Annotated in this window: 57 protein-coding genes and 2 pseudogenes (1 of these 59 cut by a window edge); 48 read left to right on the plus strand and 11 right to left on the minus strand. The window is 63.0% G+C overall.

Annotated features, from left to right (window positions below; all coding sequences use genetic code 11):
• The 4 genes from HUW53_RS17725 to HUW53_RS17740 form a co-directional block, all read left to right on the plus strand.
• Window positions 1-372, plus strand: a 372-nt coding sequence (locus HUW53_RS17725) for a LysR substrate-binding domain-containing protein (protein WP_237347089.1), incomplete at its 5' end; no start/stop codon positions are given.
• Between the two features lie 209 nt (window positions 373-581).
• Complete coding sequence (locus tag HUW53_RS17730) at window positions 582-935, plus strand: DUF2958 domain-containing protein (protein ID WP_237347090.1); 354 nt, start codon at window positions 582-584, stop codon at window positions 933-935.
• Window positions 936-1,346: 411 nt separating this feature from the next.
• Entirely contained in the window at window positions 1,347-3,389 is a 2,043-nt protein-coding gene (locus tag HUW53_RS17735; protein WP_237347091.1) for a ParB/RepB/Spo0J family partition protein, read from the plus strand.
• Between the two features lie 143 nt (window positions 3,390-3,532).
• Window positions 3,533-3,811 carry a hypothetical protein gene (locus HUW53_RS17740; RefSeq protein WP_237347092.1) on the plus strand — a complete coding sequence of 93 codons (279 nt, stop codon included), beginning with the start codon at window positions 3,533-3,535 and terminating at the stop codon, window positions 3,809-3,811.
• 389 nt (window positions 3,812-4,200) lie between these two features.
• On the opposite strand, the gene HUW53_RS17745 is transcribed toward HUW53_RS17740, so the two are convergent.
• From HUW53_RS17745 to HUW53_RS17755, 3 genes are all read right to left on the minus strand, one after another.
• Complete coding sequence (locus HUW53_RS17745) at window positions 4,201-5,136, minus strand: SDR family NAD(P)-dependent oxidoreductase (protein WP_237347093.1); 936 nt, start codon at window positions 5,134-5,136, stop codon at window positions 4,201-4,203.
• A gap of 36 nt (window positions 5,137-5,172) precedes the next feature.
• Window positions 5,173-5,700, minus strand: a complete 528-nt coding sequence (locus HUW53_RS17750) for a TetR/AcrR family transcriptional regulator (protein WP_237347094.1) — start codon at window positions 5,698-5,700, stop codon at window positions 5,173-5,175.
• A 246-nt stretch (window positions 5,701-5,946) separates the two neighbouring features.
• Entirely contained in the window at window positions 5,947-6,489 is a 543-nt protein-coding gene (locus HUW53_RS17755) for an AAA family ATPase (RefSeq protein WP_237347095.1), read from the minus strand.
• A 960-nt stretch (window positions 6,490-7,449) separates the two neighbouring features.
• Here HUW53_RS17755 and HUW53_RS17760 point away from each other — a divergent pair.
• The 13 genes from HUW53_RS17760 (at window position 7,450) to HUW53_RS22145 (ending at window position 17,299) form a co-directional block, all read left to right on the plus strand.
• The gene (locus tag HUW53_RS17760; protein ID WP_113866498.1) at window positions 7,450-7,773 is read left to right on the plus strand and encodes a DUF736 domain-containing protein; all 324 of its coding nucleotides are present in this window, start codon (window positions 7,450-7,452) and stop codon (window positions 7,771-7,773) included.
• A 390-nt stretch (window positions 7,774-8,163) separates the two neighbouring features.
• Window positions 8,164-9,006, plus strand: coding sequence for a DUF932 domain-containing protein (locus tag HUW53_RS17765; RefSeq protein WP_237347096.1), 843 nt, complete (start codon window positions 8,164-8,166; stop codon window positions 9,004-9,006).
• A 307-nt stretch (window positions 9,007-9,313) separates the two neighbouring features.
• Window positions 9,314-9,568, plus strand: a complete 255-nt coding sequence (locus HUW53_RS17770) for a transcriptional regulator domain-containing protein (RefSeq protein WP_237347097.1) — start codon at window positions 9,314-9,316, stop codon at window positions 9,566-9,568.
• 46 nt (window positions 9,569-9,614) lie between these two features.
• Entirely contained in the window at window positions 9,615-10,106 is a 492-nt protein-coding gene (locus HUW53_RS17775) for a DUF2285 domain-containing protein (protein WP_237347098.1), read from the plus strand.
• Window positions 10,107-10,297: 191 nt separating this feature from the next.
• Window positions 10,298-10,567, plus strand: a complete 270-nt coding sequence (locus HUW53_RS17780; RefSeq protein WP_018390177.1) for a helix-turn-helix transcriptional regulator — start codon at window positions 10,298-10,300, stop codon at window positions 10,565-10,567.
• Entirely contained in the window at window positions 10,568-11,662 is a 1,095-nt protein-coding gene (locus tag HUW53_RS17785; RefSeq protein WP_237347099.1) for a replication initiator protein A, read from the plus strand.
• A complete protein-coding gene (parA, locus tag HUW53_RS17790) occupies window positions 11,659-12,312 on the plus strand; it encodes a ParA family partition ATPase (protein ID WP_237347100.1) in 654 nt (217 codons plus the stop codon). Before HUW53_RS17785 ends, parA begins: the two co-directional genes overlap by 4 nt.
• Entirely contained in the window at window positions 12,309-12,563 is a 255-nt protein-coding gene (locus tag HUW53_RS17795) for a hypothetical protein (RefSeq protein ID WP_237347101.1), read from the plus strand. Before parA ends, HUW53_RS17795 begins: the two co-directional genes overlap by 4 nt.
• Window positions 12,560-13,081: a DUF2840 domain-containing protein gene (locus tag HUW53_RS17800; RefSeq protein ID WP_237347102.1), complete on the plus strand. Its 522-nt coding sequence runs from the start codon at window positions 12,560-12,562 to the stop codon at window positions 13,079-13,081. Before HUW53_RS17795 ends, HUW53_RS17800 begins: the two co-directional genes overlap by 4 nt.
• The gene (locus HUW53_RS17805) at window positions 13,078-13,623 is read left to right on the plus strand and encodes a S26 family signal peptidase (RefSeq protein ID WP_237347103.1); all 546 of its coding nucleotides are present in this window, start codon (window positions 13,078-13,080) and stop codon (window positions 13,621-13,623) included. Before HUW53_RS17800 ends, HUW53_RS17805 begins: the two co-directional genes overlap by 4 nt.
• 68 nt (window positions 13,624-13,691) lie before the next feature.
• The gene (locus HUW53_RS17810) at window positions 13,692-14,027 is read left to right on the plus strand and encodes a DUF736 domain-containing protein (protein WP_237347104.1); all 336 of its coding nucleotides are present in this window, start codon (window positions 13,692-13,694) and stop codon (window positions 14,025-14,027) included.
• A 4-nt stretch (window positions 14,028-14,031) separates the two neighbouring features.
• Complete coding sequence (locus tag HUW53_RS17815; RefSeq protein WP_237347105.1) at window positions 14,032-14,958, plus strand: lytic transglycosylase domain-containing protein; 927 nt, start codon at window positions 14,032-14,034, stop codon at window positions 14,956-14,958.
• A 1,108-nt stretch (window positions 14,959-16,066) separates the two neighbouring features.
• Complete coding sequence (locus HUW53_RS22145) at window positions 16,067-17,299, plus strand: DUF3363 domain-containing protein (RefSeq protein WP_394085447.1); 1,233 nt, start codon at window positions 16,067-16,069, stop codon at window positions 17,297-17,299.
• Between the two features lie 35 nt (window positions 17,300-17,334).
• Here the strand turns inward: HUW53_RS22145 and HUW53_RS17825 are convergent, their stop codons facing one another.
• Entirely contained in the window at window positions 17,335-18,273 is a 939-nt protein-coding gene (locus HUW53_RS17825; RefSeq protein WP_237347107.1) for a LysR family transcriptional regulator, read from the minus strand.
• Window positions 18,274-18,363: 90 nt separating this feature from the next.
• On the opposite strand from HUW53_RS17825, the gene HUW53_RS17830 reads away from it, so the two are divergent.
• The 3 genes from HUW53_RS17830 to HUW53_RS17840 all read left to right on the plus strand — a co-directional run bounded on the left by HUW53_RS17830 (window position 18,364) and on the right by HUW53_RS17840 (window position 21,134).
• Window positions 18,364-19,098 (plus strand): SDR family NAD(P)-dependent oxidoreductase, encoded by a 735-nt coding sequence (locus HUW53_RS17830; RefSeq protein ID WP_237347108.1) that lies wholly within the window; start codon window positions 18,364-18,366, stop codon window positions 19,096-19,098.
• Between the two features lie 23 nt (window positions 19,099-19,121).
• Complete coding sequence (locus tag HUW53_RS17835; protein WP_237347109.1) at window positions 19,122-20,108, plus strand: aldo/keto reductase; 987 nt, start codon at window positions 19,122-19,124, stop codon at window positions 20,106-20,108.
• Between the two features lie 96 nt (window positions 20,109-20,204).
• Window positions 20,205-21,134, plus strand: coding sequence for a LysR family transcriptional regulator (locus HUW53_RS17840; RefSeq protein ID WP_237347110.1), 930 nt, complete (start codon window positions 20,205-20,207; stop codon window positions 21,132-21,134).
• Window positions 21,135-21,179: 45 nt separating this feature from the next.
• Here HUW53_RS17840 and HUW53_RS17845 read toward each other — a convergent pair whose 3' ends face one another.
• On the minus strand, window positions 21,180-21,332 hold the full coding sequence (locus HUW53_RS17845; RefSeq protein ID WP_237347141.1) for a helix-turn-helix domain-containing protein: 153 nt from the start codon (window positions 21,330-21,332) through the stop codon (window positions 21,180-21,182).
• Window positions 21,289-21,537: a helix-turn-helix domain-containing protein gene (locus HUW53_RS17850; RefSeq protein ID WP_237347111.1), complete on the minus strand. Its 249-nt coding sequence runs from the start codon at window positions 21,535-21,537 to the stop codon at window positions 21,289-21,291. Before HUW53_RS17850 ends, HUW53_RS17845 begins: the two co-directional genes overlap by 44 nt.
• A gap of 102 nt (window positions 21,538-21,639) precedes the next feature.
• Here HUW53_RS17850 and HUW53_RS17855 point away from each other — a divergent pair, with 102 nt between their 5' ends.
• From HUW53_RS17855 to HUW53_RS17975, 26 genes are all read left to right on the plus strand, one after another.
• Window positions 21,640-21,939, plus strand: coding sequence for a DNA -binding domain-containing protein (locus HUW53_RS17855; protein ID WP_237347112.1), 300 nt, complete (start codon window positions 21,640-21,642; stop codon window positions 21,937-21,939).
• A gap of 117 nt (window positions 21,940-22,056) precedes the next feature.
• Window positions 22,057-24,060, plus strand: coding sequence for a conjugal transfer protein TraG (locus HUW53_RS17860; protein WP_237347142.1), 2,004 nt, complete (start codon window positions 22,057-22,059; stop codon window positions 24,058-24,060).
• Between the two features lie 14 nt (window positions 24,061-24,074).
• Entirely contained in the window at window positions 24,075-24,512 is a 438-nt protein-coding gene (locus HUW53_RS17865; protein ID WP_237347113.1) for a ribbon-helix-helix domain-containing protein, read from the plus strand.
• Window positions 24,513-24,682: 170 nt separating this feature from the next.
• Window positions 24,683-25,699: a P-type conjugative transfer ATPase TrbB gene (gene trbB / locus HUW53_RS17870; RefSeq protein ID WP_237347114.1), complete on the plus strand. Its 1,017-nt coding sequence runs from the start codon at window positions 24,683-24,685 to the stop codon at window positions 25,697-25,699.
• Entirely contained in the window at window positions 25,696-26,028 is a 333-nt protein-coding gene (locus tag HUW53_RS17875; RefSeq protein WP_237347115.1) for a TrbC/VirB2 family type IV secretion system protein, read from the plus strand. Before trbB ends, HUW53_RS17875 begins: the two co-directional genes overlap by 4 nt.
• A complete protein-coding gene (locus HUW53_RS17880) occupies window positions 26,028-26,309 on the plus strand; it encodes a VirB3 family type IV secretion system protein (protein ID WP_237347116.1) in 282 nt (93 codons plus the stop codon). The genes HUW53_RS17875 and HUW53_RS17880 overlap by 1 nt, the downstream gene beginning before the upstream one ends.
• Window positions 26,310-26,322: 13 nt before the next feature.
• Window positions 26,323-28,761, plus strand: coding sequence for a conjugal transfer protein TrbE (trbE, locus tag HUW53_RS17885; RefSeq protein ID WP_237347117.1), 2,439 nt, complete (start codon window positions 26,323-26,325; stop codon window positions 28,759-28,761).
• A complete protein-coding gene (trbJ, locus tag HUW53_RS17890; RefSeq protein ID WP_237347118.1) occupies window positions 28,758-29,531 on the plus strand; it encodes a P-type conjugative transfer protein TrbJ in 774 nt (257 codons plus the stop codon). Before trbE ends, trbJ begins: the two co-directional genes overlap by 4 nt.
• Before the next feature lie 10 nt (window positions 29,532-29,541).
• Window positions 29,542-29,811, plus strand: a complete 270-nt coding sequence (trbK-alt, locus tag HUW53_RS17895) for a putative entry exclusion protein TrbK-alt (RefSeq protein ID WP_237347119.1) — start codon at window positions 29,542-29,544, stop codon at window positions 29,809-29,811.
• A 2-nt stretch (window positions 29,812-29,813) separates the two neighbouring features.
• Window positions 29,814-31,139, plus strand: a complete 1,326-nt coding sequence (gene trbL / locus HUW53_RS17900; RefSeq protein ID WP_237347143.1) for a P-type conjugative transfer protein TrbL — start codon at window positions 29,814-29,816, stop codon at window positions 31,137-31,139.
• Window positions 31,139-31,822, plus strand: coding sequence for a conjugal transfer protein TrbF (gene trbF, locus HUW53_RS17905; RefSeq protein WP_237347120.1), 684 nt, complete (start codon window positions 31,139-31,141; stop codon window positions 31,820-31,822). Before trbL ends, trbF begins: the two co-directional genes overlap by 1 nt.
• A complete protein-coding gene (trbG, locus tag HUW53_RS17910; protein ID WP_237347121.1) occupies window positions 31,819-32,862 on the plus strand; it encodes a P-type conjugative transfer protein TrbG in 1,044 nt (347 codons plus the stop codon). Before trbF ends, trbG begins: the two co-directional genes overlap by 4 nt.
• Window positions 32,859-34,082, plus strand: coding sequence for a TraB/TrbI/VirB10 family type IV secretion system protein (locus HUW53_RS17915; protein WP_237347122.1), 1,224 nt, complete (start codon window positions 32,859-32,861; stop codon window positions 34,080-34,082). The genes trbG and HUW53_RS17915 overlap by 4 nt, the downstream gene beginning before the upstream one ends.
• Window position 34,083: 1 nt before the next feature.
• Window positions 34,084-34,314, plus strand: coding sequence for a DUF2274 domain-containing protein (locus HUW53_RS17920; RefSeq protein ID WP_237347123.1), 231 nt, complete (start codon window positions 34,084-34,086; stop codon window positions 34,312-34,314).
• Between the two features lie 294 nt (window positions 34,315-34,608).
• The gene (locus tag HUW53_RS22150; protein ID WP_394085450.1) at window positions 34,609-34,815 is read left to right on the plus strand and encodes a ribbon-helix-helix domain-containing protein; all 207 of its coding nucleotides are present in this window, start codon (window positions 34,609-34,611) and stop codon (window positions 34,813-34,815) included.
• Window positions 34,812-38,024 carry a helicase-related protein gene (locus HUW53_RS17925; protein ID WP_237347124.1) on the plus strand — a complete coding sequence of 1,071 codons (3,213 nt, stop codon included), beginning with the start codon at window positions 34,812-34,814 and terminating at the stop codon, window positions 38,022-38,024. The genes HUW53_RS22150 and HUW53_RS17925 overlap by 4 nt, the downstream gene beginning before the upstream one ends.
• Window positions 38,021-38,806: a DUF4391 domain-containing protein gene (locus tag HUW53_RS17930; protein ID WP_237347125.1), complete on the plus strand. Its 786-nt coding sequence runs from the start codon at window positions 38,021-38,023 to the stop codon at window positions 38,804-38,806. Before HUW53_RS17925 ends, HUW53_RS17930 begins: the two co-directional genes overlap by 4 nt.
• Window positions 38,803-40,752 carry a GmrSD restriction endonuclease domain-containing protein gene (locus HUW53_RS17935; protein WP_237347126.1) on the plus strand — a complete coding sequence of 650 codons (1,950 nt, stop codon included), beginning with the start codon at window positions 38,803-38,805 and terminating at the stop codon, window positions 40,750-40,752. Before HUW53_RS17930 ends, HUW53_RS17935 begins: the two co-directional genes overlap by 4 nt.
• Window positions 40,753-40,882: 130 nt before the next feature.
• Entirely contained in the window at window positions 40,883-41,764 is an 882-nt protein-coding gene (locus HUW53_RS17940) for an HNH endonuclease (protein ID WP_237347127.1), read from the plus strand.
• Between the two features lie 45 nt (window positions 41,765-41,809).
• Entirely contained in the window at window positions 41,810-43,714 is a 1,905-nt protein-coding gene (locus HUW53_RS17945) for a site-specific DNA-methyltransferase (RefSeq protein WP_237347128.1), read from the plus strand.
• Between the two features lie 10 nt (window positions 43,715-43,724).
• Window positions 43,725-46,754, plus strand: coding sequence for a type III restriction-modification system endonuclease (locus tag HUW53_RS17950; protein WP_237347129.1), 3,030 nt, complete (start codon window positions 43,725-43,727; stop codon window positions 46,752-46,754).
• A 225-nt stretch (window positions 46,755-46,979) separates the two neighbouring features.
• Window positions 46,980-47,591, plus strand: a complete 612-nt coding sequence (locus HUW53_RS17955; protein ID WP_237347130.1) for a type IV toxin-antitoxin system AbiEi family antitoxin domain-containing protein — start codon at window positions 46,980-46,982, stop codon at window positions 47,589-47,591.
• Window positions 47,581-48,495, plus strand: a complete 915-nt coding sequence (locus HUW53_RS17960; RefSeq protein ID WP_237347131.1) for a nucleotidyl transferase AbiEii/AbiGii toxin family protein — start codon at window positions 47,581-47,583, stop codon at window positions 48,493-48,495. The genes HUW53_RS17955 and HUW53_RS17960 overlap by 11 nt, the downstream gene beginning before the upstream one ends.
• Window positions 48,496-48,771: 276 nt before the next feature.
• Window positions 48,772-50,016: a tyrosine-type recombinase/integrase gene (locus HUW53_RS17965; RefSeq protein ID WP_307499946.1), complete on the plus strand. Its 1,245-nt coding sequence runs from the start codon at window positions 48,772-48,774 to the stop codon at window positions 50,014-50,016.
• A 336-nt stretch (window positions 50,017-50,352) separates the two neighbouring features.
• The gene (locus HUW53_RS17970) at window positions 50,353-51,288 is read left to right on the plus strand and encodes a helix-turn-helix domain-containing protein (protein ID WP_237347132.1); all 936 of its coding nucleotides are present in this window, start codon (window positions 50,353-50,355) and stop codon (window positions 51,286-51,288) included.
• A 158-nt stretch (window positions 51,289-51,446) separates the two neighbouring features.
• Window positions 51,447-52,196, plus strand: coding sequence for an SDR family oxidoreductase (locus tag HUW53_RS17975; protein ID WP_237347133.1), 750 nt, complete (start codon window positions 51,447-51,449; stop codon window positions 52,194-52,196).
• Window positions 52,197-52,362: 166 nt separating this feature from the next.
• On the opposite strand, the gene HUW53_RS17980 is transcribed toward HUW53_RS17975, so the two are convergent.
• From HUW53_RS17980 to HUW53_RS17990, 3 genes are read right to left on the minus strand one after another with little or no spacing between them, the layout of a single operon-like run.
• Window positions 52,363-52,716 (minus strand): TfoX/Sxy family protein, encoded by a 354-nt coding sequence (locus HUW53_RS17980; RefSeq protein WP_237347134.1) that lies wholly within the window; start codon window positions 52,714-52,716, stop codon window positions 52,363-52,365.
• Window positions 52,713-53,090 (minus strand): nuclear transport factor 2 family protein, encoded by a 378-nt coding sequence (locus tag HUW53_RS17985; protein ID WP_237347135.1) that lies wholly within the window; start codon window positions 53,088-53,090, stop codon window positions 52,713-52,715. Before HUW53_RS17985 ends, HUW53_RS17980 begins: the two co-directional genes overlap by 4 nt.
• Window positions 53,080-53,628 (minus strand): TetR/AcrR family transcriptional regulator, encoded by a 549-nt coding sequence (locus HUW53_RS17990; RefSeq protein WP_237347145.1) that lies wholly within the window; start codon window positions 53,626-53,628, stop codon window positions 53,080-53,082. Before HUW53_RS17990 ends, HUW53_RS17985 begins: the two co-directional genes overlap by 11 nt.
• 192 nt (window positions 53,629-53,820) lie before the next feature.
• Between HUW53_RS17990 and HUW53_RS17995 the strand changes: the two are divergent.
• Window positions 53,821-53,910 (plus strand): annotated as a pseudogene (locus tag HUW53_RS17995) (IS5/IS1182 family transposase); the annotation flags it as partial.
• Between the two features lie 163 nt (window positions 53,911-54,073).
• Here HUW53_RS17995 and HUW53_RS18000 read toward each other — a convergent pair.
• Window positions 54,074-54,955, minus strand: coding sequence for an AraC family transcriptional regulator (locus tag HUW53_RS18000; protein ID WP_237347136.1), 882 nt, complete (start codon window positions 54,953-54,955; stop codon window positions 54,074-54,076).
• Window positions 54,956-55,546: 591 nt separating this feature from the next.
• Here HUW53_RS18000 and HUW53_RS18010 point away from each other — a divergent pair.
• Window positions 55,547-55,870 (plus strand): annotated as a pseudogene (locus HUW53_RS18010) (DUF2958 domain-containing protein).
• Between the two features lie 267 nt (window positions 55,871-56,137).
• Here the strand turns inward: HUW53_RS18010 and leuA are convergent.
• Window positions 56,138-56,686 carry the end of a 2-isopropylmalate synthase gene (leuA, locus tag HUW53_RS18015; RefSeq protein ID WP_237347137.1) on the minus strand. Its footprint extends 1,119 nt past the window's final position, so 549 of the gene's 1,668 nt are visible here — the last part of the coding sequence; its start codon lies beyond the right edge, outside the window; its stop codon occupies window positions 56,138-56,140.

A 56,686-nucleotide genomic window follows, 5' to 3' on the forward strand; every position in this document is an offset into this window, starting at 1 on the left:
GACCACGCCTGCCTGCATCACAAATATCCCTCGACCGGCAAGCTTGAGCGCTGGCCGCTCGCGCGCGACGGGGTGGATCTCGATATGGCTCTGCCGGTTACGCTGGTGGCGAGCACGCTGGAACCCCAGATCTGCCTGGCCGAGGAAGGCTTTGGCCTCGTCTGTCTGCCGCAGTTCGCCGTGCGCACTCAGCTTTCACGCGGCACGCTCGTCAGCGTGCTCGACGACTACATCCGCGATGTGGGTGCGTTCCATATTCTGTGGCCGGCAAGCCGCCACCCGTCGCCGAAACTGTCCGCCTTCGTCTCGTTCATGGCCGAGAACCTGCTGCGTTATCCGCAACCGCTGCCCTGCAGAGCCGAAGCGCAGTGAACCAGCAACACGAGTCCATTCGCAGGAGCGCGTCGTCACGGCCGGTTCGATCTCCCCCTCTCTACGAGCCCCGGTAACGCTGGCTGCCGCCGCGGCGCGGTCAAGCCCGGCCCGCACCAGACCGAGTAGGGCCTGACCGCGCCGCTCGATCGCGCCGGCCGAACGCCTCCTCGCCCTCGATCGGAGGGTGACATCGAATGGAGGCCGACATGGCCGCAGTGCTCATCACCGACGAACTCTATGCCCGGCTTCTCGCCAATGGTGCTCGCAGCGCCGCCGGAGAGGACATCGATCCGCGTCCTGTCGTCAAGCTCTTCACACCGGACGCTGGCGCCACCTGGCTTCTCACCGAAGCCGATCCCGAAGACCCCGATCGTCTGTTCGGCCTTCGCGATCTCGGCCTTGGCGAACCTGAACTCGGTTACGTCAGTCTTGCCGAAATCCGATCGGTGCGCGGACGTCTCCGGCTTCCGGTCGAACGCGACCTCCACTTCAAGGCCGAGCATCCGCTTAGTTGGTATGCCGGGTGCGCCCGCCAATCCGGCAGGATAGTCACCGCCTGACGATCGCAACCGCGCTCCGCCTTCGGGCGGGGCGCTTCGTCGTGCTCATGATCCGTCCGGAGACGGAAAGACGGCGATCAGGATGCACGGCTTTCAGGTTCTACGGCTTCGCACATCCTGTTCCGGTCATCATTCCCGGCGCCCGCTGGCGCTCATGCCGGGCGGCTTGCTTGGGGGCTCTGCCCCCTGGCGCGGCGCAAGGGATCGCTGACGCTCGGCCGGGACGGTCTCCCCAGCCTTCCGCGCGGATGCATGCCTTCGCACTCTCGCCCGTATTTCGATCCGCTTGTGCAGGCCGGGTGATCCCCCTCCGTCCCGTCCGCCCTTGCCCCTTGCACCCCCCGGTCTCGCCGACGGGCAGGGTTGCAGCGCAGCGCTGCGCTCCAACCCTAGCCCATGAGGATCAAGACAATGACCGACACTTTTGAGACGATCGCCTCGGTTTCCATAACCCCCGTCGTTGAGAACGGCGCGGTGCTGTTCGTGCCGCTGAACAAGTTGAAGAAGTCGCCCCGGAACGCTCGCAAGACCCCGCATAGCGAGGCCCATATCGAAGCGCTGGCGGCCAGCATCGCCGCCAAGGGGATGCTGCAAAATCTGGTGGTGGAGCCGGAAACGAACGCCGAAGGCGAGCCGACCGGTTGCTATTTCGTCACCATCGGCGAAGGCCGCAGGCTGGCGCAGGTGCTACGCGTGAAGCGCAAGCAGATCAGGAAGGCGGAGGCCATCCGCTGCGTTCTGGATACCGTGAACGACGCGGCGGAAATCAGCCTTGATGAGAACGTCACCCGTGAGGCCATGCACCCAGCCGACCAGTTCGAGCGGTTCCGCGAACTGGCGGAAAATCGTGGATGGGGCGCGGAGGAAATCGCCGCTCGGTTCGGCGTCAGCGCCCATGTCGTGAGACAGCGGCTTCGCCTCGGCGCGGTCAGCCCGAAGCTGATGCAGGTCTATCGGGACGGCGGTTTGTCGCTGGATCAGTTGATGGCCTTCGCCCTCACCGAGGACCATGACCGGCAGGAACAGGTTTACGAAAACTTGTCGTGGAATCGCGACCCATCCACCATCCGCCGCGATCTGACAAAGATGAACGTCGCGGCGACGGATCGGCGCGCAATTTTCGTCGGCGCTGACGTCTATGTGGAGGCGGGCGGGAACATCATCCGCGATCTCTTCACCGAGGACAGGGGCGGTTATTTCGAAGACGCCGCGTTGCTCGACCGGCTTGTCATCGAGAAGCTGGAGAGGATCGCCGCCGAGGTGCAGGCCGAAGGCTGGAAGTGGGCTTCTGTCCATATCGACTATCCGCACGGCAACGGCTTGCGCCGCACCTATCCGCATCCGGTGGCGTTGTCGGAGGAAGACGAAGCAGCCTATGCCGCCGCGCAGGCGAACTATAATGCGCTGACCGAGCAATATGACAGCGCCGAGGAACTGCCCGATGACGTGGATCAGCGGTTCGGGCCGTTGGAAGCCGAGATCGAGCGCATCGACGCCTTGCGTCACGCCTATGAGACGCAAGAGATCGAGTGCGGCGGCGTGTTCGTCATCCTGTCCCATGACGGCGAAGCGCGCATCGAACGCGGCTTCATCCGGGCCGAGGATGAAAAGCCCGAAACCGAGGACGGTGCAAACGGCAGCGTGGCGGATGGCGTTCGCGTCAACGGCGATGGCGAGATCATCGAGGATGGCGACCATGACGAGGACGGCAACCCCGTTTCCTCGCTCGAGATCGAGGAGGACACCGGGGATGCGGGCAAGCCGCTGTCGGACGGTCTCATCCGCGACCTGACCTCACACCGGACGCTTGGTCTTCGCCTGGCCTTGGGCGAGCAGCCGGACGCGGCGCTGATCGCCGTCACCCATGCGCTGGCGGCGCAGACCTTCTATCGCGGGGTGGACGCCGCCTGCCTCGAAATCCGCCCGACCAGCGGCTATCTCGCTTCTCACGCGGACGGCATCGAGGACACGGCGGCGGGCAAGGCGCTGGCGGATCGTCATGCCGGATGGGCCGAGGACATGCCGCGCGATGTGGCCGACCTGTGGGGCTTTGTCGCCGGTCTGGACCATGCCAGCGTCATGGCGTTGTTCGCCCACTGCGCTTCGCTCACCGTCAACGCGGTGAAGCAGCCTTGGGAGCGCAAGCCTCACGCCCATGCCACGGCCGACAAGCTGGCGACGGCAGTTGCCCTCGACATGACGGCGCACTGGACGCCGACCGTGCGGGCCTATCTGGGCCGTGTCACCAAGGCGCATATCCTCGCCGCCGTGCGCGAAGCCGTCAGCGACGAGGCGGCAGAGCGGATCGCGGGCTTGAAGAAGCCGGAGATGGCGGACGCCGCCGAGCAGCTTCTGGCCGGAACCGGCTGGCTTCCCGCCGTCATGCGGACCGCGCGGCCCGCTTGGTTGGACGACCGCCAAGACAACGACGCTTTCCAGATCGCCGCCGAGTGAGAATCGGGCCGGGATCGCATCAGCGGTCCCGGCCTTTCTCCCGTCCGATATCCAAAATTCCGGTCGCGCGGTGTTCACCGCGCGACCGGCTGACCTCGACTGTCCGATGACGGCAACCGTCATCGACGCTATGGAGGCCCGTCATGATCGCCGTGATGTTGATGAGCGTGGCCTTGATCGCGGGACTGTGCGTCCTGGCCTATACGCTCGCCGTCTATGCGCTGCCCTTCATGCTCGCTGTGGAAGCCGCGCGTTTCGCCTACGCCACCGGCTCCGGCCTGATCGGCACAGGCCTCGTCGCCGGGGCCGCAGCCTATGGCCTACTGGTGTTCCTCGTCGTGTCGCTACGCTCGCTGGTCCTGCGCCTGATCGTGGCGCTGGTGTTCGCCGCACCTGCCGCCGTGGCGGGCCACGCCCGATGAAGATGAGCACTACGTCTACGCTATGGCACTCTAACGCCGCACGCGATCAGTGGGGCCGCTATTTCAGTTAAGCTGGCGGAACTGTCGCGCATCCTTCACGCGAAGAACGAAGCCGGGGATTTCTCCGTCGACTTCTCGTTCGACATGGGCGCGTTCTACGGCTGCTACGTTTCGTGCGGATTGGCTCGATAAGCGGCGCTGAAATCACTCTGCCAGCCGCCGTGCTGCGTTCTTCAGCTATCGAAATGAAGGGCAGCGGCCTTGGGAGCATCAGCCTGCCACGCCTCGTCGCGTCCATTGGCGGCGTCTTGAACGCGACAGCTTCGGCGAAGCAAGCGCTGGAATACTATTTAAATGCAGTTCGCTAACGCAGAGCGCCGGCGCGCGAGTCACGCCCGCACGGCGTCGAGAAAGGCCCGCGTCTCATTGACGATGCGATCCTGGAACTTCGGATCGTGCGCGAGAGAAGATCCGTGCATCGCTATTCCCTTATGGTCGAAATACATCCCCGTTTCGACGGATTGGCTTGTCAGGATACGGGCAATGACACGCGCCGCCTGTTCCGGCGTGCTTCTGTAATGGCGGAAAGGCGGGAACCGCGTGATGATCTGTCCGAACAGGAGACGCATGAAAGCGTTCGCGCCGCCCAATCCGGTGCTTGGGTTGATCCCCGGCTCGACGGCGTTGAACCGCAGCCTTGGCGTATCCCTGGCAAAGGCGAGTGCAGAGGCAAGGATGCATTGTTTCGACGTGGCATAGGCATCCATGCCCGGCATCTTGCTGCCACCTGGCATCCATTCGCCACGGGCGCTCGCTTCGACCGAGATGAAGCGACCCCCGCGCATCCCCATGACCTTGGCCGGCTTGTGTTCGGGGTTCTCGATGGCCGAGCACAGGAAGAGGACGCCTGCCCCATCGGGAAGATGCGGCACAAGCGCGTCCGTAAAGGCAAACGGTCCGAGATGGTTCGTCGCGAACGTCGTGTCCCACCCGCTTGCGGTTGTCGTCGGGCGCGTCTGCATGACGCCGGCATTGTTGAGGAGGCCAGCGATCGGGAGGTTCATGGCGACGATGTCGGCTGCTGCCCGCCGCACGCTCGCTATGTCGGACAGGTCACCCACGACAGAGACGGCACGCTTGCCATCGCGTTCGAGCGCCTGCTCAACTTCGTTGAGTCTCCCCTGATCGCGCCCGACGAGGATAACAGTTCCATGATTTGCCAGCTCGAAGGCGGCTGCACGCCCGATGCCGGATGTTGGTCCGGTAATGATATAGGCTCGCGTGGGTGCCGCGTTTTGAATACCTGAGTTCTTCGCATCGCTCATTGTCTGTCCAGTCGCTCTTTCAAAGATCACAAAAAATCAGGCGACGATGCGCCAGAGCGCTTCGAAGCCTGCGGCGGTATGGCTGGCCGCGTTCGCCGGATCGCGCGTCATGAAATCGATCGTCGCTTCTGCGACACCCGTCATCAGCGAGGCGACGAACATCAGTGGAGCGTCGCGCATCGGTCCGCCCGCACGAATCCGCTCCAACAGTAAAGCGATGTCGGCCTGCGACCGGCTTGCTGCTTCGTGACTCTCGGGTGTGACATCGTTCGAGACGTTCAAATAGGCAAGAACGCGCCGTTCCTGCGGATGCGCTGTTGCCCACCCTACCCATCCATTCCAAATATGACGCATCTGCACACGGGCATCGGCATGAACGGGAAGGTCAGCCAGGGTCGCGACCGCCATATCGATCTTCAGCTCGATATACAGTTGGTTCAGCAAGTCGGCTTTGGTTTCGAAATACGTGAACAATGCCCCGTTCGAGACACCGGCCTCTTTCCCGATCATCGCCGTGGGCGCACTGAGCCCCTGCGCGGCGATTACCTTGATCGCCGCCGCCATGATTGCTTGTCGCTTCTCGTCGCTCCGTGGCCTCGCCATTCTCTCACCTGGATAAGTCGCCCATATCTATAGAAGAGCGACTGGTCGGTCAATATCTGACGCCGAGAGACGAGGAATGCTGCGCGTTCATCGGCGCCGCGGACGGAGAGCGGGCCTTGCGCCTTGCAAGGCGCTATACGCTCGCCATCTATGCGCTGCCCTCATGCTCGGCGTCGAAGCGGCGCGCTTCGCCTATGAACCGGCGGCCTACATAGGGCCGGTCAAAAGAGACGCCAGGACGAAATCGGCGCGAGCAGATACCGAGCTTTTCGGCAAGGTGACGGTTTCGTATCCGAAGGCCGGTATGACCGTCGCCAATCGTTGGTATTCTGTGAGGCTCGACTCGAATCCGTGTTGGCGCTCGCCATCCGTTGCGTAAATCTCGGGCCACGGCGGGGCCATGAAAACACGCCGATGATACCGATGCGCCGCGCAAAGTGTTTCCAGCATGGCGTCGCCCGTCACAGCACCTAGCGCCGATGCCGCGTCGATCAGCCCACGGTCGAAAAACACCCAGCCCGAGAGCGCTCGTGCCGCCTGTCTATCAGCCAGCGTCACCTCGATCGCTCGGCGTGCAAAAGCTGCCGGATCGACCCATGGGAGCGCCCTTTGGTCGCCCGCCATCTCCTCCCTTACGATGCGGCGGCCGGGCTCTTCGACAACATGGTGTCCCCGAACACGAAGCTCATTCAGAAGAGTTGATTTTCCGCCTCCCGAGCAGCCGGAGATCAAAACGAAGTTCTCGTCCAATGTAGATTCCTCTCTTGATGATTTGGCGATTGGCGACGTGCAGAGCAGTCACACGGAACGCCTTGTCAGTTTGTCTGGCGGGAGATGCGCTCGGAGTTGTCTCGACGAGGCCGACATAAAATAGTGCCGTATGCAGACGGCGGCAATCCGACAACAAGTTAACCTGGTGCAAGCAACTTCGATAGCGATGGCGTTGCCCTTCGGGCCGCGCTTTCGGCTGCGCCGGAACCACGCTGAAGGCGCGTTTCCGCCATTCGGCTGCAATCGCTGACGCGAAGAGCGGCGGTTGGTAGCCCTTCCGCTGATGAAGCCCCATTCGGGTGAGCGAGGGCATCGAGATGTCCGCTCACAGCACTTGCGGCAGGACGATGAGCCCGTTAGCTCCGTTCTCGGCATCGACACCGTTGCCGCGGGTGGTGCGCGCGGCAGCTTGTCTCGCCAGTTGGCGAGAACGGCCACGTTGCGCCGGTGGGCGATCGTCTTCAGCCTGCCAATGATGCCACGGCGAAGAAGTTGAAGATCGGGAAGCAGCCGCGTCCGCCCGTGGACGATGGACGGGCCTTGCCATCGAAGGTCAGGGGTAAGGTTGACGCGACAGCAGGTTTGCCACCGTTCTCATGTCCGGCGCGCAGGCCGACCGCCACCAGTGTCGTGTTCCTCGGATTCCCTGTCAGCCACATCAACGGCGTCCTCGAATGGATTGGGTCTGACCGAAGACCGGCTGCGCCTCGCTCGTCTTCCCGCAACGCCCGTCGCCAGCTTTTTTCCGCCGCCTTGACCACCCCACGCGACAAGTCGCGCGGGGACCCCGATCCGGCTTTGCATCGCGAAGCAAAAAAGCCGTCGCCGCACGCCTTCCACTTCGTTCCAGCCCTGACGGGTGCGGGGCCGATCGTCCCCGGTCGCACGACCACCATCGAGGTCGCGATAGGCGCGGCCCGAAGGAAAAAGGAACACGGCATGGCGACCATCGGCACCTTCACCAAGAACGACAACGGCTCGGCTGGCTTCACCGGCGCAGTCAAGACCCTGACCCTCAACGTCAAGACCGTGAAATTCGTCCCAACCGAGGGCGACAGCGAGCGCGGCCCCGACTTCCGCATCTTCGCTGGAGCCACGGAATTCGGAGCAGCCTGGAAGAAGACCGCCCGCGAGACGCAGCGCGAATACCTCTCCGTCAAGCTGGACGATCCGAGCTTCCCCGCACCGATCTACGCCAGCCTGGTCGAAGGCGAGGACGGCGAAGGCCACAATCTCATCTGGTCACGCCGCAACGGCGACTGAGACCGGACATCTCCAGAAGCCCCGCTCGCCCCAGCGGGGCTTCGTCATGGTCATGGCCGTCACCGCCCGTCAGGAAATACGGCAATCAGGATGTGCGGTTTTCAGGGTTTGCGACTTTGCACATCCCGATCAGATCCTGATGCCCGGCGCCCGCTGGCGCTCATGCCGGGCGGGTTTGGCTAGGGGCGCTGCCCCCGCGCGGCGCAAGGGATCGCTGACGCTCGTCCGGGCCGGTGTCCCCGGCCTTCCTCCACGTCGTTCCTCCGTTCCGTGCAGGTCGGGTGATCCCCCTCCGGCCCGGCCGCCCTTGCTCCTTGCTACCCCGGTCTCGGCGACGGCCAGGGTTGCAGCGCAGCGCTGCGCTCCAACCCAAGCCCACGGAGACAGAAAATGTATCATCAACTCGCCACCCGGTTCGGCCGGAACAGCCATCAGATCAGCGGGCGCGAAGCCCTCGACAACGAAGCCCTCTATCGCCACGTCCCGTCCGTCTTCGCCCGCGAGGCGCATGACAGCCGGTCGGATCGCTATGTCTACGTTCCCACCATTGAGATCGTGGAAGGGTTGCGCCGGGAAGGATGGTTTCCGTTCTTCGCCGTACAGTCCGTGCCGCGCGATGGGAGCCGCCACGGCCACGCCAAGCATATGCTGCGCCTGCGCCGGGATGACGGCATCGGCAAGCCCGAGGCGGCGGAAGTCATCATCGTCAACAGCCATGACGGAACGTCGGCCTATCAGATGTTCGCGGGGATGCTGCGCTTCGTCTGCACCAACAGCATGATTGCGGGCGAGCGCTTCGAGGAAGTCCGCGTGCCCCACAAGGGCGGCATTCAGGATCAGATTATCGAGGGCGTCTATACGGTCGCGGAAGACTTCCCGCGCCTGATCGACGCGACGGAGACGATGAAGGACACAAGGCTGTCGCAGGACGAACAACGTGTTCTGGCCGAGGCGAGCCTTGTCGTTCGCTATGGCGAGGACGAAAGTCCCGTCCGCCCCGATCAGATCATCGCGCCGCGCCGCCGTGAGGATGTCGGGCCAAGCCTCTGGAGCACGTTCAACGTCATTCAGGAGAACATGATACGCGGCGGGCTGGACGGTCGCCGCACCAATGCCGAGGGCCGTATCCGTCGCAGCCAGACCCGTGCGATCAACGGTATCGACCAGAATGTCGGTCTCAATCGCGCATTGTGGACGTTGGCCGAAGGGATGCAGCGCCTGAAGCGCGGATGATCGTGGAGCCGTGCAGCCGGATTTCCGGTTGCACGGCTTTGCGTCTTTCCGGTTCCGCACATCCTCAGATTTTCCGCCGATCCGTGGAGCCGGATCGGCGGCGCGGCCATGTCGATGACACGGCCGCCGCTCGCCGGGCTGCGCCCGGCTCGCCAAATTACATCCGCGATGTTAAGTAATGATTCACCAATATTGATCGGATTGTGCGATCTACATATCCGATAACAGCAGGTTCAAAATATACCTCAAGTTGTGAACACTTCATCTTCCCGGCGCTGACGGCGCCCGGAAAGAAAGAGGTGACGCCATGCCGAGTTCTGATTGGCGTGCGTCGGCGACTTATGGACATGCCCATAGCATTCCTGCCGCCGGCTTCGCTTGGGAGTATCTCCGCCGCGACGATGAGTACCGCCGCGACTTCCATCGCATGAAGCGGATACCCCGTTACGACAGCGAGGCGCAGACCGCGTTCTCTAACCGCTGGGGGTTACGATTTCGCTGCGGACCCGGACCAGCCCGCCGATCGCGCCGCGCTCTTCTGGACGCCCGCACTCCAGCCTGACGCCTTCGAGCTTCGTCCATCAGGCGATCCACCCGGCGACTTTGCCATGCCCATCGTGCTGCCGGGGCTTCCCGGTCTCGCGGCACGATCGCCGATGGACAGCGCCTGGCACGGTCTTTGGCGCGGATCGGGTGGGGAGCATCGCTTCTGGCTCGCGGACCCGCCGCCGGACGGCCGGGCGAGCTTCGTCGTCGTCCTGCCGCTCGACGCCCTGTTCGAGCTGCGCGCCGAGGCCGCGCTGCGCTTCTGGCTGGCGCTGGCCGGACGACCGCCGGGCAACCGGCGGCACGACCTTCCGGCCCAGACCCGCGAGCGTCATATCCTGATCCTGCGCGCGCTCGATGCAAAACTGGCCGGGGCCAGCTATCGCGTGATCGCCGAAGCGCTGCTCGGCTTTCACGGTCGGTCGAAGAACGATTGGGAAGTCAGCCCCTTGAAGAACAAGGTGCGCCGTCTCGTCGCCGATGGCCTGTTTTACATGCGCGGCGGCTATCGCGAACTACTCCATTATCCGGTCCGCCTGCCACGCCGCCGCTGAACGGCGGCGTGACCTCGGCTTGAGCCGACACCGCCGGGGTGCCGGGTCGTCACCCCTCTGATTTCGGCATCGGGTGCCGGAATCGCACCCCCCTGATTCCGGCACGCTGCAAGCCGCCGATCCTCCGCCACGGTTCGCCATAGCCCGCTGTCGCCGCCGACAGCCGCCGAACCCGACCCGGAGGTCCAATCATGATCGACCCGAAGACGGGGCTGCCGCCCCGATTCCTGCGCACGCCCGATGCGGCCCGCTTCCTCGGCATTTCACTGCGGACGCTGGAGAAGCATCGCACCTATGGCACCGGTCCGACCTATCGCAAGATCGGCGGGCGCGTCGTCTATGCGCTGGACGACCTGCAAGCCTGGACGGCCGTCGCCGCCCGCAAATCCACGACCGACAAGGATGCGACCCGCGTTTTTCCGGCGCGTCCCCTGACGCCCGCCGAGCGGGGCGCACGCTGAATGTCCGGCGGTCCATCCCATGACGTCGGACGGCGCACCCAGCGCCTCGTCGGCAGCGAGCGGGCGCGGCTCGATCCCTTCGTCGTCGCGACGGGCGATGCCAGCCCCCGCGATCAGCGCGACCTGATGGAGCGCCCGTTCTTCTCGCTCGCCAAGGCCAAGCGGGTAGCGCCGATCCTCTATGAATCCGGCGGCGTCCGCGTCGAGGTCTTCGCCGTGCCCGAACACGGCATGGCGACCATCTGGGACGCCGACGTGCTGATCTGGGCAGCGTCGCAGATCGTCGAGGCCGAGAACCATGGCCTGAAGACATCGCGCTTTCTGCGCTTCACGCCGTACCAGCTCCTGATGGCGATCGGACGGGGCACCGGCGCGAGGGAGTACCGGCTGCTCAAGGGCGCGTTCGCCCGCCTGCAATCGACCGTCATCGCCACGACCCTCCGCCACGGCGAGCATTGGCGCCGGCATCAGTTCTCCTGGATCAACGAATGGGAAGAACTGACCACGCATGACGGCCGCGTCGAGGGCATGGAGTTCGTGCTGCCCGACTGGTTCTATCGCGGCGTCATTGACCGCTCGCTGGTCCTGACCATCGACCCGAACTATTTCCGGCTGACCGGCGGGATCGAACGCTGGCTCTACCGCGTCGCCCGCAAGCACGCCGGTCGCCAGCTTCATGGCTGGATCTTCGAGGTCGGGCATCTCCACGAGAAGTCCGGCAGCCTGGCGCGGCCGTCTGACTTCGCGCTCGACATTCGACGCATCGTCGCCCGTCAACCGCTGCCTGGCTATCAGCTCAAGATCTCCCGCCAGGGCCGGCGCGAACTGCTGCATATCCGGCCGACGATGTTGTCCACAGTGCCTGTGGACGAGGCTGTGGAAACGCTCGTGACTTCGGGCGCAAACGGTATCGGGACTTCGGGCGCAGGACTATCGGGATTTCGGGCGCACGGACCGCAGTTAAACCTTTGGCCCGAAACGCGGAATCCGACCGCTAACTTAGAGTCTAACCAAGAATCTAACTCTTTTTCTTTGACGCGCGCGGGCGCGACCCATGGTGCCGGTGCCGCCAGACGATCGAGGCGGGTGCCATGATCGTCGCCCTGCTCAATCAAAAGGGCGGTGTCGGCAAGACGACGCTGGCGCTGCATCTCGCTGGCGAATGGGCCAGAACCGGCCGGCGGGTCACGCTGATCGACGCGGACCCGCAAGGCTCGGCGCTCGACTGGTCGCAACAGCGGGCGCGTGAAGGCTGCCCACGGCTGTTCGGCGTTGTCGGCCTGGCCCGAGACACCTTGCACCGGGAAGCCCCCGAGCTTGCGCGCGATGTCGACCACATCGTCATCGACGGACCGCCGCGCGTCGCCGGGCTGATGCGCTCGGCTTTGCTCGCCGCCGATCTCGTGTTGATCCCGGTACAGCCGTCGCCGTTCGACGGCTGGGCCTCAGCCGAGATGCTGACGCTGCTGGCCGAGGCGCGCATTTACCGGCCCGAGCTTGTCGCCCGCTTCGTGCTGAACCGCTGTGGTGCGCGCACTGTCATCGCCCGTGAGACGGCCGAGACGCTGGCCGAGCACGATCCGCCCTTGCTCGCCACCACCATAGGCCAGCGCGTCGTCTTTGCCGATGCCGCGCAGTCCGGGCGGCTCGCATCGGAGATCGACGAGGACAGTCCCGCCGCGCGCGAGATCGCGGCGCTTACCGCCGAGATCGGTCGGCTCGGTATCGGAAGGATCGCGCCATGAGCGAGCGATCCCCGAAGCGCGGTTTTGCGGCCCGTCCTGCCGATCCCGAACGCTGGGTCAAAGCCACTGAGCCGCCATCGGCCCGCACGAGCGATGGCGCTGCGTTCACAGCCCGGCTGACGATCGACATCACGACGGAGCTACGCGGCCGCATCAAGATCGTTGCCTTCCAGCGCGGCGTCACCGTCGCCGACATGCTGCGCGCGCTGCTCGCGCGCGAATTCCCCACCACCGAAGGAGACACCCCATGACCGGCAACGCGGCTCCCCGCGTGCGCGGCGGCCCCGTGCCGTCGGCGCTTCCCTCCGACAACCTGACCCATGTCGAGCTGACGTTCGTCGAGAAGAAGATCGAGCACTGGATCAGGTTCGGCTGTGAGACGCATGAACAGATCCTCGACCGTCGCCGCCGCATCTTCTCGTTCCGGCCGGACGCCATCTTCGCCTTCGTCCGATGGGCTTCGAACGACTTCGGCACGATCATCTCGTGCATCGACATCGTGCGTGCGGTGCAGCCGAGCGAACCCTATCAGACGCTGCCCTTCGTGCGTCCCGGCGGCGACATCCTGCTGAAGATCGACGGCTGGCCGAAGGTCGAACAGGTGCTCCGGCACATCGACGCGATCCAGGCGATCGGCATCGATCCGGAGGATGTATCGCCCGATCACTGGCGGCACGTCCACAATCGGCTGACCGCCAATCACGAACCGCGCACCTACACCATCGACCAGCACCGGGCGTTCCTCAAGCGCCGGAGGGCCGAGCCATGACCCGCTTCGGCTATGTGATGGTGACGTATTTCTCGATCATGGGCGTCGCCATCGCGTCGTTCGTTCCGACGCCGACGCGGCTGGTGTGGAACGTCTCCGCCAGCGCGCCGATCGGCCTCTACGATATCGATCCGCCCCGCGATCTCACCGTCACCGATCTTGTCGCGGTCGATCCGCCCGAAGCGCTCGCCGACTTCATGGTGGAGCGCGGCTATATTGGCCGCGGCGTGCCGCTGCTCAAGCGCGTCATGGGGCTGCCGGGGCAGGAAGTCTGCCGCGTCCGCCGCATCATCACGGTCGATGGCATCGAACTCGGCGCGGCGCTCGACCGCGACCGGGCGGGCCGCAAACTGCCGGTCTGGAACGGCTGCCGCCGCATTGCCGGTGACGAGATCTTCCTGATGAACGCGGATGTCCGCGACAGCCTGGACGGCCGCTACTTCGGTCCGATCCCGGCGAGTTCCGTCATCGGCCGCGCGACGCCGATCTACACCGACGAGGACGGCGACGGTCGTTTCGTCTGGCGCGCCGCGACGCGCTGACCGCCAAGATTCCGGCGGGCATGGCGCTCGCTGGCTTTCACTCAACCACCAGCATCAAGGAGCTTCCCATGCCGCAGATCGGCCAATTCACGCGCGAGACGACAGGCTTCGTCGGGCGCGTCCATACGTTCACGCTCTTCCGCGAACTCACTATCGTTCCGGCCGAGCCCTCCGATGCCGAGAACGCGCCGGACTACCGCATCCACCATGGCGCGGACGACGGCCCGGAGATCGGCGCGGGCTGGAAACGCACCGGTGAACGCGCGGGCGAATACGTCTCGCTGCTGATTGACGATCCCGCCTTGCCGCAGCCCATCCGCGCCAACCTGTTCCGCGACGACGACGGCGGAGCCGCCTGGTCGCTGCACTGGACGCGCCCGGTCAAGCGCGGCGAGCGGGAGTGATCTCATGCGCTATGCCTTCAGAATTGCGCGCCTGATTTCCCGTCAAAGCCCCATCCCTTTGTTCGCGAACAGGCCGTCTCATCCCTTCGTCCCGCTCGAACGCAGGTCGGCCGGCGCGCGCAGCGAAGGTCCAGGGCGATCGAAGATCGGCGCGCCGCGCGAACCCTTGACCGCAGCGAGCACGTTGGCAGGCTGGCGTCGTTGCGGAGACAGAATGCCCGTCCGATCGGCGGTCCTTCTGCTTTCCGTCGTGCTCGCCGTCGCGATGCCGCTGCCCTGTCAGGCGCAGTCGGAGCCGGTGCAGCATCAATCCCAGGCCGATCCTTATGCCGTGCACATCGCCGAGGCGGCGCAGCGGTTCGGCATTCCGGCGGCGTGGATCAGGGCCGTCATGCGCGTCGAAAGCGCCAACGACGTGCGGGCGATCTCGCCCAAGGGTGCGATGGGTCTGATGCAGATCATGCCCGCCACCTGGGCGGATTTGCGCGCCCGCCATCGGCTCGGCAGCGATCCCTATGATCCACGCGACAACATTCTGGCGGGCGCGGCATATCTGCGCGAGTTGCATGATCGCTACGGATCGCCGGGGTTTCTGGCCGCCTACAATGCCGGTCCGGGTCGCTACGAAGAACATCTCGCCGGCCGTCCGTTGCCGGCCGAAACACGCGCCTATGTCGCGACGCTCGCCCCGGAGATCGGCGGCGGCGAGATCACCGGGCCGGTCGAAATCGCGGTGGCCGATCCGCTGTTGTGGACCCGCGCGCCGCTGTTCGTCGCGCAGGCGGAGCGCACGTCTTCCGCCGATCCCGTGCAGTCCGACGAGCGGTCCGGCGACACTCCCACCACATCGCCAGTGCGCGATCTCTCCGCGATCGTACCGCAGTCGGACGGCCTGTTCGTGGCCCGCGCGGAAGCGGGAGGGCCGCGATGAGCATGGCGCGTGGGTGTGCCCGGCGGTCCTTTCCAGCGTGCAGGGGGCATGGGCGGGGTCTGGCTGAATCAGGGTCAGGACGGGCAAAAGGGGCAGAGAGGCGGGAGGGCAAGATTAAAGCGGACGGCACCCCATGGGTCCGATCCGGGGGGCAAGCCCTTGTCTGCACACTGTTGGGGACGGCACCGTCATCCGGGCGGCATGGTGCCGCCGGTTGCCGAAAACCCAGCATCCGCCGCGTTTTGGACGGCACTCTCGCCCGAAACCGGCGCTTTCGGCCGGTTTTCCGGCCATGAGCGCCGACGACGATAATCGCTTTCGCCCAAAGCCCGGCCGCATCCGCTCCGATGCGTCGAAGGCCGGCCAGGCGAAGAGCTTCCTCACGAAGGTCAGGAAGATCGCCCGCCAGCATGGCGCGGCCTCCGGTCGGGTCTCGCGCGGCAGCGCAGGAGCCGGTGGCAAGCAGGGTCGCAATAGCGTGGTCGCCTCGGGCCGAGGTGTCAAGCGCGGGCGCGGCGCGGCCTTCGTCCGCTCGCGCAACCTGTCGAACGGCTGGAGCCATCGCCAGCCCGGGAGCCGTCGCGTCATCGTCAAATCGCGTTCGGTTCGCGCGGCAGGCAAGAGCGGCAAGGCCGCCGCCCATCTGCGCTACATCCAGCGCGACGGCACCTCGCGCGACGGCGAGCGCGGCCGGCTCTACTCGGCCACCGAGGATCGCGCCGACGGCGATGCCTTCCTCGATCGCGGCAAGGACGACCGTCACCAGTTCCGCTTCATCGTCTCGCCGGAAGATGCCACCGAGATCGAAGACCTGACCGGCCATACTCGCGACCTGATGCGCCAGCTCGAAGCCGACCTCGGGACCAAGCTCGATTGGGTCGCGGTCAACCACTTCAACACCGGCCATCCCCATGTCCATGTCATCGTCAACGGCCGCGACGATCTCGGCGAGGATCTGGTCATCAACGGCGACTATCTTGCCAACGGCGTGCGCGAGCGGGCGAGCGAGCTGGCGACGCTGGAACTCGGTCCCGTCACCGAGATCGAGCAGCGCCGCAAGCTGACCGCCGAGATCGACCAGGACCGCTTCACCCGGATCGACCGGGCGATGCTCAACGAGGCAGATGGCGGCGCGCTCGATCTGCGCCATGCGCCCGACGATCTGAGCGGCCAAGAGGATCGGACGCTTCGCCTTCGCCGTCTCGGCAAACTGGAGAAGATGGGTCTCGCCGCCGAACAGTCCCCCGGCGTCTGGGAACTCAGCGACCGGCTGGAGCCGACGCTGCGCGAGATGGCCGAGCGCGGCGATATCGTGCGCGCCATGCAGAAGGCGATGCAGGCCGAGGGCCACGACCGCGATCCAATGAGCTTCCAGATTCACGACACCGCGCCCGCGACGCCGATCGTCGGCCGCGTGATCGACAAGCATCTTTCCGACGAGTTGGGTGAGAACCTGACGCTGGTGATCGACGGCATCGACGGCCGCACCCACCACGTCTCCGGCGTCGATCAGGCGAAGGTGGCGGACGCCCGGATCGGCAGCGTTATCGAGATCGGCACGGCCGACGCCGGACCACGTCCGGCTGACCGCGCCATCGCCGGCATTGCGGAGGATGGCATCTATCGGCCGAGCCGCCATCTGGAGCAGGCCCGCTTCGACGGCCGTGTGCCAGGTGGCGATTATGATGGGTTCGTCGATGCCCATGTGCGTCGGCTGGAGGCGTTGCGCCGCGCCGGCGTCGTCGAGCGCATCGACGCCGACCAGTGGCGCATCCCGCAGGACTTCGAGACGCGCGCCGTCGCCCATGACGCTGGCCGAGGTCGCCAGCTCAACATCCGTGTCCTCTCGACCTTCGATCTGGAACAGCAGATCACGGCGGACGGTGCGACCTGGCTGGACCGCAGGCTGGTCGGGCGTGGTCCGTCCGAAATCGCACCGGCGGGGTTTGGACAGGAGGTCAGCCAGGCGATGGACCGCCGCCGCGATCGCTTGATCGAACAGGGCGACGCCACGCGCCAGCAGAACGGGCGCATCCTCTACCGCCGCGATCTTCTATCGACGTTGGAGACGCGCGAGGTCGCCCGCGCCGGGGCGGATTTGGCGGCGACAAAGCCGATGCCGTTCCGGGCGGCTGGCGACGGTGAGACGGTCAACGGCACCTTCACCGGGACGGTCCAGCTCACCAGCGGAAAGTTCGCCATCGTCGAGAAGAGCCGCGAGTTTACGCTTGTGCCGTGGCGGCCGGTGATCGACCGCCAGCTCGGCAAAGAGGTGACGGGCATCGTGCAGGGCGGGTCAGTATCGTGGCAATTGGGGCGGCCGAGGGGATTGGGCCTGTAGAGGCGGCACCGAGGCATTGCCGGCCGAGTGGTGCGTCAATCGCGCTCTGCTTCAGACGACGAAACCATCAACTGCTTCAACCACTGGGCTGGTGTGTTCGCTCCAGCCTTAGCGGTGATCGCGCCGATGCGAACGGCTGGTGGAATATAGGCGGTCTTAGCCTCCACAAGCTGACCTGCCCGAAGCGCGCTGGCGACCAGACGTCGCGGCAGCAATGCCGTCATGTCCGTCTCCAGTACGATTTCCCGCGCGGTATGCACATCCGGAGCCCAAAGCGACGGCGCGGGCATAGTCTCCAGTCCCTGCATGTAGACCTCGCTCCAGCCTACCGGACGCTTAAGGCCTGAACCATCGAGGGTGGAGTCCTCGCCGTTCCAGGGGTCCAGCGCCGAGACAGCAATGCGGGAAAGCATCGACAGCTTTCCGATCGAAAGTCCTTGCTTAGCTGCGGGGTGTTTTCCCCGAACCACCCAGACGGCGGTCTCTTCGAAAAGCGCGTCATACGTAAAGCGTGGTGGAACTTCCTCGTATGCGCAGACCACGACATCGACCATGCCTTGATCGAGCGCTTCGGCCAGCCCAGGCCCCGGCGCCCTGATGCGTAGCTTCGATCCCGGAGATGCTTCGCGCAATGCTGCGGCGACTTTGGGCAACAGAACGGAGCAGCCATAGGCGCTAGCGACGACGACGAACTCACGTTCCGATGTGGCTGGATCAAAGGGCGTAAAGGACACAGCCCGCTCCAGGTCCTCCATTGCGCGGCGCACCAGCGGCGCCATTTCCAGCGCTCGCGGTGTCGGACGCAGGCTCGCGCTGCCTCGAATGAACAGAGGATCACCCAACCGGTCGCGAAGGCGGCTGAGTGCGTGGCTGACTGCCGAGGGGCTGAGGTTCAGGCGCTCGCCCGCGCGCGTAGCATTCCCCTCATCCATCAGGACCACGAAGACTCGGAGAAGATTCAGGTCCAGAGCCATGAACTGCATATCATTCACACCAACTCTGAAAACATATCATTTCATTCATATCACATCGTCGGGTTAAATAAACCGGGAAAGGAGTTCCTGATGTCGAAAACAATTGCCGTGGTGGGCGCTGGGCCCGGAATAGGAATGGCAGTAGCCGAGCGCTTCGGCCGCGAGGGCTTCAATGTCGCGTTGCTGGCGCGGAACCCCACTGCTCTGGCTGGCCATGCCAGCAATCTCAAAGACATCGGCGTGGGGGCGGCGGCATTCCCGACCGACGTGCTCGACAGAGTCGCTCTGGCAAACTCTATTGACGAAGTAATCTCGCGTTTTGGTTCCGTCGATGTGCTGGAATACGGGCCAACCCCGCCTCCTGCGAGCATGCGCCTGCCGAGAGACACCGATGTTGAGAATGAACAATTCCATCTCAACCTTCAGGTACTCGGCGCCATTGCTGCGGTACGCGCGGTCCTACCCGCCATGCTGGAGCGGGAAACCGGAACCCTTCTCTTCACTACAGCGGCGTCAGCTCAGCATCCCGCCCTTATCACCGGTAGCTTCGGCATCGCGGCGGGTGCGCTTTTGAACTATGTCCGCCTGCTCAACAAAGACCTTGCCGCCAATGGCGTACACGCCGGTCTGGTGTCCGTGGCGGGGCTGGTGGCGCCTCCCGGTAAGACCGCCGCAGACAACGCATCGGATTTTCCGCCCGGCATCCCTCTTGTTGCAGCGGAAGATGTGGCCGAGCTGCATTGGCGCATGCACCGCGACAGAGACCAAGTCGAAGTCTTCGCAGGCGACATCGACGTGCTGCTAGCCAACAAGCAACTTTATTGAGTCTTGGAACAGGAAGCGCAGATATGAAGTACAGATATTTCGGCCGAGGGACCGGCATCAAGGCATCTCCTTTGATCCTCGGAAGCGGTATGCTCGGAAACGTCTCGGGTTATGGATCTCCCCCCGATGAGGCCAAGGCGATTCTGACCGATTTTGTTGTCGCCGGAGGCAATTTCATCGACACGTCGGATGCTTATCAATTTGGGCAATCTGAAACGCTCATCGGCGAGTTTATTTCGTCGTGCCGGGACGACTACATCATCTCGTCCAAATACAGCCGCACGGCGTCGCAGAAACCCTCGGTCGCCGCGCAAGGGTCGCATCGAAAAGCGATGGTACAGTCAGTCGAAGCCAGCCTTAGGCGTCTGAATACCGATCGGATCGACATCTACCTCGCGCACATGGACGATGGCGCGACCCCGATTGAAGAGGTGGTACGCGGTTTTGAAGACCTCGTTTCGGCTGGAAAGATTATCTTCGGCGGCTTCTCCAACACCCCAGCCTGGCGCGTCGCGAAAGCTGCGACCGTCGCGGATATGAGGGGATGGGCTCCGCTCGGCGCGGTTCAACTCGAATATAGCCTGCTGCAACGAACGCCGGAGCGGGAGCTTCTGCCAATGGCCGATGAATTTGGTCTCGCCGTGATGGGCTATTCACCTCTGGCTGGAGGCGTTCTGACCGGCAAATATCGCAAAGGCGAGGAAGGCCGCGCCACAGCATTCAAGGGAGCGATATCGCATAACGATGCCGGATTGAGCGCGAAGGTCATCGACATTCTCGTGGAAGCTTCCGAGCAGCTTGGAGCATCGCCAGGACAGATCGCCATAGCATGGGCGATATCCAAAGGCGTCTTTCCGATCATCGGACCGCGAAGCGCAGCACAGCTAGAGGATAATCTCGGTGCGGCATCAATCAGCCTTGATAACGAAACCATCAAGCGGCTGGACGCAGCCAGTGAGATCTCACTGGGCTATCCGCATGAACTTCTAGCCAGCATTCGGCAGCCCTAAACACTTGGTTCTGATCGTCTTAGCGGGTGTCGGTGAGGCAGCCTAGTTATGCGTCGACTTTCCTCACCCAAAGGTAACGACCAAAGGCCGCGGCGGTTGACTGAGGCGCTCTCACCTTTGGGTTCGCGCATTCCACTGGCATCGTTGATCCAAACCTTGGCCGTTGCAGAGCATTTGAACTTTCGTCACGCCGCTAATACGCTCGGCGTGAGCCAATCCTGCGTCAGCACCCGCGTGAAATTGTTGGAGCAGGATTTGGGCATCCTGCTGTTCGAACGCCTACCGCGCGGCGTGCGGTTAACGGAGGCGGGACGGCATTTTGTCGATCAGGTGGCGGTCGGCATCGGTCACCTCGACCATGCGGTCAAAACGGCTGGCCTGCTTGCGCGCGGCGAACACGGCCGTCTGCGCATCGGCGCCAACGCCCTGATCTCCAACGGCTTCCTCGCCGATCTCCTGAACCGTTACCGGGGGCTCTACCCCGGCGTTGAAATGGAGATCGCCGAGCGCAGGGTGGGCGAGGCGGTGAAGCAGGTGCGTGACGGGAATCTCGATGTCGCCTTTGTGCTGGGAACGCCGGCCATACCGGACTGTCATTCAAAGCCGATATGGACCGAACAGACCATGATCGCATTGCCGGCGACGCATCCGCTTGCCCACAGAGAAAGTGTCGCCTGGGTCGAGCTTTCGGCAGAGACCTTTCTGGTCCGCTACGGCGGAACAGGCCCGCAGCTTCACGACCTTATCCTGCAGCGGCTCGCCGAGCGCTGGCCGCGACCGTCCATCCAACGCTTCGACGTGGACCGGCTGACGCTGATATCGATGGTCGAGCAGGGCTACGGTGTGACGCTGGTCCCGGAGGCGACGGCGCAGATCCGATTTCCGGGCGTGGTCTTCCTCCCGATTATCGACGAGCACAAGCCCGCTGTCTTCTCGGCGGTGTGGTCGCCGAACAACCGCGCCGTGGCGCTCCGCGATTTGCTCGACCTCGCCAAGGAAGCCCGTCGCTCAAGCCCGCACGCCTGAAGCCTTGAGCAAATCCCCAGGCTCAGCACCATGCGCTTCGGCAATCTACCCAACGACAGTGACGCTGGCGGATACGTCGGCGCGTTCGACCGCCCCGACGTAGCGGGCGCTCAAACCCGAGCGATCCGCCAATTCCTCCTGCGTCAGTTGCTTGTCATGACCCGCGACCGACCGATTCAATCCGCGACAGTATTTCAGCGGTGGACACTTCAAGCGCAGCCGCAATATCTACGAACTCGATAACATCAATCCGTCGCTCTCCGTTCTCATACTTGGCGACGAAGGACTGCGGCTTGTTCAGCCGATCGGCAAGTTCCGCCTGCGTCAGATTTCTGTCCTTGCGTGCTGCCGAGAGAAGCGTCTGAAGAAGTTGTTGGCGGGGCGCGCGCAAGGTTTTCTGCATTCGGACGGCTCTCCATTGAAAAAGGGGAGCAGTTCCGATAATCCTGATCTGGGATTATCCCATTTCAGGATTATTGTTTCCGTGGGTCCGAGGGAGGACCAGATGCGCGTCAAACCCGAACTCGATCCTGACGTTGATGACCTGGCCCCGGCGGCGCCGGACGTAACCCTCTATGACGAGGCGCATTTCGTCACCTATTTGCGCCTGCTGGACGCCGAGACCGACGGTGCGGACTGGGCGGAGGTGGCGAGGATCGTCCTGCATCGCGATCCGCTGGCAGAGCAAGACCGAACGAAGGCGTGCTGGGAAAGCCATCTCGCCCGCGCACAGTGGATGACGAAGATCGGCTATCGGCGCATCCTCCAACAGGCCGTCGAAGAAGCTCGCAACACGCGGCACTGACCCATCCGATTTCTACGCCATGGTATCCGGCAGCACGCCGCTTGTTCTTTCATGTTGCCTATCGCGAAACCGCCTATTCTCTGATCGGCTCCTTCTCTTTTGCCGATTGGAGCCTGTATGTCGGGAGGTCGTGTCCTCTGGGGCCAGATCACCATCGTCGTCGCCATCGTGCTGGCGACGATCTGGGGCGCAACCGAGTGGACGGCGTGGCGGCTCGGGTTTCAGGGGCAACTCGGCACACCATGGTTCGAGTTGGGCGGCTGGCCGGTCTATTATCCGCCGGCCTTCTTCTGGTGGTGGTATTCTTACGACGCCTACGCGCCCGCGATCTTCATCGAAGGAGCGATCATCGCAGCGTCCGGCGGGTTCCTGTCCATCGCCGTCGCCATCACCCTATCGATCATCCGGGCGCGTGAAGCCAAGAACGCCGCCACCTACGGGTCGGCACGCTGGGCCTCTCCCGAGGAGGTGAAGGCCGCCGGGCTGCTCGGCCCAGATGGCGTGGTGCTCGGCAGATTGGAGCGCAACTATCTGCGCCACAACGGGCCGGAGCATGTGCTGTGCTTCGCGCCGACCCGTTCAGGCAAGGGCGTCGGCCTCGTGGTGCCGACGCTGCTGACCTGGCCGGGCAGCGTGATCGTCCATGATATCAAGGGCGAGAACTGGGGTCTGACGGCGGGGTTTCGCGCCCGGCACGGCCGCGTCCTGCTGTTCGACCCGACCGACGCAAAGTCCTCGGCCTACAATCCGCTGCTGGAGGTCCGGCGCGGCGATAGGGAAGTGCGCGACGTTCAGAATATCGCCGACATTCTCGTCGATCCCGAAGGCGCGCTGGACAAGCGGAACCATTGGGAAAAGACCAGCCATTCGCTGCTGGTCGGCGTGATCCTGCACGTCCTTTATGCCGAGCCGGACAAGACGCTGGCCGGCGTCGCCAACTTCCTTTCCGATCCGAAGCGCCCCATGGAGGCGACGCTGCGCGCCATGATGTCCACGCCGCATCTGGGCGAAGCCGGCGTGCATCCCGTCATCGCCTCATCGGCGCGCGAGTTGCTCAACAAATCCGACAACGAGCGCTCGGGCGTGCTGTCCACCGCCATGTCCTTCCTCGGCCTCTATCGCGATCCCGTGGTGGCGAAGGTGACGGCGCGCTGCGACTGGCGCATCGCCGATCTCGTCTCGGGCAAGCGGCCCGTCAGCCTCTACCTCGTCGTGCCGCCCTCCGACATCGCCCGCACCAAGCCGCTGATCCGCCTAATCCTCAATCAGGTCGGGCGGCGATTGACCGAGGAATTGAACGCTTCCGCCAACCGCCATCGGCTGTTGCTGATGCTGGACGAGTTTCCTGCGCTGGGACGGCTCGACTTCTTCGAGTCGGCGCTGGCCTTCATGGCCGGCTACGGCATCAAGAGTTTCTTGATCGCGCAGAGCCTCAACCAGATCGAGAAGGCTTACGGCGCAAACAATTCCGTGCTCGACAATTGCCATGTCCGCGTCGCCTTCGCCACCAACGACGAGCGCACCGCCAAGCGCGTTTCGGACTCGCTCGGCACCGCGACCGAGATGCGCGATTCCACCAACTATGCCGGCCACCGGCTGTCACCCTGGCTCGGCCATCTCATGGTCTCGCGGCAGGAGACGGCACGCCCGCTGCTGACCCCCGGCGAGGTCATGCAACTTCCGCCGACCGACGAACTGCTGCTGGTCGCAGGCGTGCCGCCGATCCGGGCGAGGAAGGCGCGCTATTACGAGGACGCGCGTTTCAAGGAGCGGTTGCTGCCACCGCCGGACCTGTCCGCCAAACCCAAAACACCGCATGGCCCATCAGGCGACGACTGGTCGGCCCTAAAAACACCGGCACCCGTCGCATCATCCACACCACCCGCACCGCCGACGCACGACGCCGCCGCGACCGATCCTGCGAATGCCGGCATTCGTCGCGAGCCCGAACTGCCCAAGCACGAGGAGATCGTGCCCCAAGAACGCCCGGTGGCCGGTGAGTTCGACGTGCTCGACGACGAACCGGACGTGGACGCCGCCAAGGCCCGCACCATCCGCCAGCAAGTCACGTCCGTCGCCCGACAGGCAACGATGGACCCGGCCGATGGCATCGAACTGTAGAGGAAGCCGTCACCATGCAGACCAAGGCCCGCATGAATGTCTATTTCGAACCGGATCTGCTGAAGAAGGTCGAAGCGCTGGCGCTTCGCCGCAATGTCTCCAAGTCGGCCGTGATCGAAGCGGCCGTCGCGTCCTTCCTGTCGGCCGATGCTTCCGAACGGCTGGAAGCGGTGTTCGCCCGGCGCATGGACAAGCTCGGCCGACAGGTTGACGGACTGGACGAGGATCTCGCCATCCTCGGCGAGACGCTTTCGCTGTTCATCCGCTTCTGGCTAACCGTGACCCCACCATTGCCCGACAGCGCCCAGGCGTCGGCTCGCGCAAAGGGCGCAGAGAGGTTCGACGGATTCCTGCAATCGCTCGGCCGCAGGCTCGCGACCGGCGATCGATTCTTGAAGGAGCTGTCGCGTGACATCGACTCCGCACGAACTGGCGGCGCTGAAACCGACTAAAACAGGTCGAGTGAAACACCCGTCAAATATTCAATCCCGCCGATTGCCGCCTTTTCTTCGCCATAGCCGCACGCTGCTAGATACTTGTTGAATCGGCCCAACTTACGGCTCTTTTAATCATCCCCGTCCGGGGAGCATCTGTGTTGCCCCCGGGCTAGATCGGGGATCAGATGGCGGTATCGCAGCAGAATTCGGAGAGCTTGACGCGAGGCGCGCGGATGCTGCGCACCGCGCTCGGCCCCGCCATCGCGCGATTTCTGGAAGACCCCACCGTCGTCGAAGTGATGCTGAACCCGGATGGGCGGCTATGGATCGACCGGCTGTCGGAAGGCCTGTCCGATACAGGTGAGCGACTGTCGCCGGCCGATGGCGAGCGGATCGTGCGTCTGGTCGCGCATCATGTCGGTGCGGAGGTCCACTCCGGCGCGCCGCGTGTGTCGGCCGAACTGCCCGAAACCGGCGAGCGGTTCGAGGGACTGTTGCCGCCGGTCGTGGCCGCACCGGCTTTCGCGATCCGTAAACCCGCCGTCGCCGTGTTCACGCTCGACGATTATGTCGCCGCCGGGATTATGTCGGCGGGACAGGGCGAGGCGTTGCGTTCAGCCGTCGCGTCGCACGCCAACATCCTCGTCGCCGGAGGCACCTCGACTGGCAAGACGACGCTAACCAACGCGCTGCTGGCCGAGGTCGCCAAGACCGCCGATCGCGTCGTGCTGATCGAGGACACGCGCGAGCTGCAATGCGCCGCGCCCAACCTCGTCGCCATGCGCACCAAGGATGGCGTCGCCTCGCTCTCTGATCTCGTTCGCTCGTCGCTGCGCCTGCGGCCTGACCGAATCCCGATCGGCGAGGTGCGCGGCCCGGAAGCGCTCGATCTGTTGAAGGCGTGGGGCACGGGCCATCCCGGCGGCATCGGCACCATCCACGCCGGCAGCGCCATCGGCGCGCTCCGGCGGATGGAGCAACTCATCCAGGAAGCCGTCGTCACCGTGCCCCGCGCACTGATCGCCGAGACCATCGATCTCGTCGCGGTCCTGGCTGGGCGCGGATCGCAACGCCGCCTCGTCGAACTCGCCCGGGTCGAAGGCCTCGGCGCGCAAGGCGATTACCGCGTCGTGCCTGCTGTCGGTGACGGCGGCGACATCCAGCCCGTCCTCAATCTTGAACCCACAGGAGATATCCGATGATCCGAACGCTTTCGCGGGGCTGCCGCCGCATGGCGATGGCCGCCGCCACCGTTTCCCTCAGCCTCATGTTGGCGCCCGCCGCCTACGCCTCCGGTTCGTCGATGCCGTGGGAAGCCCCGCTGCAATCCATCCTCCAGTCGATCGAAGGCCCGGTCGCCAAGATCATCGCGGTGATCGTCATCATCTCGACCGGCCTGGCGCTGGCCTTCGGCGATACGTCCGGCGGCTTCCGCCGGCTGATCCAGATCGTTTTCGGCCTGTCGATCGCGTTTGCCGCGTCCAGCTTCTTCCTGTCGTTCTTCTCGTTCGGCGGCGGGGCGCTGGTCTGATGGCCTCGCTGCCTGACAACGCCGGCGAAGTGCCGGGTTATTCCGTGCCGGTCCACCGGGCGCTGACCGAGCATATCCTGCTCGGCGGCGCGCCGCGTGGCCTCGCCATCCTCAACGGCACGCTGGCGGCGGCGCTTGGCCTGGGCCTGCGCCTCTGGCTGGTCGGCCTCGCCATCTGGGCTGTCGGCCATCTCGCCGCCGTATGGGCGGCGAAGCGCGATCCGATGTTCGTCGATGTGGTGCGCCGCCATCTGCGCATCCCCGGCCATCTTGGCGTTTGAGGAGGCCGATCCCATGATGAACCTGGCTGAATATCGCCGCACTGCTACCCGTCTCGCCGACTTCTTGCCCTGGGTCGCACTCGTGGGCGAAGGCGTCGTCCTCAACAAGGACGGCAGCTTCCAGCGCACAGCGTGCTTCCGTGGTCCCGACCTCGACAGTGCCGTGCCCGCCGAACTGGTCGCGGTCGCTGGGCGGCTCAACAATGCCTTCCGCCGCCTGGGATCGGGGTGGGCGATCTTCGTCGAGGCCCAGCGGCATGAGGCCGAGTCCTATCCGGCCAGCCGGTTTCCCGATGCGGCCTCGGCTCTGGTCGATGCCGAGCGCAAGGCCGATCTGGAGGAAGCCGGATCGCATTACGAATCCAGCTATTTCGTGACCTTCACTTATCTGCCGCCGGTCGAGGACGCGGCACGGGCCGAGACCTGGTTGTACGAGGGCCGCGAGCGCGTTGGCGTCGATGGACGCGAGATGCTCACCGGCTTCGTCGATCGCACCGACCGCGTGCTGCAACTGGTCGATGGCTTCATGCCGGAATGCGTCTGGCTCGATGATGCCCAGACGCTGACCTATCTGCATTCGACCGTCTCCACCAATCGGCACCGCGTTCGCGTGCCCGAGACGCCGATGTATCTCGACGCGCTCGTGGCCGACCAGCCGCTCACCGGCGGGCTGGAGCCGCGCTTGGGTTCGACGCATCTGCGCGTGCTGACCATCGTGGGCTTCCCGTCCGCGACCACGCCCGGTCTGCTCGACGAGCTGAACCGGCTGGCCTTTCCCTATCGCTGGTCCACCCGCGCCATCCTGCTCGACAAGACCGACGCCACCAAGCTGCTGACCAAGATCCGGCGGCAATGGTTCGCCAAGCGCAAGTCGATCGCCGCCATCCTGAAAGAGGTGATGACCAACGAGGCCTCGGCGCTGGTCGATACCGACGCCGCCAACAAAGCGGCTGACGCTGATATGGCCCTGCAGGAACTGGGCGCAGACTATGCCGGTATCGCCTATGTCACCGCGACCGTCACAGTCTGGGACGACGATCCGCGTCTCGCCGACGAGAAGCTGCGGCTGGTCGAAAAAATCGTCCAGGGCCGCGATTTCACGGCGATGGCGGAGACGATCAACGCCGCAGATGCCTGGCTCGGCAGCTTGCCCGGCCACGTCTACGCCAACGTCCGACAACCGCCCATCAGCACTTTGAACCTCGCCCACATGATACCGCTCAGTGCGGTGTGGGCGGGTCCGGAACGGGACGAGCATTTTGCAGCGCCCCCACTGCTGTTCGGCAAGACCGAAGGCTGGACCCCGTTCCGGTTATCCCTTCACGTCGGCGATGTCGGCCATACGCTCGTCGTCGGCCCGACCGGCGCTGGCAAGTCCGTGCTGCTCGCGCTCATGGCGCTCCAGTTCCGGCGCTATGCCGACGCCCAAGTGTTCGCCTTCGACTTCGGCGGCAGCATTCGCGCGGCCGCTCTGGCGATGGGTGGGGACTGGCACGATCTCGGCGGCGGATTGTCGGATGAGGCGGAGGAGAGCGTCAGCCTCCAGCCGCTTGCCCGCATCCATGACGTGCCCGAGCGCGCCTGGGCCGCCGACTGGATCGTGGCGATCCTGACCCGCGAAGGCGTCGCCATCACGCCAGAGGTGAAAGAATACATCTGGACGGCGCTGACCTCGTTGGCCTCCGCGCCGGTCGCCGAGCGCACCATCACCGGCCTTGCGGTCCTGCTCCAATCCAATGACCTGAAGCAGGCGCTCCGGCCTTACTGCGTCGGCGGCGCCCATGGACGCTTGCTCGACGCGGAGGCCGAATATCTCGGCTCCGCCACGGTCCAGGCCTTCGAGACCGAAGGGCTGATCGGCACCGAGGCCACGCCTGCCGTGCTGGCCTATCTGTTTCATCGTATTGGCGACCGGCTCGACGGCTCGCCAACGCTCATCATCATCGACGAAGGCTGGCTCGCCCTCGACGACGAGGGATTTTCCGGCCAGCTCCGCGAGTGGCTGAAGACGCTGCGCAAGAAGAACGCCAGCGTGATCTTCGCCACCCAATCGCTGTCGGACATCGACGGTTCGGCCATCGCGCCCGCCATCATCGAGAGCTGCCAAACCCGGCTTCTGCTCCCGAACGAGCGGGCGATCGAGCCGCAGATTACCGCCATCTATCGGCGGTTCGGCCTCAACGACCGCCAGATCGAGATCCTCGCGCGAGCCACGCCGAAGCGCGACTATTACTGCCAGTCGCGGCGCGGCAACCGGCTGTTCGAGCTGGGCCTGTCCGACGTGGCATTGGCGCTCTGCGCCGCCTCGTCGAAAACCGACCAGACCGAGATCGCCCGCATCGTCGCCGAGCATGGCCGCGACGGCTTCCTCGCCGCCTGGCTTCGCCATCGCGGCGTCGCCTGGGCCGCCGACCTCATCCCCAACCTCACCAATATGGAGATCCCATCATGACGCTTCCTCGTGTCCGTGGCCGTTCCCGCGCGGCGTTCGTCGCCGCATCCATCCTGTCCATGCCGCTGGCACTGGCGCCGATCGTCACCACGCCGGCCGCCGCGCAGTGGATCGTCTACGATCCGACCAACTACGCGCAGAACGTTCTCACGGCGGCGCGCACGCTCCAGCAGGTTAATCAGCAGATCACCCAGCTTCAGAACGAAGCGACGATGCTGATCAATCAGGCCCGCAATCTGGCGAGCCTGCCGTACTCGTCCCTCAGCCAGCTTCAGCAGTCGATCGCCAAGACGCAGGCGCTTCTCACGCAAGCGCAGAACATCGCCTACGATGTCCAGAACATCGACCGGGCCTTCCAGACGACCTACGGCACGGCCTCGACCTCGGCGAGCAGCGCCACCCTGATCGCCGACGCCAAGACGCGCTGGCAGAACTCAGTCGCCGGTTTGCAGGACGCCATGCGAGTGCAGGCCACCGTCGTCGGCAATATCGACACCAACAGCACCCAGATGCCGGTGCTGGTCGGATCGAGCCAGTCCGCCACCGGCGCGCTCCAGGCGACGCAGGCCGGCAACCAACTTCTCGCGCTTCAGGCCCAGCAGCTCGCTGATCTTACCGCCGTCGTCGCCGCCAACGGCCGGGCACAAGCGCTGACCGAGGCCGAGCGCGCGGCCGCGGCCGAACAGGGCCGCGAGCAGCGCCGCCGCTTCCTGACGCCTGGCACGGGCTACCAGCCCGGCGCGGCCAAGATGTTCTACGGCAGCAACTGAGGGCGCGGCGATGGACGGCAAGACCCTCGCACGTATCGGTGCCGTCGCCTTCGTCGCGGTGGCGATCACCGCCACGGTGATCGAACTGACGCGTAACGACGAAGCGACGGAGATCCGCACCGTCAGCCGTCCTCACGGCGGCAATCCCGAACCACTGCGAGCCGTGCTCCGGCATTGCCGCGACATGGGCGAGGCCGCCAGCCGTGATGCGAGCTGCCTCAAGGCATGGGCGGAGAACCGTGACAGCTTCCTCGGTGCCACCTCGCCGGAGGCGCATTGACCATGGGCGGCTCCGGCGTCATCGACCACTTCCTGGAAGTCTTCACCCGCTACATCGACAGCGGCTTCGGTCTTTTGCAGGGCGAGGTGGCCTTCATCGCCACGACGTTGATCGTCATCGACGTGACGCTGGCCGCACTGTTCTGGTCGTGGGGCGCCGACAACGACATCATCGCTCGGCTGATCAAAAAGACCCTGTTCGTCGGCGTCTTCGCCTACATCATCGGCAACTGGAACAACCTCGCGCGCATCGTCTTCGAGAGTTTTGCGGGGCTCGGCCTGAAAGCGTCGGGCACGGGCTTCTCGGTCAGCGATCTCATGCGTCCCGGCAAGGTGGCGCAGACCGGTCTTGATGCCGGACGGCCGCTGCTCGATTCCATTTCCGATCTGATGGGCTGGGTGTCGTTCTTCGAGAACTTCATCCAGATCGCCTGCCTGCTGTTCGCCTGGGCGCTGATCCTGCTCGCCTTCTTCATCCTCGCCGTCCAGCTCTTCGTCACGCTAATCGAGTTCAAGCTGACGACGCTCGCTGGCTTCGTGCTGATCCCCTTCGGCCTCTTTGGCAAATCCGCTTTCATGGCCGAGCGGGTGCTCGGCAACGTGATCTCGTCGGGCATCAAGGTGATGGTGCTCGCCGTCATCATCGGCATCGGCTCGACGCTGTTCTCCGAGTTCACCGCCGGCTTCAACGGCGCGACGCCGACGATCGACGACGCCATGGCAATCGTGCTGGCGGCGTTGTCGCTGCTCGGCCTCGGCATCTTCGGTCCCGGCATCGCCAACGGTCTCGTCTCTGGAGGGCCGCAACTCGGTGCCGGCGCGGCGATCGGAACAGGTCTTGCCGCCGGCGGCATGGCGATGGCGGGTGCTGCGGCGGTCGGTGCCGCAGCCTCCGGTGGTGCGGCGTTGGCGGGAGGCGCTGCCGCAGCGGCGCGTGGTGGGGCTGCTCTCGCAGGCGGAGCGTCGTCTGCTTACATCCTCGGCGCGGCCGGACACACTGGCGCGTCAGGCATCGCAGCAAGTCTCGGCAATGTCGCCGGTACCGGCGCATCCAAACTCGGCTTCGCCTTTGCTAGTCCGTTCAAGCGCGCCGCTGCGTCGATGAAGGAGAGCTTCGGATCTGGTGGCCAGTCGGTCACCGGCGAAGGCGGCGCACCGGATGCCATCGCTTCCTCATCTGCAACCACGGACGGTCCGCCCGCTTGGGCCAAGCGCATGAAGCGCTCGCAAGCGATGTCGCACGGCGTCCAGGCCGCCGCCCATGCGGTCAAGTCCGGCGACAGCCATGGCGGCGGCTCGTCCGTCCATCTTTCTGAAAGCGACCGCTGATGTTCAAACGACCCTCCACCCATTACGGCAGATCTCCCGAACCCGAGACGCCCTATCAACGCGCCGCCCAGGTCTGGGACGACCGCATCGGCTCGGCCCGCGTACAGGCGAAGAACTGGCGACTGATGGCCTTCGGATCACTGGCCTTGTCGGTGGGGCTCTCCGTGGCGCTGGTCTGGCAATCGTTGAGTGGCTCGGTCGTGCCGTGGGTGGTGCAGGTCGACAAGCTCGGCGCAGCGCAGGCTGTCGCTCCGGCTAGCGCCGATTATCGGCCGACCGATCCGCAGATCGCCTTCCATCTTGCGCGCTTCATTGAAGAGGTTCGTTCGATCCCGGCCGACGCCATCATCGTTCGCCAGAACTGGCTCCGAGCCTACGATTTCACCACGCAGGCCGGGGCGCTGGCGCTCAACGACTACGCCCGCGCCAACGACCCCTTCACCAAGGTCGGCAAGACGCAGATCGCCGTCGATGTCTCGAGCGTCATCCGCGCGTCGCCCGACAGTTTCCGCGTCGCCTGGGTTCAGCGGACCTATCTGGACGGCTCGCTCGCCTCCACCGAACGCTGGACCGCCATCTTGACCGTCGTCGTGCAGGTGCCGCGCGACGCCGAAAAGCTCCGGGCGAACCCGCTCGGAATCTACGTCACCGCCATCAACTGGTCGAAGGAGCTGACCCAATGACGCCGACCTTCCGCAAGGCCGCCCCCGGACAAGCGGGACGTCCGGCTTTCCGTAAATCCGCCTTGCCGCTTCTCTTGGCTTTCACATCCGTGCTCGCCGGCTGTGCCACGGCGCAGAAGCCGCCCGAAATCTCCTATGACGATGCGATGCCTGCTGTCCAGACCGCCGATCCGCCGGTGCCGGTCCGAGTGGTGGAATTGCCGAAGCCTCTCCCGTTGCCCGGCCAGTTGAAGCCCGTCGGCAAGGACGGCAAGCCGACGCCCGAACTGCCGGACCCGGCCGCGCGGGTGAACGAGGCCAACGCCGCCGCGCGGATGCAACCGGTCAGGAACGGCTTCATCAACGCCATCCAGGTCTATCCCTTCGTCGATGGCGCGCTCTATCAAGTCTACACCGCGCCCGGCCAGATTACCGACATCGCCTTGCAGGCCGGCGAAACACTGGTCGGCTCGGGACCCGTTGCCGCCGGCGACACGGTGCGTTGGATCATCGGCGACACCGAGAGCGGCGCCGGCACCACCAAGCAGGTTCATATCCTCGTCAAACCGACCCGGCCCGAGCTGATGACCAATCTTGTCATCAACACCAACGCGCGCACCTACCACATGGAGCTGCGCTCGACCGAGAAGACCTATATGGCCTCGGTGTCCTGGCAGTATCCACAGGATCAGCTCATCGCGCTGCGCCGGCAGAACGCCGAGGCGCAAGCCGTCCAGCCGGTGGCGACCGGCATCGATCTCGCGCGCGTCAACTTCCGCTACGAAGTGACGGGCGATCGCGCGCCGTGGCGGCCGCTCCGCGCCTTCGACGACGGCCGCCAGGTCTTCATCGAGTTCCCGCGCGGTATCGGCCAGGGCGAGATGCCACCGCTCTTCGTCGTCGGTCCGGAGGGCGATACCTCGGAACTGGTGAATTATCGGGTGCGCGACAACTACATGATCGTCGACCGGTTGTTCGCTGCCGCCGAGTTGCGCTTCGGCGCCGACAAGAATCAGAAGCGCGTTCGCATCTCGCGCACCGACGGGAGGCCGGCGTCGTGAGTGAGATCGACCCCGATCGTCAGAAGCCGGACGCAGACGCCGATGCCCGGCCGCTGACCGGAGAGCCTGTCGCGCCGATGCGGCTGCGCCCCGAACCGCCGCGCGTGACGCGTCTGTCGCGAAAGGTGCTGATCGCCCTTGGTGTGCTTGCCGGCATCGGTATCGGCGGAACGTTGATCTACGCGCTTCAAACCCAGCGCGGCGGCAAGACGAACGAGGAACTGTATTCGACCGACAACCGGACGACGCCCGACGGCCTCGCCGCCTTGCCGAAGGACTATGCCGGTATCCCGAAGCTCGGTCCGCCGCTGCCGGGCGACCTCGGCCGCCCGATCCTCAGCGCCCAGAATGCCGGCCAGCCGGTGCCGACACCGGAGATCGCGACGCCCAATCCGGGGATCAGTCAGGAAGAGCAGCGCCGCATTCAGGAGTCGGAGGCCGCGCGGACGGCACGTCTCTTTGCTTCGACCGAGACGCGGCCAGCCAGCACCGCTGTCCCTCAGCCGCAAGCGGCGGTCACGCCGCAGGCGGACCTCTCCAGCCTTGGGCTGGCACCACAGCCTGCGACGCCGTCCGCGCAGGATCGTCAACTCGCATTTCTGAACCGGGCACCCGACAAGCGCACGGTCTCACCGGATCGTATCGCCGCTCCTGCGTCGGCCAATGTGCTTCAGGCGGGGGCGGTCATCGCGGCGGCACTCATCACCGGCATCCGCTCCGATCTTCCCGGCCAGATCACTGCTCAGGTCACGGAGAACGTCTATGATAGCCCGACCGGGCGCATCCTGCTCGTTCCGCAGGGCACGCGGATCATCGGTCAGTACGACAACGGCGTCGGCTTCGGTCAGCGCCGAGTGCTGCTGGTCTGGAACCGGCTGATCTTCCCCAATGGCCGCTCGATCGTGTTGGAGCGCCAGCCAGGTGCAGACGCCGAGGGCTATGCCGGGCTCGAAGATGGCGTCGACTACCATTGGGGTGAGCTGTTCAAGGCCGCGGCGCTTTCAACGCTGCTCAGCGTTGGTGCCGAGGCGGGATCATCGGGTCAGGAGAGTGACATCATCCGCGCGTTGCGCAACGGCGCATCCGACAGCATCAACCAGACCGGTCAGCAGATCGTGCAGCGCCAGCTCAACATCGCGCCGACACTGACCATCCGGCCAGGCTTCCCGGTCCGCGTGATCGTTACGCGAGACTTGGTACTCGAACCCTATGGAGGCTGACATGGCGAAACTGAAACTCGGACCGATCGCCGACGACAAGCCGGTGAAGGTCACGCTGGAATTGCCTGCCAGCCTACATCGCGACCTGATCGCCTATGCCGAAATCCTCGGGCGGGAGGGAGGACAAGTCGCCGCCGATCCCGTTCGCCTGATCGTCCCCATGCTGGAGCGGTTCATGGCAACGGACCGGGGATTTGCAGAGGCGCGGCGGGGAAGGCCTGACCCCCGTTAAGAATATAATGTGGGCCGCCGAACCATCGCAGTCCTCGCTTTCGGCTTGCACGCATTCTCGATATTTCGGAGCATCCGCTTCGGAAAAGAGCTTTAGATAAAGTGCCTTACAGGCAAAGCGCGTCCGGTTGCAGCATTCCCCATACGAGTGCCGAACACTTCTATTCGCGCTTCGGGCCATCTTGTTCAGCCCATGCAGCACGGCTTCGGGCACCCTTCTGATGAAAAGTGCATCACTTTGTTGAAGTCTGATGCGCGAGCCGGTAGGTTGATACGAGGAACCGTGAGGATGGAAATGAACGAGCGTCCGCGCAAGGCAACGCGACTGACCGTGAGTCTGGAAGAACAAGATTATCAGACTCTGTGCCAGATCGCGCTATCGAGGGACGCTTCGGTTTCGTGGGTCATCCGCCAGGCGATCCGACAATTCATCGAAAGCTCGTCCGAAGCCCGTGGCCCATCGTCTATGTCTAGACCCCCTCGGAAGGGTGGTGAGGCATGAGGCTTATTAGGAACAGCGGGACGGACCGTGCCATCGACAGATTGCGCGAATGGCTGGATCAGGGCGCTCTCATAGACATCGTTTCCCCGTCCTTTTCACTGCTTGCATTTGCCGAGCTTCGAGGCGTTCTCGATCGAATCGAGCGATGCCGGCTGTTGCTGGGAGACGCCAGTTCCGTTCTTCCTAGCCTTCTCGGCGGTGAAGCTGACATCGTCTTCCGGGGACAACTTCAAGGGCGTTGGCTCGCCCGTCTCGTCGCCGAATGGGCGCGGAAGCGGGTTGAGATTCGGCACGCACGTCGAACACCGCCACAGTCGCTAATACTCGTCAACGGCAAACCCGACTTCCGCCGGGCCATGGTCGGGACATGCTCATTCACGTCCGATGGTCTGGGTGTCACCCCGAGCGGTCGATTGGGGTTGGTTCAAGCAACCGAGTCGGATGCCGAAACCGCTGATTTTTCGGAATGGTTTCGCTCGAACTGGGAGGACATCGAGGCGAGCCCATCGGCGAAGGCCCACTTTCTGAACGCACTGGAGGAAATCGCCTCGCAGCGCGCGCCATCTCTCGTCTATTTCCAGATACTCTATCAAGTCTTCAAGGACCTGGGTGATGAGCTCGACGAGGAGCGGATCATCAAGTCGGCGACGGGCATTCGAAACACCGTCGTGTGGAAGAAGCTGTTTCGCTTCCAACGCGATGGGGTGGTGGGTGCGATCGACAAATTGGAGAGGATCGGCGGCTGCATTATTGCTGACAGTGTTGGCCTCGGAAAGACATTCGAAGCGCTCGCAGTTGTAAAGTACTATGAGCTTCGCAATGATCGCGTTCTCGTGCTTTGCCCGAAGCGCCTTCGTGATAATTGGACCCTTTATAAGGCAAATGACCGCCGAAACATTCTGGCTTCAGATCGGTTCAATTATGATGTTTTGAACCACACGGATCTGTCGCGCGATGGCGGTGTATCCGGCGACATTGATCTTGCTCACGTAAACTGGGGCAATTACGACCTCGTGGTCATCGACGAGTCGCACAACTTCAGGAACAAGCCGACCCATAAGGACCGCGACAGCCGCTACGACCACCTCATGAAACGGATCATTCTGTCGGGGGTGAAGACCAAGGTGCTGATGCTGTCTGCAACGCCGGTCAACAACCGTCTTGCCGACCTCAAGAACCAAATCGCATTTGTAACAGAAGGGAATGACGTGGCTCTTGCGGCCAATGGCATTCCAAGCATCGAAGCGACGATCCGGAAAGCGCAAGGGCAGTTCAATCGTTGGCTCGACCTTTCGGAAAGCGAACGCCGGCCCGCTAAGCTTATGGACATGCTCGGCTTTGACTATTTCAAGTTGCTCGACATGTTGACGATCGCCAGGTCACGAAAGCATGTGCAACGCTATTATGGGATTGAGGAAACGGGGCAGTTTCCTGACCGGCTGCCGCCGGTGAACATCAAGGCGGACGTTGATCTCACGGGTGAGTTTCGGCCTATTCGCGAGGTCAACAACGAAATTCGTCGCCTTACTCTCGGTGCCTACGCGCCACTGCGATACGTGCTGCCACACAAGCAGGCTGCGTATGACGAGAAGTACAGTACAAAGATTCGAGGTGGCGATCAGTTCTTCCGGCAGCTCGACCGCGAGGAAAGCCTCACCCACCTCCTGCGTGTGAATATCCTGAAGCGCATGGAGAGTTCCGTTGCGTCGTTCTCCCTGACCATCGAACGCCAACTTGCGGACGTTGATGCACTGCTCGCCAAAATCGACTCCCATGACGACGCGATCGAGGAAATCCCGATTGACGACGTGGATGTGGACGATCCCGCATTCGAGCCGCTGCTCGTCGGCCGAAAGGTCAAGGTGCTTCTCCAGGACGTTGACCGTATTCGCTGGCGACAGGATCTTGTCGAGGACCATGAACGTTTGGCGGCGCTTCTATCGGCCGCGCGTCTTGTTATCCCCAAACGGGATGCCAAGTTGGCTGCGCTCAAACGGCTTGTCGTTGAGAAGGTTCGTAATCCGATAAACCCGGACAACCGGAAGATTTTGCTGTTCACGGCGTTCGCCGATACGGCTGACTATCTCTATCGCGAGTTGGCCGATTGGGCGCGATCGGCGCTCGGCCTACATAGCGCGGTCGTTACCGGCGCTGGGGCGAATAAGACCACATTGCCGGGCGTTCGCGGGGACATGAGCAGCATTCTGAGCGCTTTCTCTCCAAGGTCCAAAGAACGGCCGGCAGAGCTTGTCGCCGAGGGAGAAATCGATCTTCTGATTGCCACGGACTGTATTTCGGAAGGTCAGAACCTTCAGGACTGCGATTACCTCGTCAATTACGATATCCATTGGAACCCTGTCCGGATCATCCAACGATTTGGCCGCATCGACCGGATCGGCTCCCGAAACGCAAGGATTCAGTTGGTCAACTTCTGGCCGAATATGGAGTTGGACGAGTACCTCGACCTCGAATCCCGCGTCAGCGGGCGCATGATGCTCCTTGATGTGTCGGCTACCGGCGAGGAGAACGTCATCGAGTTCCAGGCGGGCAACGAGATGAACGATCTGGAATACCGTCGCGCGCAGCTTCAGAAGCTGCAGGATGCCGTGATCGATCTTGAGGACTTGTCCAGTGGCGTTTCCATCGCGGATCTCACACTCAACGATTTCCGGATCGATCTGGCGGGCTATCTGGGTGCCAATCGGGAGCGGCTCGATGCGTTGCCGCTCGGCACCTATGCCGTCACGGAGGCTTCCGACGACGGAGAGAGCCCAGTTCCGCCGGGTGTCATCTTCTGTTTGAGGGCCGTTGGCGAGGCAGCTTCCTCCGTCGTCGAGCCGGGCTATCCGCTGGCTCCCCATTACGTTGTTCATGTCGGAGAGGATGGAGAAGTCCTGCTTCCCTACACGCAGGCGAAGCAGGTGCTCGATCGCCTGAAGAAACTCAGTCTCGGCCGTGACCAGCCGGACCAGGCGGCTTATGGTCGATTCGACAAGACCACGCGCGCCGGTCGCGACATGGAGCCCTACCGCAAGCTGCTCGCCCGCGCCGTCGGTACGATTGTCGGCAAACGTGAAGAGCGAGCGGTTGCCAGCCTGTTCCAAATGGGTGGCACCCACGCGGTGAAGGGGGAGTTTGCCGGCATCAATGACTTCGAGGTTGTCGCGTTTTTGGTGGCTCTGGCTCCGACGACGGACGTGGCGCCATGACGGAGGTGGCGGCAACTGACCCGATCATAACGGCTCTCGATTTGCCGCCGGGCGCGCGCCTTGACATGCGCGTGCCGAAGAAGGCGCTGCTTGAGCAGGGCGCGCCGACGGCGACTGACAAGCGGGCCATTCAAGACGGCATCGAAGAGATGCAGTGGATCGCAGCTCTCAAGCCCAACACCGTCGCCATACCGGCATTCGTGAACGAAGGCCGGAACTATTCGGAGATTGCGGTCCTATCCGCGACGCTTCGGCCGGAGGCACGCTCGCCCCGCCTCACGGAGCTCATTCATCGTGCCATTCCCTATCCGGTTCTGCTGATCACTCTGTCGGGCTCGCACTCGGCCTTGTCGGTCGCACCTAAGCGGGCGGCTCAGAACGAGGGCAACAAGATCGTGGTCGAACGCATCGTGCTCGCGGACGAGATCGATCCTGGCGCACCGTCGGCGATCGAACGGTCATTCCTGGAAAGCCTGGCACTCGCACAGCAACCCGCACGCGATCTATCGACGGTATACGATGGTTGGCTGGTTCGGATCGAGGCGCTGAATGCGGCGCGCGTCTCGGGCCATTTCATGCTCACCAATGAAGCCGATCGGATCGACCGCCGTCGCTCGGCGCTGGAAGAGCACGCTCGGCTTTTGCGCGAGATCGCACAGTTGCGGGCGCAGGCGGGTCGCGCCAAACAGATTAGTCAACGGGTTGATTTGAACCAGAAGATCAAGGCGGTCGAAGCCGCGATCGATCGCGCCAAGCGGTTGATGCTGGGGGATGTTGAATGAAGATTTCCACGATCCTGGACCATATCGACAGCGGGCACATGGCGCTGCCCGAGTTTCAGCGCGGTTATGTCTGGAACCGCGATCAGGTCCGGGGCCTGTTCGACTCGCTCTACCGGAGGCATCCGGTCGGCGGCCTGCTTGTATGGGCGACGGAGGCCAAAACGGCCGCACATCGCGGTGACGGTCCGATCGCGGCGGGCATCGTCAAGCTCCTGCTCGACGGTCAGCAACGCATGACATCGCTCTACGGTGTGGTGCGCGGGCATCCGCCGAAATTCTTCGATGGCAACACCCAGGCCTTCAGCGGCTTACGGTTCCATCTCGGAACAGAGACCTTCGCTTTCTACCAGCCGGTCAAGATGCAGGACGATCCGCTATGGATTGATGTCACCGCCTTGATGAAGGCGGGGAACGCCGGGCTTGGGGCGTTGATCGCTCAGCTTTCCGCCGATCCTGCACATGTCGCGAATGTCGGCGCTTATGTCGGCCGGCTTGGCGCTCTGCTCGGTGTCACCGAGATCGATCTGCACGTCGAGGAGGTCACCGGTCAGGACAAGACCCTTGATGTCGTCGTCGATATCTTCAACCGGGTGAACAGTGGCGGCACCAAGCTGTCGAAGGGCGACCTGGCGCTGGCGAAAATCTGCGCCGAATGGCCGGAAGCCCGCGACTCCATGAAGGCCAAGCTGAAGGAGTGGACCGCCGCCGGCTACCAGTTCAACCTCGATTGGCTGCTGCGCTCCGTCAACACGGTTCTGACCGGCGAGGCCAAGTTCAGCTATCTCCACGACAAGGGCGCGCTCGACATTCAGGATGGCTTGAAGCGCGCCGGTAAGCATATCGATGCGAGCTTGAACTTCATCGCCGGGCGCTTGGGCCTGGATCATGACCAAGTCTTCTTCGGGCGTTTCGGCGTGCCCGTTATGGTGCGCTACATGGACAAGGCGAAGGGCCCGCTGGACGCCAAGGAGCGCGACAAACTCCTGTTCTGGTTCGCGCAGGCCGGCATGTGGGGGCGCTTTTCGGGGTCGACGGAAACCTTCATCGATCAGGATCTGGCCGCCCTCGAAGGGCTGAACGGCGGCCTGGACACGCTGTTGGAACAGCTCCGGCTATGGCATGGCGGCCTGCGGGTCGAGGCAGGCCACTTCACCGGCTGGAGCCTCGGTGCGCGGTTTTATCCGGTACTCTACATGCTGACCCGCATGGGTGAGGCGCGTGATTGGGGGACGGGGTTGCCTCTGCGCGCGAGCCTGCTCGGGAAAATGAGCCGCCTGGAAGTGCATCACATCTTCCCCAAGGCGCAGCTCTACAAGCTGAAACACCGCAGGGCCGACGTTAACGCGCTCGGCAATTTCTGCTTCCTGACCAAGGACACGAATCTCAACATCAGCGACCGCCTGCCGGAAGAGTATTTCCCGCAGATCGAGGCGCGGCATCCCGGCGCGCTGGCGTCGCAGTGGATACCGACCGATCCCGCGCTGTGGAAGATCGAGCGCTACCTCGATTTTCTCGAGGCTCGGAAGGCGTTGCTGGCCGCGGAGGCGAACCGGCGCTTCGAAGATTTGCTCCATGGCGATACGCGCTGGCTCGGCACGGCAGCGCCGGTGACGGAGGCCGAGACACAGACTGCGGGCGGCATCACGAGCGAGGTCGAGGAAGCCGAACTCGAAGCCCTCAACGATTGGGTCGACGGCCAAGGCTTGCCGCGTGGCCTGCTCGGCTTCGACTACGCCGATCCGGCCACGGGTGCGCAAAAGGCGCTGTTCGATCTGGCGTGGCCGGACGGTCTGCAGCCCGGCTTGAGTGCCCCCATTGCCGTGTTGCTCAATGAAGGTCCGGAGATCCTCGCCCTGGCGAGCAAGGCAGGATTCCGCTGCTTCACGTCCTCGGCTGATTTCCGCACCTATGTCGAAACCGAAATTCTGCACCTGGAAGCGGCCTGAGCGCGACCGACACAATGTGGGGAAAATGGGGGTGGTTATGAAACCGCAGATGCTTTGGAGGCGCATTAGTCCAACTGATTTCCGTTCCATGAACGGAAATGCGTCCCCCCATGGCCGAGGCGGTGGCGCGATGCACATTTCCCTCGGTGTGAGAACAGACCATTTCCCTATTGATGACTTTCTGGATGCGCACGGGAAAACTGAAGTCACGATCTCTGCTGTTGCAGGCAGCAATCGCGCCAACATCACCAACTTGGCGTTTAGTGGAAACCCCCAACGCAGAGGCGGGGAATGGCGAATCCGAGATCAGTATAGCAACCGTCACCCTGCGTGGACTCCGGCCGCTGACTTCCCGTCTGTATATGACACCAAAAATCCCCCTTACATTTTCATCTTCAAGATAGGTAAGACATTTTACGCGCGATTTGTTCTCGACACCGAGATCGCTAAGCTAACATCTGCGGCTGGCGCTAGAGAGATATTAGATAGCAATACTGGATTGGGGCCAGCGTCTCCCGAACTCATAAAGGCGCTCAATGTCCCTCGGGTCAGCCGGATCGACGAGCTTTTGTTAAAACAAGACGATGATTACGGAGAGCCCTTCGATCCCAAAAATATACCGGATGGAAAGAACCGTATTATTGCAGAAATAGTCCGCCGCCTTGGGCAACAGGCATTTCGTCGAAAGCTCGTATCTGCGTACGGCGCCAAATGCGCTATGACGCGATGCAAGACCCAGTGGGTGCTGGAAGCGGCCCATATCGTGCCTTACCGGGGCTTGAAGACGAATGCTGTCTCTAACGGCCTATTGCTTCGTGCCGATGTCCACACACTTTTCGATCTCGGCTTAATATCGGTCGATCCAAAAATCCTGAAAACCAAGGTATCAAACATACTTAGTGGTTCGGAATACGAGGAACTTGATGGCCGAGAATTATCACTCCCATCCAGATCTACCCATTACCCAAGTATAGCAGCCCTCGAATACCACTACAGCATCTTTCATCCGTAGCGGCTTCCCGGACACAATTGAACTCTAGACAATATGAGATGCTGAATGAGCGATATTAAGAAAATGAACCGCGAGGCTCCCGAAGCCCAAAGCGCGGATCTCATGGCAAATAATGTGGTTGCGCTGAAAAGCCTATTTCCCGAAATTGCGGTTGAGGGAAAGCTTGATCTCGACCTTCTCAAAGAGTTGCTAGGTCTATCCGTTGCTCAATCTGATGAGAGATTTGGTCTCAATTGGCATGGCAAGCGCAAGGCACGACAGATTGCGTTGACGCCCTCGCTGGGGACACTGCTCCCTTGTCCTGCAGAGAGCCTTAATTGGGATACAACCCAAAATCTGATGATCGAGGGGGACAATCTTGAGGTCCTGAAGCTTCTACAAAAAAGCTTCGCCGCAAAAATCAAGCTTATATATATAGATCCGCCTTATAATACGGGGAAGGACTTTGTATATCCCGATGACTATCGCGATAATATTGGAAATTACCTTGAGCTAACGGGGCAAACGGAGGGTGGACGTCGCATCAGCTCGAATGCCGAAGCTTCTGGTCGATTTCACACGGATTGGCTGAACATGATGTACCCTCGATTGAGGGTCGCAAGAACGCTGCTTCACCCTGAGGGTGTTATTCTCGTTTCGTGCGATGACGGGGAGGTGGCAAATCTTAAGTTGATGCTGAACGAGATTTTTGGAGAAGAAAATTTCGTTGCGCAGTTTGTTTGGAAGGCGCGCCAATTCAGCGACACGCGCGCAAACACAAACATATCAACGGATCACGAGTATATCCTGGCTTACTCCAGAGATGACGGAATTTCTCTAAAAGGCGTGGGCCGCGACGAGTCTAAATTCGCCAATCCCGACAACGATCCTCGCGGAGAGTGGATGAGCCGTAGTATGCTCGGCCTCGCGACGCGAGATCAGCGGCCCAACCTTCACTATGAAATCCGCGAGCCGTCCACAGGGCGGGTATTTCCGCCGAATCCATCGACCGGTTGGCGGTACTCGAAAGAAAAGATGACGGAGCTGATTTCTGAGGGAAAGGTGCTATTCCCCAAAAGCGATCAAGGTCGTCCACGCGAAAAAAAGTTCCGGAACGAAATGAGAGCGGAATTCATTGCGTTCCGCTCGATTATTGACGGCGTACACACTGCGGATGGGACGCAAGAAATTCGGTCGCTCTTCGGAGTCGATCTCTTTGCTTTTCCAAAGCCGACAGAGCTGGTTGCAAGCCTGATCGAGCAGGTCGCAGGCGAAGGTGATATTGTTATGGATTTTTTTGCGGGGTCTGGCACAACCGGACATGCCGTAATGAAAAAGAACTCCGCCGAGAGTGTAGGGCGCCGCTATATTCTCGTTCAACTTCCAGAACCGCTCGATCCCAGCAACAGAGAGCAGAAGGTTGCCGCTGACTTTTGCGATAAATTGAAATTGCCACGACGTATATCGGAATTGACAAAAGAGCGGCTTCGGCGTGCGGCTCAGCGCATTGAAGGGGAGAGCCCGCTTCTTAAGGGAGATCTCGGCTTCCGAGTCTTCAAGCTCGCATCGTCAAATATCCGCGCATGGCAACCCGATGTCGCTGATCTCGAGGACAGCCTTCTGAAGAATGCCGAACACCTCGTTCAGGGTCGCAAGGAGCAAGACGTGCTCTATGAGCTCTTGCTCAAGCTTGGCCTTGATCTCTGCGTGCCGATCGAGACGAAGACGATGGCCGGCAAGACAGTTCATTCCATTGGCGGTGGCACGCTGATCGTCTGTCTCGCTGACGGTCTGACCAAGGACGTAGTTGAGGAACTCGCGAAAGGCATCGTTGAATGGCGGAAGGCTTTGGCGCCGGCCGTTGATACACGCGTCGTGTTCAAGGACACCGGCTTCGCCGATGACATCGCCAAGACCAACATGGCCGCGATCCTGAACCAGGCCGGCATTTCCGACGTTCGTAGCCTGTGAGGATGGTTCGATGAAACTGCATTTCGAACCCGATCTCGACTACCAGAAACGCGCGATCGAAGCCGTCGCGGACCTGTTTCGTGGCCAGGAGATCAACCGTACCGAGTTCACCGTCACCGCCTTCGGCACAGGCAAGGCTGGCGGTATCGGTCGATTGAAGGAAGATGCGGCTCTTGATGCGCAGTCAGAGCTCGGGCTGGTCGAGAGTGAACTCGGCATCGGCAATCGGCTCACGCTGCTGGATGACGAGATCATCGCCAATCTGAAGGATATCCAGCTCCGCAATGGCTTGGCGCCATCCTCCGCGCTGACCTCTGGCGACTTCACGGTGGAAATGGAGACCGGCACGGGCAAGACCTATGTCTATCTCCGCACCATTTTCGAGCTGAACAAGCTCTTTGGCTTCACCAAATTCGTCATCGTCGTGCCGTCGGTCGCGATCAAGGAGGGCGTCTACAAGACGCTCCAGATCACCGAGGAGCATTTCAAGGGCCTCTATTCGGGACAGCCTTTCGACTATTTCCTCTACGACTCCACCAAGCTCGGCCAGGTGCGCAATTTCGCGACCAGCCCCAACATCCAGATCATGGTGGTGACGGTCGGCGCCATCAACAAGAAGGATGTGAACAACCTCTACAAGGACAGCGAGAAGACGGGCGGCGAGCGGCCGATCGACCTCATCCGCGCGACGCGGCCCATCCTGATCGTGGACGAACCGCAGAGCGTCGACGGCGGCCTTTCTGGCGCGGGCAAGAACGCCCTCGGCGAGATGAATCCGCTTTGCACGCTGCGCTATTCGGCGACCCACGTCGACAAGCATCACATGGTGTTCCGCCTGGACGCGGTCGACGCCTACGAGCGCAAGCTGGTCAAGCAGATCGAAGTCGCCTCGCTCGAAGTGGAAGGAGGCCACAACAAGGCCTATGTCCGTTTCGTCTCCGCCAGCAACGCCAAGGGAACCATCACCGCGCGCGTTGAAATCGATGTGCTCGATGGCAAGCAGGTGCGTCGCCAGGAGGTGACGGTTCAGGATGGCGACGACCTGGAGGAGCCGACCAAGCGCGCGATTTACGCCGATTGCCGCATCGGCGAGATCCGCGCCGGACGCGACAATCAGCTCCTGGAGGTAAAGCTACCGGGCGGTGAAGAGTTTCTCCAGCCAGGCCAAGCCGTCGGCGATGTTGATGCCGACGCGCTGAAGCGCCTGATGATCCGCCGCACGATCCACGAGCATCTGGTAAAGGAGAAGCGCTTGGCGCCGCTCGGCATCAAGGTGCTGAGCCTGTTCTTCATCGATGCGGTGGAGCACTACCGCTCCTACGACGCCGATGGAAATCCCGTGAAGGGCAAATATGCCCGCATCTTCGAGGAAGAGTATCGCCGCGCGGCGAAGCTTCCCGACTTCGTCAGCCTGTTCAAGGAGGTCGACGTTACGTCGGAAGCCGAAGAGGTGCATGACGGCTATTTCTCGATCGACAAGGCGCGGCGCTGGACCGATACGGCCGACAACAATCAGGCAGGCCGCGACAATGCCGAGCGTGCCTATAACCTGATCATGAAGGACAAGGAGAAGCTGCTCAGCTTCGAGACGAAGCTGAAGTTCATCTTTTCGCACTCGGCCCTGAAGGAGGGGTGGGACAATCCCAACGTCTTCCAGATCTGTGCGCTCCGCGAGATCGGCACCGAGCGCGAGCGGCGGCAAACCATCGGCCGTGGTCTTAGACTGTGCGTGAACCAGAATGGCGAACGCCTGCGCGGCTTCGACATCAACACGCTGACCGTCATCGCCACAGAGAGCTATGAGGACTTCGCCGAGAACCTGCAGAAGGAGATCGAGAAGGACACCGGCATCAAATTCGGCATCGTCGAAAAGCACCAGTTCGCGACCATTCCAGTGGTCAATCCGGACGGCTCGACCGGAATGCTGGGTTTCGAGGAATCAGCCGCCATCTTCGATCACCTGAAGGCCGAGGGCTTCGTCGACACCAAGGGCAAGGTGCAGGACACGCTGCGCACCGCCCTGAAGGACGGAACGCTCGCGCTGCCGGTGGCGCTCGCCGCCCACCTTGGCGCGGTTCGTGACGTGCTGAAGAAGGTCGCTGGGAAGCTCGACATCAAGAACGCCGACGAGCGCGTCACCGTCAAGACACGGCAGGCCATTCTTGAGAGCGCCGAATTCCAGGCGCTCTGGGACCGCATCAAGCACAAGACGACCTATCGCGTTCACTTCGACAATGAAAAGCTGATCACCGATTGCGCCAAGGCGATCGCCAATGGTCCGCCCGTCTCCAAGGCCCGCGTGCGGGTCAGGAAGGCCGATCTCTCTATCGGACAGGGTGGTGTCGAGGCCAAGGAGCACGCCAAGGACAGCGGGACGATCATCACGATCGAGGAAGGCGACATTATCCTGCCCGACGTGCTGACCGATCTTCAGGACCGGACCCAGCTCACCCGCAAGAGCCTCGTCCGCATTCTGACCGAGTGCGGCCGCTTGACCGACTTCAAGCGCAATCCGCAAGCCTTCATCGAGATCGCCGGCGAGGTCATCAACCGGACCAAGCGCCTGGCCATTGTCGACGGCATCAAATATCAGCGGATCGGCGACGAGCACTATTACGCGCAGGAGCTTTTCGCACAGGAGGAACTGACCGGCTATTTGCGCAACATGCTCAAGGACGCGCAGAAGTCGGTCTTCGAGCACGTCGTCTATGATTCCGGAGGTGTCGAACGGACATTCGCAGAGCAGCTCGAAAAGAACGAGTCCGTGAAGATCTACGCCAAGCTGCCTGGGTGGTTCAAAGTGCCGACTCCGCTCGGCACCTACAATCCCGATTGGGCGGTTCTGGTCGAAGTCAGCGGCGAAGAGCGCCTCTATTTCGTCGTGGAGACCAAAAGCAGCCTCTTCGTGGACGACTTGCGCGATATCGAAGCCGGCAAGATCGCGTGCGGGGAGGCGCACTTCAGCGCGCTCGCCTCCGGACCGAACCCGGCTCGATACATAAAGGCCAGAACGGTCGACGACCTGATGGATCACACGTAAGGCGCTCTCCTTCACGAGGACTGCCGCCCGTCAATTGCCTTGCCCCCTGGAGAGCGGCGAACATACGCCGGCACCAGGAGCAAAGTCAGAGCCTGCGCTTTGGCGGTGCCGGCGCGCAGGTGGCCGCTTCGAGGGGCAAGCGCAACGGATTGCTGTTTCCTGAAAATGTGATAAAACCTCTGCTATATTTTAAATCTGTCGAGGAAACATCACATCGCTACGGCCATGGATTCTCAACGCACTCAAGCGCTCAAGCTGCTGAAAGCGTGCCCGATGATGCGGCTGAAGGACTTTGCCGCCCACGGCATCGGCCCGGAAACGCTGGCGCGTCTTGTCCGGGACGGGGCGGTCGTTCGCCCCGCGCGCGGTCTCTATCAGCTTGCGGATAGTTCGGGCGATGCGGCTCGCATTCTGGCGGAAGCTTCGGTGCTCGTTCCCAAAGGCGTCATCTGCCTGACCTCAGCGCTGCAATTCCATGAGCTGACGCTGCAAATGCCATCCGCCGTTTGGATGGCCATCGATCGCACCGCCTGGCGTCCCAAAATCGATTATCCGCCCATCCGCTTCGTGCGATTTACAGGCCCATCTCTGGCGGACGGTGTCGAGCGGCATTCCATCGATGGCATCGAGGTGTCGATCACAAATCCAGCGCGGACGATCGTCGATTGCTTTCGCTATCGGGCGAAGGTCGGACTGGATGTCGCTCTGGAAGGCCTGCGTGAGGGACTTCGACGGCGGAAAGTCACGAGCGACCAGCTCTGGACCTATGGGACAAAGGGAAAGGTCTGGTCGACCATGAGGCCCTATGTGGAAGCGACGGTAGCCGATGGCACATGAACCAAGGAAAAACGTCGGTGCTTCGGTCCGGGCTCGCCTGCTCGACCGGTCTCGTGTCGAACGCACGGACTTTCAGATTCTGCTGACGCGCTATGCGCTGGAACGGCTTCTGTATCGACTGAGCCTGTCACCTCATCGCGACCGCTTCATCCTGAAGGGTGCGATGCTGTTCGTGACCTGGGTGGCAGATCCTTTCCGGCCTACACGCGATCTCGATTTCCTCGGCTATGGCGAGAACAGCCCGGAGGCGATCGGAGAGGTCTTTCGAGAGATCTGCGGGCAGCCGGTCGATGACGATGGCGTCGTATTTGATATTGTAGCGATCGCGGCTGTTCCGATCCGGGAGGACGTTGAATACGGCGGCATCCGCGTGCGCACCTCTGCGACGATCGCAGGCGCCCGCGTTCCTATCCAAGTGGACATCGGCTTTGGTGATGCCGTCACGCCCGGGCCTGTCGAGATTGAATATCCGTCGCTGCTCGACGCGCCTGCGCCCCGCCTGCGTGCCTATCCGGTGACGACGGTGGTTGCCGAGAAATTCCAGGCACTCGTCGTGCTCGGCATAGCGAACAGCCGGTTGAAGGATTTCTATGACCTCTGGCTGATCGCTCAGACGTTCGAATTCGATCAGGCATCGCTTGCAGAGGCCGTCCGCCAGACCTTTGCTCGGCGCGGAACCATGCTTCCAATCGAGAAGCCTACTGGCCTGAGTGATGCTTACGCTGAAGCCTGGGGGCGCCAGTGGCAGGCCTTTTTGGGACGAGAGCGTATGGCCGCGGCGCCGGCGGAGCTAGCTGTCGTCGTCTCCGACCTCGCGGGATTTCTGCTTCCCCTGATCGGGCCTGCTGAAAGGGACGAGCGTTGGAAGCCTCGTGAAGGTTGGAGGGCATTGGATGCCGGCTAGGATGCGTAGCCTGGAGGGTAGCGAGCAATGCGCGCGCGGCAGAATCGGTTTCGCCACGTATCGCAGTCAATCGCGGACGTTTTCGACCGGCTGTAGCTATTTCTCCTGCACTTCGTATATAATACGAACGAAGAGATTGACGCCGCGCACCGCACCACATTTATTGTGGAAAATCAATTGCGTGTGATTCTGACGGTATATCTGACGGTAAACGTCGATTTCTCCGTCTTACACTCATCGAAAATTCAAATACTTACTACTTCGGTTGATCATCGAGTGGGCATCAAGAGGCTGAAACCAAAGGATAAATTGTACAAGGTGACCGATCGTGACGGTATGTACGCTTCCGTCGCCACGACAGGTCAAATCACCTTCCGGTACGACTACCGTCTGAATGGCCGCCGGGAGACGCTGACGATCGGCCCCTACGGCCCCGATGGCTTCACGCTCGCCGAAGCGCGCGAGCGCTGCATCGCAGCCCGCAAGCAGGTGGCGGAGGGGCTTTCTCCGGCTCACGAGAAACAGCGCGACAAGCGGCGCAAGGCCATGGAGCGCAGCTTCGGCGCGGTGAGCGGCTTATGGATCAAGGAAGCGCGCATGGCGGAAAGCACCCGCTCGATGCGTAAGGCCATCCTCGATCGCGACATTCTCCCCGCCTGGAAGAACCGCCTTCTGACCGAGGTGACGCCGGACGATTTGCGGCAGCTCTGCGCCGAGGTGAAGGAGCGCGGCGCCCCGGCGACCGCCATCCACGCCCGCGACATCGTCAAGCAGATCTTCGCCTTCGCCATCCTGCATGGTGAGAAGGTGCCGAACCCGGCCGACGAGGTCGGGCCGGCCTCGATCGCGACCTTCCAGCCGAAGGACAGGGCGCTGTCGCCGGCCGAGATCAAGATCATGCTGCAGCAGATCGAGCACGTGCCGACCCTGCCGACCATCCGCCTCGGCCTGCGTCTGATCCTGCTCACCATGGTGCGCAAGAGCGAGCTGACCGATGCCGTCTGGGACGAGGTCGATTTCGAGAACGCCGTCTGGACCATTCCGAAGGAGCGTATGAAGCGGTCGAAGGCGCACAACGTCTACCTGTCGCAACAGTCGCTCGACATCCTGATCGCGCTCAAGACCTGCGCCGGCAATTCGCGCTTTCTGCTGCCGTCCCGCTATGACGCCGACGCCCCCATGTCGCGCGCGACCTTCAATCGCGTGACCACGGCCGTCGTGACGCGGGCGAAGAAGGAGGGGTTGCCGCTGGAGCCCTTCACGGTCCACGACCTGCGCCGGACCGGCTCGACGCTCCTGAACGAGATGGGCTTCAACAGCGACTGGATCGAGAAATGCCTCGCCCACGAGGACGGGCGCTCGTCACGCGGCGTCTACAACAAAGCGGAATACGAACCGCAGCGCCGGCACATGCTCCAGGAATGGGCCGATATGATCGACGCCTGGGTGACTGGCCAGAAGCGGGCACCGACGCTGTTGCCGTCCGCGATGCCGTTTATTGGGATTGAAAGTGTGTCGTGAGCGGATGCATGCGCCGCATATTTCAGTGGACAGCGGCTGATGAGAACGCGATCGGAATAGAGCGGCGCGGCGGTGTTCGGCGGCGATCACGAGCCACGTGCGTTACCGGATGTTCGGCGGTGCCCTTTTCGCCACACGGTCGATGGCATCCGCGACCGTGCGATGCAGCGTGGCCGGCAGGTGGTGTCCCATGCCGGCATGGTCATGTATCACGACAGAAAACGTCCGCAACAGTCATAAAAAATACATTGATATGTTTTCTGCCGCCCTGAATGATATCGCCGCCGTCAGTGTTGCATTGCTATGAGGAAAACCTGAATACGCAATGTAAGGAAGATGATATTGGTTTTGAATAAACCATCCACACCGCCACCTACCCCTGAGCGGACCTCCCCGATCGGGCTTGAAAGCTATATCAGCGGGACCACGTTGATCAGCGGCGATGGACCGGCGTGGAAAGACGTTTTCGTGCAGGTCTTCTCCCGCAATCACGTTCAACAGCCCTTCCTGGTTCCCGCCGTCGCTGAGCCGCTCATCGTCTGGGTCATGTCGGGCAGTGCCACCGTCGAAGAAAGGGATCTTGGAGGTGAATGGGAAGCGAGCCGTGTGAGTGTCGGCGATTTCTTCCTGACACGATCACCTGCTCCCTATGAAATGCGATGGCAGGCCGACGGTGATCAGCCATTTCAGGTCATGCACCTCTATGTCTCCATCGCGCTGTTCGAAAAGGTCGCGCGAGAGATGCTGGGCAAGGCCAGCGGCAACGTCACCTTGAAGGATATCTCCGGGGGGCGCGACACGACGATCTCGCATATCCTAAGCCTCCTTCGTGGAGAATTGGTCGCCGAAAACGGCGGCAGCGCGCTGTTCGTCGAAGGACTGGCGCAGAGCTTGGCCGTGCACCTCGTGCGCCACTATGGCGTTGCAGATACCGCAGCGCGTGCCCAAACCGCCTTGTCCGGCTCGAAACTGCGGCGGGCCATTGCCTTCATGGCCGCCCGGCTCGATCAGCCCTTTGATCTCAACAGCTTGGCGCATGAGGTGGGAATGAGCGCGTTCCATTTCAGTCGGCTCTTCAAGAAATCGACCGGGGTCTCGCCGTCGCGGTATTTCATTCGGCAGCGTGTCGCCAAGGCACAGCAACTGCTGCAAGAAACCGACGCCAGCATCATCGAGATCGGAATGACCGTCGGCTATTCCAGCCCCAGCCATTTCGCGCAGATCTTCCGCCGCGAGACGGGCCTCTCACCGACCGACTATCGGCGAGGCTGAGGCGTTTCGCGCGTGTTGATGGCGAATTGAGCAAAATCCCGACAGCCTCGGCAAGGCGCCGAGAGAGGAAAAAGCCGGGGTTTCATAAATTTCTCCCTGTCGAACGCGAGCGCCTGTCCACTCCCGGGACGGGTTCGCGAGCAACAAGGAGACGTGCCGTGACGAACATCAATGGAAAAGTCGCACTGATTTCCGGTGCATCGAGCGGCATCGGTGCGGCCGCGGCGCACAAGCTGGCTGCGGCGGGCGTCAAGGTCGGCATCGCGGCCCGGCGTACCGAGCGCCTCGAAGCCCTGAAGGCCGACATCACGGAAAAGGGCGGCGAAGCTCTCGTGATCGAAATGGACGTGGTCGATCCGGCCTGCGTCGAAGCGGGAGTCAAGAAGCTGGTCGCGGCCTACGGCTCGATCGACATTCTCCTCAACAATGCCGGCCTGATGCCGCTTTCCGACGTTGACCAGCTCAAGACCAGCGAATGGCACCGCATGGTCGATGTCAACGTCAAGGGCCTGCTCAACACGACGGCGGCCGTACTGCCGCAGATGATCAAGCAGCATTCGGGCCATATCTTCAACACATCCTCGATCGCCGGCCGCAAGGTCTTCAAGGGGCTGTCGGTCTATTGTGCGACGAAGCACGCGGTCACCGCCTTCTCCGACGGCCTGCGCATGGAGGTCGGGCAGAAGCACAACATCCGCGTCACCTGCATCCAGCCCGGCGCCGTCGCCACCGAACTCTACGACCAGATCACGGACCCCGGCTACCGCCAGCAAATGGATGATCTCACCAAGCAGATGTCCTTCCTGCAAGGCGCAGACATCGCCGACACCATCCTGTTCGCGCTTCAGGCGCCGGCTCATGTCAACGTCGCGGAGCTCTTCGTTCTGCCGATCGACCAGGGCTGGTGAGCCGCCAACCCACACAACGAAACGTCCGCTAGCCTTCCCGTCTTTGGCGGGAAGGTCGACGGTCAAGGAACCGGAACCTGGTCATCCGCAGTGAAGGCCGGATCCGGCACGTCGATGCATTCGGCCACATCCGCCGGACGGCCGGTCGTGTGGAAGGTGATCTGTCTCATGATGCGCCGCGCTTTCGTTGCGGAACCGAGCGGGCGGCCCTGAGCGCATCCGCTGCCCAGCCGGACAAGCCTTCGGGGTCGTCGAGGGCCTCGCCCGGTGCCTCGTAATAGGCCGCGACCGTCACTTGGCCTGAGGCGCCGGCGTAGCTGAACGGCGCGCAGCCATGTCGTTCGAAGGCGCCGCGACTGACCTCGTCGGCCTTGAGATAGAGGACGCCCTTCATGACGAAGCCAAACTGAACGCCATCGGCCCGCAGGCTCGCGCCCCCGAAATAGCGGTGCACGGAAATCGGGCCGAAACCTTCGATCCTGGCGGCGTACTCCTCCGCCAGCGCCCGCTGCGACGTCATGTCGAGGCTCTCGCCGTGGGGTCTGACGACGTCAGCGGGAAGAATCCGTTGATTTCCTTCAGGCGCCCTTCGGCATCATGATGGGCGAAGCTCGCGCCGAGCTGCAGCACGGTACCATCCGCATTCTGGAGCGCCCATCGGGCGAGAGACCGGCCGTTATGCGCGATCACCTGGATGATCCGGAAGCGGCCGCCCGGCACGCTCTGCTGGAAGCCGGCCATGTAGTCGGACAGCGCGGCCCGGCCCTTCAGCGGACCGTTCGGATCGCAGTAGCTGGCGTCGTCGGCGAGGCATTCCTTCAGCTCGCTCTCCCGCCGCGCCGGGTCGGACGACCAGATCGCGGCATAGCGGGGCCAGAGCGCTTCAGCATCCATGGTGCTTCTCCAAGGTCTCGAAATGCTGCGTGATCATCGCTTCGAGCGCGGCCTTGTCGTAGCCGGCCCGGATCAGAACGAGGATGCCCTGATAGAGCGCGAGCAAGGCGACGGCCTCAGTATCGTTGCCGCCGAGGCGGTCGGCGAAACACGCGCGGAGGACGGCGAATCCCTCGGTTACGAAACCAGGCTGATCCTTGCGGCCGAATTCGACCGCACTGTTGGTGATCAGGCAGCCGGACGAGCCGCCGTCCGGCTCATGCAGGAGGGACAGGAACAGCCGCCGAAGGCCCGCGATGCCCGCGCCCTCGGGCGCATGATCCGCGATACGGCGGGCGAGGACCGTCCGGTTGTAGTGGGCGGATGCGGCCTCGAAGAGGCCTCGCTTGTCGCGGTAGCTGTTGTAGAGGCTTCCAGACGTCATGCCGGTCGCCTCCTCCAGATCGCGCACGGAACTTGCGGCAAAGCCCTGACGGCGGAACACGTGCATCGCCCCGGTCAAGAGACGGTCTTCGTCGAAGCTACGTGGGCGAGCCATTTCCGTGGACTCCATTTCATAACGCTTATTGTATAATGTGTGTTGTGAAATAAGATCAAGTCCCTTCGTGCAGGGAACAGGTCCGCTCCCGCAAAGGCCGCGCGAACCGAACCGGTTGCCCGCGTCATCGTCGCCTGCCGCGACGAAGCCCAGGCGGATGAGGCGATATGTCGGATCCGGCAGATGACTCCCAGCCGCATCGCCAGGGGATACGACAAGCTCGCCCGCAACTTCCTCAGCGCAACCGATCTCGCCGCCGTCGTTGCCTATTGGCTCAACTGAGTCTGGAGCCCAGCGGGCCAAGACCGATGAAACAGAGAACTGCGTCGACGCCGTAGTTCTCCGTGATTCTTCGAAATGGCGTCGTGGGCAAATGGTTCCCACCAATAGACAACGGCCCATCCGCCGCCGGCTGGCGGAATGGACAGGCCGCCATCCGAGGACGCTATTTCAGCGGCAAGAACAGTTCCGCGACAGCCTCATGCTCCGGCACCTCCGGGAAGAAGCTCAGCCGCTGGCAATAGATCGGAAAATCGCGGGCTTCCTCGCCGCTGGCCGGCAGCCAGTCGCGATAGAGATAGAGCACGGCGGGCTCCAGATTGTCGGTGTAGCCGACGACGCGCAGCACCGCACAACGTCCGCCGGGGATCTCGCCGGCCTTGATCCCTTCGCCGTTCGCCTCGATCGGTCGGTCGATCCCGACGCACAGGTCGACGCTATAGTCGGCAGGCGAGGCAGGACGCCGCTCGGACCGCCAGACATTGAAGGTCGGACTTGTCTTGGGGTGCAGGCCGGCGGCGGTGCGCCAGGCGATGAACCGCTGGATGGTGGCGCCGAGCGTCGCCGGGGCGCCGCGATGCTCCATGATCGCCACCGGTGTCGCGGGCACATCGCGAATCGTCACGTCGTCCGTGGTAAAGGTCTTCTGCATGAGCTTGCTCCTCGCGTTGTCGAGAGGCCCGAAGGCCGCAAGCCACAGCTCCCAATCGGGAGATTTTCGGAACGACGAAGGCGATTGCCCGAACCGTTGCCGAAAGGCGCGGGCGAAAGCATCCGGCGCGTCGTACCCGGCATCCATCGCAATGTCCGTAACGTTTTGGGCGTGCCTGTAGGCCAGCCGGTAGGAAGCACGCTTCATGCGGGCGAGCTGGACATAGCGATGCACGGACAACCCGAAGATCGCCGTGAACTGCCGGTGGAAATGATACATCGAGAAGGCCGCGACGCCGCTCACCGTTTCCAGGTCCAAATCAACGTCGAGATGCTGGTCGATGTAGTCCAGCACCCGCTGCATCCGGGCATGATAGTTTTGAAGAGCCGCCCTCATCGTTCATTCCTCTGTGGCGATACCAATTAGGCGCTCGCGGCTATGGCGTGCTCGACTGATCTTGCGGTTTGGCATGGATCGACGGAATCTCCCGTCGCTCACAGGGATCACCGGCGGTGGCGGAATGGCCGCGACCGGGCCGGAAGCTTCATTTGTTGCGCTGAATTCGTCTGGAAGCCTGGAAAGCGATCACACCGGTGCCTTTCAATCCCGCTGAAGCGATGTCCTGATCGGTCGCGCACGCCGTTGACGAACGTCCGGCGCTGGTGCCTTGCGCAAGGTGTCCGCTTCCGATGCGTGGAGCCTCTCGTCGAGCCACGCTTCGACCTCGGCCAAATCCCAAACCACGCAGCGCGGTGTCAGGAAGAAGCGCTTCGAGGCCTGATGCGCGTGTCGGCTCTTGGGACGGCCTGTCTGCACCTTCCGCCTCGATCTCCCCCTCTCGACGAGCTTGGGTAACGCTGGCCGCCGCCGCGGCGCGGTCAAGCCCGGCCCGCACCAGACCGAGTAGGGCCTGACCGCGCTGCTCGATTGCGCCGGCCGAACGCCTCCTCGCCCTCGATCGGAGGGTGACATCGAAGGGAGGCCGACATGGCCGCAGCACTCCTCACCGACGAACTCTATACCCGGCTCCTCGCCAATGGCGCGCGCAGCGCCGCCGGCGAGAACATCGATCCGCCTCCCGTCGTGAAGCTCTTCACGCCGGACGCTGGTGCCACCTGGCTTCTCACCAAAGCCGATCCCGAGGACCCCGACCGTCTGTTCGGCCTCTGCGATCTCGGCCTCTGCGATCTCGGCCTTGGCGAACCCGAGCTCGGCTATGTCAGTCTTGCCTAAATCCGATCGGTGCGCGGGCGGCTCCGGCTCCCGGTCGAACGGGACCTCCACTTCAAGGCCGAGCATCCGTTGAGCTGATAGGCGCTGCGCGCCCGCCAGTCCGGCAAGATCGTCACCGCCTGACGATCGCGATAGCGCTCCGTCTTCGGGCGGGGCGCTTCGTCGTGTTCATGAGGAAAGACGGCGATCAGGATGCACGGCTTTCAGGTTCTACGGCTTTGTGCATCCTGATCCGGTCATCATTCCCGGCGCTCGCTTCTACGGGCCGGATGATCCCCTCCATCCCGGCCGCCCTTGCCCGGGCTTTACTTGCGCCGAGGCCGGGGTGCCCGGTCGCGAGAAGGGTCATCCCAAACCGTTGGCGGCGCTCAGCACCGCGCGCACCGACGCCGTGGCCACGTTGGTGTCGATGCCCACGCCGAAGACCACGCGACCGTCGGCGGTTTGGCATTGCACATAGGCGGCGGCGCGGGCGTCACCGCCGTGACCGATGGCGTGCTCCTGGTAGTCGAGGATATCCATGTCGATGTCGCAGTCGGCCTTCAGCGCGGCGAGCACGCTGGACAGCAGCCCGTTGCCTCGGCCGCTGATCGAGCGTTCCTCGCGCCCGATGCTCACGCGGCCCACGAACATGCGATCGGGGCTGCGGGGTGAGCCTGTCTCCCGGTGGTCGATCAGATCGAAGCGCCGGTCGCCGGTCGGCAGGTAGGTGTCCTGGAAGATCGCCCAGATATCGGTGGCGGTCAGCTCCCGGCCGGTCTCGTCGGCGTGGCTCTGGACGATGCGGCTGAAGTGCACCTGTAGGGCGCGGGGGAGCTTCAGGCCTTTGTCTTGTTCCAGCACCCAAGCGACGCCGCCTTTGCCCGACTGGCTGTTGACGCGGATCACCGCTTC

Origin of the sequence: Xanthobacter agilis, from assembly GCF_021730435.1 — a bacterium.
Taxonomy (GTDB): domain Bacteria; phylum Pseudomonadota; class Alphaproteobacteria; order Rhizobiales; family Xanthobacteraceae; genus Xanthobacter; species Xanthobacter agilis.

Bases quoted from the DNA above. Each gene is read 5' to 3' on its own strand.
- HUW53_RS17760 (WP_113866498.1), top strand. From the start codon at position 7,450: ATGGCGACCATCGGCACCTTCACCAAGAACGACAACGGCTCGGCTGGC.
- HUW53_RS17810 (WP_237347104.1), top strand. From the start codon at position 13,692: ATGCCGCAGATCGGCCAATTCACGCGCGAGACGACAGGCTTCGTCGGG.
- trbB (WP_237347114.1), top strand. From the start codon at position 24,683: ATGGCGGTATCGCAGCAGAATTCGGAGAGCTTGACGCGAGGCGCGCGG.
- HUW53_RS17855 (WP_237347112.1), top strand. From the start codon at position 21,640: ATGCGCGTCAAACCCGAACTCGATCCTGACGTTGATGACCTGGCCCCG.
- HUW53_RS17865 (WP_237347113.1), top strand. From the start codon at position 24,075: ATGCAGACCAAGGCCCGCATGAATGTCTATTTCGAACCGGATCTGCTG.
- trbG (WP_237347121.1), top strand. From the start codon at position 31,819: ATGACGCCGACCTTCCGCAAGGCCGCCCCCGGACAAGCGGGACGTCCG.
- HUW53_RS17930 (WP_237347125.1), top strand. From the start codon at position 38,021: ATGACGGAGGTGGCGGCAACTGACCCGATCATAACGGCTCTCGATTTG.
- trbK-alt (WP_237347119.1), top strand. From the start codon at position 29,542: ATGGACGGCAAGACCCTCGCACGTATCGGTGCCGTCGCCTTCGTCGCG.
- HUW53_RS17925 (WP_237347124.1), top strand. From the start codon at position 34,812: ATGAGGCTTATTAGGAACAGCGGGACGGACCGTGCCATCGACAGATTG.
- HUW53_RS17980 (WP_237347134.1), bottom strand. From the start codon at position 52,716: ATGACGTCGCAGCGGGCGCTGGCGGAGGAGTACGCCGCCAGGATCGAA.
- HUW53_RS17740 (WP_237347092.1), top strand. From the start codon at position 3,533: ATGATCGCCGTGATGTTGATGAGCGTGGCCTTGATCGCGGGACTGTGC.
- parA (WP_237347100.1), top strand. From the start codon at position 11,659: ATGATCGTCGCCCTGCTCAATCAAAAGGGCGGTGTCGGCAAGACGACG.
- HUW53_RS17775 (WP_237347098.1), top strand. From the start codon at position 9,615: ATGCCCATCGTGCTGCCGGGGCTTCCCGGTCTCGCGGCACGATCGCCG.
- HUW53_RS17945 (WP_237347128.1), top strand. From the start codon at position 41,810: ATGAGCGATATTAAGAAAATGAACCGCGAGGCTCCCGAAGCCCAAAGC.
- trbE (WP_237347117.1), top strand. From the start codon at position 26,323: ATGATGAACCTGGCTGAATATCGCCGCACTGCTACCCGTCTCGCCGAC.
- HUW53_RS17735 (WP_237347091.1), top strand. From the start codon at position 1,347: ATGACCGACACTTTTGAGACGATCGCCTCGGTTTCCATAACCCCCGTC.
- HUW53_RS17765 (WP_237347096.1), top strand. From the start codon at position 8,164: ATGTATCATCAACTCGCCACCCGGTTCGGCCGGAACAGCCATCAGATC.
- HUW53_RS18000 (WP_237347136.1), bottom strand. From the start codon at position 54,955: ATGAGGGCGGCTCTTCAAAACTATCATGCCCGGATGCAGCGGGTGCTG.
- HUW53_RS17950 (WP_237347129.1), top strand. From the start codon at position 43,725: ATGAAACTGCATTTCGAACCCGATCTCGACTACCAGAAACGCGCGATC.
- HUW53_RS17880 (WP_237347116.1), top strand. From the start codon at position 26,028: ATGGCCTCGCTGCCTGACAACGCCGGCGAAGTGCCGGGTTATTCCGTG.
- HUW53_RS17935 (WP_237347126.1), top strand. From the start codon at position 38,803: ATGAAGATTTCCACGATCCTGGACCATATCGACAGCGGGCACATGGCG.
- HUW53_RS17875 (WP_237347115.1), top strand. From the start codon at position 25,696: ATGATCCGAACGCTTTCGCGGGGCTGCCGCCGCATGGCGATGGCCGCC.
- HUW53_RS17850 (WP_237347111.1), bottom strand. From the start codon at position 21,537: ATGCAGAAAACCTTGCGCGCGCCCCGCCAACAACTTCTTCAGACGCTT.
- HUW53_RS17835 (WP_237347109.1), top strand. From the start codon at position 19,122: ATGAAGTACAGATATTTCGGCCGAGGGACCGGCATCAAGGCATCTCCT.
- HUW53_RS17830 (WP_237347108.1), top strand. From the start codon at position 18,364: ATGTCGAAAACAATTGCCGTGGTGGGCGCTGGGCCCGGAATAGGAATG.
- HUW53_RS17750 (WP_237347094.1), bottom strand. From the start codon at position 5,700: ATGGCGGCGGCGATCAAGGTAATCGCCGCGCAGGGGCTCAGTGCGCCC.
- HUW53_RS17745 (WP_237347093.1), bottom strand. From the start codon at position 5,136: ATGAGCGATGCGAAGAACTCAGGTATTCAAAACGCGGCACCCACGCGA.
- HUW53_RS17780 (WP_018390177.1), top strand. From the start codon at position 10,298: ATGATCGACCCGAAGACGGGGCTGCCGCCCCGATTCCTGCGCACGCCC.
- HUW53_RS17860 (WP_237347142.1), top strand. From the start codon at position 22,057: ATGTCGGGAGGTCGTGTCCTCTGGGGCCAGATCACCATCGTCGTCGCC.
- HUW53_RS17955 (WP_237347130.1), top strand. From the start codon at position 46,980: ATGGATTCTCAACGCACTCAAGCGCTCAAGCTGCTGAAAGCGTGCCCG.
- HUW53_RS17920 (WP_237347123.1), top strand. From the start codon at position 34,084: ATGGCGAAACTGAAACTCGGACCGATCGCCGACGACAAGCCGGTGAAG.
- HUW53_RS17985 (WP_237347135.1), bottom strand. From the start codon at position 53,090: ATGGATGCTGAAGCGCTCTGGCCCCGCTATGCCGCGATCTGGTCGTCC.
- HUW53_RS17800 (WP_237347102.1), top strand. From the start codon at position 12,560: ATGACCGGCAACGCGGCTCCCCGCGTGCGCGGCGGCCCCGTGCCGTCG.
- HUW53_RS17795 (WP_237347101.1), top strand. From the start codon at position 12,309: ATGAGCGAGCGATCCCCGAAGCGCGGTTTTGCGGCCCGTCCTGCCGAT.
- HUW53_RS17960 (WP_237347131.1), top strand. From the start codon at position 47,581: ATGGCACATGAACCAAGGAAAAACGTCGGTGCTTCGGTCCGGGCTCGC.
- HUW53_RS17990 (WP_237347145.1), bottom strand. From the start codon at position 53,628: ATGGCTCGCCCACGTAGCTTCGACGAAGACCGTCTCTTGACCGGGGCG.
- HUW53_RS17825 (WP_237347107.1), bottom strand. From the start codon at position 18,273: ATGGCTCTGGACCTGAATCTTCTCCGAGTCTTCGTGGTCCTGATGGAT.
- HUW53_RS17815 (WP_237347105.1), top strand. From the start codon at position 14,032: ATGCGCTATGCCTTCAGAATTGCGCGCCTGATTTCCCGTCAAAGCCCC.
- trbJ (WP_237347118.1), top strand. From the start codon at position 28,758: ATGACGCTTCCTCGTGTCCGTGGCCGTTCCCGCGCGGCGTTCGTCGCC.
- HUW53_RS17730 (WP_237347090.1), top strand. From the start codon at position 582: ATGGCCGCAGTGCTCATCACCGACGAACTCTATGCCCGGCTTCTCGCC.
- trbL (WP_237347143.1), top strand. From the start codon at position 29,814: ATGGGCGGCTCCGGCGTCATCGACCACTTCCTGGAAGTCTTCACCCGC.
- HUW53_RS17785 (WP_237347099.1), top strand. From the start codon at position 10,568: ATGTCCGGCGGTCCATCCCATGACGTCGGACGGCGCACCCAGCGCCTC.
- HUW53_RS17770 (WP_237347097.1), top strand. From the start codon at position 9,314: ATGCCGAGTTCTGATTGGCGTGCGTCGGCGACTTATGGACATGCCCAT.
- HUW53_RS22150 (WP_394085450.1), top strand. From the start codon at position 34,609: ATGAACGAGCGTCCGCGCAAGGCAACGCGACTGACCGTGAGTCTGGAA.
- HUW53_RS17805 (WP_237347103.1), top strand. From the start codon at position 13,078: ATGACCCGCTTCGGCTATGTGATGGTGACGTATTTCTCGATCATGGGC.
- HUW53_RS17940 (WP_237347127.1), top strand. From the start codon at position 40,883: ATGCACATTTCCCTCGGTGTGAGAACAGACCATTTCCCTATTGATGAC.
- HUW53_RS17970 (WP_237347132.1), top strand. From the start codon at position 50,353: ATGATATTGGTTTTGAATAAACCATCCACACCGCCACCTACCCCTGAG.
- HUW53_RS22145 (WP_394085447.1), top strand. From the start codon at position 16,067: ATGCTCAACGAGGCAGATGGCGGCGCGCTCGATCTGCGCCATGCGCCC.
- trbF (WP_237347120.1), top strand. From the start codon at position 31,139: ATGTTCAAACGACCCTCCACCCATTACGGCAGATCTCCCGAACCCGAG.